The sequence below is a fragment of the Anabaena sp. TISTR 8404 genome (assembly GCF_056847745.1).
This window is the reverse complement of the sequence record NZ_CP180578.1, coordinates 6,020,147-6,077,817: the sequence shown is the minus strand read 5'-3', so window position 1 is coordinate 6,077,817 and position 57,671 is coordinate 6,020,147. Positions and strand designations below refer to the sequence as shown.

At 40.1% G+C, this 57,671-nt stretch carries 44 protein-coding genes, 1 tRNA gene, 1 pseudogene and 1 CRISPR repeat array (1 of these 47 cut by a window edge); of the genes and pseudogenes, 26 read left to right on the top strand and 20 right to left on the bottom strand.

The features are described 5' to 3' along the window. Nucleotides 1-26 precede the first annotated feature (26 nt). From ACMX3D_RS26320 to ACMX3D_RS26295, 6 genes are all read left to right on the top strand, one after another. Nucleotides 27-1,538: an AmpG family muropeptide MFS transporter gene (locus ACMX3D_RS26320; protein ID WP_482748730.1), complete on the top strand. Its 1,512-nt coding sequence runs from the start codon at nucleotides 27-29 to the stop codon at nucleotides 1,536-1,538. Continuing rightward, nucleotides 1,523-1,927, top strand: coding sequence for an ABC transporter permease (locus ACMX3D_RS26315; protein WP_482748729.1), 405 nt, complete (start codon nucleotides 1,523-1,525; stop codon nucleotides 1,925-1,927). Before ACMX3D_RS26320 ends, ACMX3D_RS26315 begins: the two co-directional genes overlap by 16 nt. A 94-nt stretch (nucleotides 1,928-2,021) precedes the next feature. Further along, entirely contained in the window at nucleotides 2,022-2,201 is a 180-nt protein-coding gene (locus tag ACMX3D_RS26310; RefSeq protein WP_482748728.1) for a hypothetical protein, read from the top strand. Between the two features lies 1 nt (nucleotide 2,202). After that, a complete protein-coding gene (locus ACMX3D_RS26305; protein WP_482748727.1) occupies nucleotides 2,203-2,736 on the top strand; it encodes a GNAT family N-acetyltransferase in 534 nt (177 codons plus the stop codon). 86 nt (nucleotides 2,737-2,822) lie between these two features. Beyond that, nucleotides 2,823-3,455, top strand: coding sequence for a type I restriction endonuclease (locus tag ACMX3D_RS26300; RefSeq protein WP_482748726.1), 633 nt, complete (start codon nucleotides 2,823-2,825; stop codon nucleotides 3,453-3,455). Between the two features lie 224 nt (nucleotides 3,456-3,679). After that, on the top strand, nucleotides 3,680-4,438 hold the full coding sequence (locus ACMX3D_RS26295) for a HEAT repeat domain-containing protein (RefSeq protein WP_482748725.1): 759 nt from the start codon (nucleotides 3,680-3,682) through the stop codon (nucleotides 4,436-4,438). Nucleotides 4,439-4,596: 158 nt separating this feature from the next. Here the strand turns inward: ACMX3D_RS26295 and ACMX3D_RS26290 are convergent, their stop codons facing one another. Then, nucleotides 4,597-5,004, bottom strand: a complete 408-nt coding sequence (locus tag ACMX3D_RS26290; protein WP_482748724.1) for a phosphomannose isomerase type II C-terminal cupin domain — start codon at nucleotides 5,002-5,004, stop codon at nucleotides 4,597-4,599. A gap of 550 nt (nucleotides 5,005-5,554) precedes the next feature. Here ACMX3D_RS26290 and ACMX3D_RS26285 point away from each other — a divergent pair. Further along, on the top strand, nucleotides 5,555-8,872 hold the full coding sequence (locus ACMX3D_RS26285) for a PAS domain S-box protein (protein WP_482748723.1): 3,318 nt from the start codon (nucleotides 5,555-5,557) through the stop codon (nucleotides 8,870-8,872). 60 nt (nucleotides 8,873-8,932) lie between these two features. Next, nucleotides 8,933-9,751 carry an HD domain-containing protein gene (locus ACMX3D_RS26280; protein WP_482748722.1) on the top strand — a complete coding sequence of 273 codons (819 nt, stop codon included), beginning with the start codon at nucleotides 8,933-8,935 and terminating at the stop codon, nucleotides 9,749-9,751. Nucleotides 9,752-9,818: 67 nt separating this feature from the next. Here ACMX3D_RS26280 and ACMX3D_RS26275 read toward each other — a convergent pair whose 3' ends face one another. Together ACMX3D_RS26275 and ACMX3D_RS26270 are read right to left on the bottom strand one after the other, a co-directional pair. Then, nucleotides 9,819-10,106 (bottom strand): hypothetical protein, encoded by a 288-nt coding sequence (locus ACMX3D_RS26275; protein ID WP_482748721.1) that lies wholly within the window; start codon nucleotides 10,104-10,106, stop codon nucleotides 9,819-9,821. A 579-nt stretch (nucleotides 10,107-10,685) separates the two neighbouring features. Beyond that, entirely contained in the window at nucleotides 10,686-12,515 is a 1,830-nt protein-coding gene (locus ACMX3D_RS26270) for a tetratricopeptide repeat protein (RefSeq protein ID WP_482748720.1), read from the bottom strand. Between the two features lie 371 nt (nucleotides 12,516-12,886). On the opposite strand from ACMX3D_RS26270, the gene ACMX3D_RS26265 reads away from it, so the two are divergent. Continuing rightward, nucleotides 12,887-13,144 carry a hypothetical protein gene (locus tag ACMX3D_RS26265; protein ID WP_482748719.1) on the top strand — a complete coding sequence of 86 codons (258 nt, stop codon included), beginning with the start codon at nucleotides 12,887-12,889 and terminating at the stop codon, nucleotides 13,142-13,144. Between the two features lie 207 nt (nucleotides 13,145-13,351). On the opposite strand, the gene ACMX3D_RS26260 is transcribed toward ACMX3D_RS26265, so the two are convergent. The 3 genes from ACMX3D_RS26260 to ACMX3D_RS26250 form a co-directional block, all read right to left on the bottom strand. Next, a complete protein-coding gene (locus ACMX3D_RS26260; RefSeq protein WP_482748718.1) occupies nucleotides 13,352-14,065 on the bottom strand; it encodes a rubrerythrin family protein in 714 nt (237 codons plus the stop codon). Nucleotides 14,066-14,274: 209 nt separating this feature from the next. Beyond that, nucleotides 14,275-15,015 (bottom strand): SDR family oxidoreductase, encoded by a 741-nt coding sequence (locus tag ACMX3D_RS26255; protein ID WP_482748717.1) that lies wholly within the window; start codon nucleotides 15,013-15,015, stop codon nucleotides 14,275-14,277. 96 nt (nucleotides 15,016-15,111) lie between these two features. Then, a complete protein-coding gene (locus tag ACMX3D_RS26250) occupies nucleotides 15,112-16,431 on the bottom strand; it encodes an efflux RND transporter periplasmic adaptor subunit (protein WP_482748716.1) in 1,320 nt (439 codons plus the stop codon). Between the two features lie 1,057 nt (nucleotides 16,432-17,488). Here ACMX3D_RS26250 and ACMX3D_RS26245 point away from each other — a divergent pair. After that, entirely contained in the window at nucleotides 17,489-20,206 is a 2,718-nt protein-coding gene (locus ACMX3D_RS26245) for a non-ribosomal peptide synthetase family protein (protein WP_482748715.1), read from the top strand. On the opposite strand, the gene ACMX3D_RS26240 is transcribed toward ACMX3D_RS26245, so the two are convergent. Then, complete coding sequence (locus tag ACMX3D_RS26240; protein ID WP_482748714.1) at nucleotides 20,203-22,020, bottom strand: ABC transporter ATP-binding protein; 1,818 nt, start codon at nucleotides 22,018-22,020, stop codon at nucleotides 20,203-20,205. The two genes, ACMX3D_RS26245 and ACMX3D_RS26240, sit on opposite strands and share 4 nt — an antisense overlap. Nucleotides 22,021-22,705: 685 nt before the next feature. Here ACMX3D_RS26240 and ACMX3D_RS26235 point away from each other — a divergent pair. The 8 genes and pseudogenes from ACMX3D_RS26235 to ACMX3D_RS26200 all read left to right on the top strand — a co-directional run bounded on the left by ACMX3D_RS26235 (nucleotide 22,706) and on the right by ACMX3D_RS26200 (nucleotide 28,669). Then, complete coding sequence (locus ACMX3D_RS26235) at nucleotides 22,706-23,071, top strand: hypothetical protein (RefSeq protein ID WP_482748713.1); 366 nt, start codon at nucleotides 22,706-22,708, stop codon at nucleotides 23,069-23,071. A gap of 286 nt (nucleotides 23,072-23,357) precedes the next feature. Continuing rightward, a complete protein-coding gene (locus tag ACMX3D_RS26230; RefSeq protein ID WP_482748712.1) occupies nucleotides 23,358-24,482 on the top strand; it encodes a TOMM precursor leader peptide-binding protein in 1,125 nt (374 codons plus the stop codon). After that, nucleotides 24,482-25,792 carry a YcaO-like family protein gene (locus tag ACMX3D_RS26225; RefSeq protein WP_482748711.1) on the top strand — a complete coding sequence of 437 codons (1,311 nt, stop codon included), beginning with the start codon at nucleotides 24,482-24,484 and terminating at the stop codon, nucleotides 25,790-25,792. The genes ACMX3D_RS26230 and ACMX3D_RS26225 overlap by 1 nt, the downstream gene beginning before the upstream one ends. Nucleotides 25,793-26,027: 235 nt before the next feature. Continuing rightward, nucleotides 26,028-26,654: a SagB/ThcOx family dehydrogenase gene (locus ACMX3D_RS26220; protein ID WP_482748710.1), complete on the top strand. Its 627-nt coding sequence runs from the start codon at nucleotides 26,028-26,030 to the stop codon at nucleotides 26,652-26,654. Nucleotides 26,655-26,771: 117 nt separating this feature from the next. Beyond that, the gene (locus ACMX3D_RS26215) at nucleotides 26,772-27,071 is read left to right on the top strand and encodes a transposase (RefSeq protein ID WP_482748709.1); all 300 of its coding nucleotides are present in this window, start codon (nucleotides 26,772-26,774) and stop codon (nucleotides 27,069-27,071) included. Between the two features lie 14 nt (nucleotides 27,072-27,085). Beyond that, nucleotides 27,086-27,610: a transposase gene (locus ACMX3D_RS26210; RefSeq protein ID WP_482748708.1), complete on the top strand. Its 525-nt coding sequence runs from the start codon at nucleotides 27,086-27,088 to the stop codon at nucleotides 27,608-27,610. Continuing rightward, nucleotides 27,611-27,703, top strand: a pseudogene (locus tag ACMX3D_RS26205) (Ig-like domain-containing protein); the annotation flags it as partial. A gap of 27 nt (nucleotides 27,704-27,730) precedes the next feature. After that, complete coding sequence (locus ACMX3D_RS26200) at nucleotides 27,731-28,669, top strand: calcium-binding protein (RefSeq protein ID WP_482748707.1); 939 nt, start codon at nucleotides 27,731-27,733, stop codon at nucleotides 28,667-28,669. A gap of 48 nt (nucleotides 28,670-28,717) precedes the next feature. On the opposite strand, the gene ACMX3D_RS26195 is transcribed toward ACMX3D_RS26200, so the two are convergent. Further along, nucleotides 28,718-29,725, bottom strand: a complete 1,008-nt coding sequence (locus ACMX3D_RS26195; protein WP_482748706.1) for a LysR substrate-binding domain-containing protein — start codon at nucleotides 29,723-29,725, stop codon at nucleotides 28,718-28,720. A 334-nt stretch (nucleotides 29,726-30,059) separates the two neighbouring features. Here ACMX3D_RS26195 and ACMX3D_RS26190 point away from each other — a divergent pair, with 334 nt between their 5' ends. After that, nucleotides 30,060-30,617 (top strand): YidH family protein, encoded by a 558-nt coding sequence (locus ACMX3D_RS26190; protein ID WP_482748705.1) that lies wholly within the window; start codon nucleotides 30,060-30,062, stop codon nucleotides 30,615-30,617. Nucleotides 30,618-30,655: 38 nt separating this feature from the next. Here the strand turns inward: ACMX3D_RS26190 and ACMX3D_RS26185 are convergent. The 6 genes from ACMX3D_RS26185 to ACMX3D_RS26160 all read right to left on the bottom strand — a co-directional run bounded on the left by ACMX3D_RS26185 (nucleotide 30,656) and on the right by ACMX3D_RS26160 (nucleotide 41,718). Next, nucleotides 30,656-30,727, bottom strand: a tRNA-Lys gene (locus ACMX3D_RS26185). Between the two features lie 77 nt (nucleotides 30,728-30,804). Then, nucleotides 30,805-33,048 carry a GAF domain-containing protein gene (locus ACMX3D_RS26180; protein WP_482748704.1) on the bottom strand — a complete coding sequence of 748 codons (2,244 nt, stop codon included), beginning with the start codon at nucleotides 33,046-33,048 and terminating at the stop codon, nucleotides 30,805-30,807. A gap of 399 nt (nucleotides 33,049-33,447) precedes the next feature. Further along, nucleotides 33,448-34,017: a hypothetical protein gene (locus ACMX3D_RS26175; RefSeq protein ID WP_482748703.1), complete on the bottom strand. Its 570-nt coding sequence runs from the start codon at nucleotides 34,015-34,017 to the stop codon at nucleotides 33,448-33,450. A 126-nt stretch (nucleotides 34,018-34,143) separates the two neighbouring features. Further along, nucleotides 34,144-35,403: a glycoside hydrolase family 10-like protein gene (locus ACMX3D_RS26170; protein ID WP_482748702.1), complete on the bottom strand. Its 1,260-nt coding sequence runs from the start codon at nucleotides 35,401-35,403 to the stop codon at nucleotides 34,144-34,146. Nucleotides 35,404-35,571: 168 nt separating this feature from the next. Next, nucleotides 35,572-38,738: a CRISPR direct-repeat array (repeat unit 37 nt; unit sequence GTTTCAATCCCTAATAGGGATTAAGTGAAATTTCAAC). A gap of 288 nt (nucleotides 38,739-39,026) precedes the next feature. Then, nucleotides 39,027-40,499, bottom strand: coding sequence for a glycolate oxidase subunit GlcD (gene glcD / locus ACMX3D_RS26165; protein ID WP_482748701.1), 1,473 nt, complete (start codon nucleotides 40,497-40,499; stop codon nucleotides 39,027-39,029). A 154-nt stretch (nucleotides 40,500-40,653) separates the two neighbouring features. Next, complete coding sequence (locus tag ACMX3D_RS26160) at nucleotides 40,654-41,718, bottom strand: potassium channel family protein (RefSeq protein ID WP_482748700.1); 1,065 nt, start codon at nucleotides 41,716-41,718, stop codon at nucleotides 40,654-40,656. A gap of 246 nt (nucleotides 41,719-41,964) precedes the next feature. On the opposite strand from ACMX3D_RS26160, the gene ACMX3D_RS26155 reads away from it, so the two are divergent. Further along, nucleotides 41,965-43,248: an acetylornithine/succinylornithine family transaminase gene (locus ACMX3D_RS26155; protein ID WP_482748699.1), complete on the top strand. Its 1,284-nt coding sequence runs from the start codon at nucleotides 41,965-41,967 to the stop codon at nucleotides 43,246-43,248. 231 nt (nucleotides 43,249-43,479) lie between these two features. Here ACMX3D_RS26155 and ACMX3D_RS26150 read toward each other — a convergent pair whose 3' ends face one another. Further along, nucleotides 43,480-43,776, bottom strand: coding sequence for a DUF3288 family protein (locus tag ACMX3D_RS26150; protein ID WP_190587988.1), 297 nt, complete (start codon nucleotides 43,774-43,776; stop codon nucleotides 43,480-43,482). 230 nt (nucleotides 43,777-44,006) lie between these two features. Between ACMX3D_RS26150 and ACMX3D_RS26145 the strand changes: the two genes are divergently transcribed. Together ACMX3D_RS26145 and ACMX3D_RS26140 are read left to right on the top strand one after the other, a co-directional pair. Further along, nucleotides 44,007-46,448, top strand: coding sequence for an ATP-dependent Clp protease ATP-binding subunit (locus tag ACMX3D_RS26145; RefSeq protein ID WP_482752430.1), 2,442 nt, complete (start codon nucleotides 44,007-44,009; stop codon nucleotides 46,446-46,448). 832 nt (nucleotides 46,449-47,280) lie between these two features. Beyond that, nucleotides 47,281-50,799: a WD40 domain-containing protein gene (locus ACMX3D_RS26140; RefSeq protein WP_482748698.1), complete on the top strand. Its 3,519-nt coding sequence runs from the start codon at nucleotides 47,281-47,283 to the stop codon at nucleotides 50,797-50,799. 282 nt (nucleotides 50,800-51,081) lie between these two features. On the opposite strand, the gene ACMX3D_RS26135 is transcribed toward ACMX3D_RS26140, so the two are convergent. Beyond that, complete coding sequence (locus ACMX3D_RS26135; protein WP_482748697.1) at nucleotides 51,082-51,303, bottom strand: hypothetical protein; 222 nt, start codon at nucleotides 51,301-51,303, stop codon at nucleotides 51,082-51,084. 105 nt (nucleotides 51,304-51,408) lie between these two features. Next, nucleotides 51,409-52,200, bottom strand: a complete 792-nt coding sequence (locus tag ACMX3D_RS26130; RefSeq protein WP_482748696.1) for a hypothetical protein — start codon at nucleotides 52,198-52,200, stop codon at nucleotides 51,409-51,411. A 261-nt stretch (nucleotides 52,201-52,461) separates the two neighbouring features. On the opposite strand from ACMX3D_RS26130, the gene ACMX3D_RS26125 reads away from it, so the two are divergent. Beyond that, nucleotides 52,462-52,647, top strand: coding sequence for a CopG family transcriptional regulator (locus tag ACMX3D_RS26125; protein WP_482748695.1), 186 nt, complete (start codon nucleotides 52,462-52,464; stop codon nucleotides 52,645-52,647). A gap of 97 nt (nucleotides 52,648-52,744) precedes the next feature. Here the strand turns inward: ACMX3D_RS26125 and ACMX3D_RS26120 are convergent, their stop codons facing one another. The 3 genes from ACMX3D_RS26120 to ACMX3D_RS26110 form a co-directional block, all read right to left on the bottom strand. Continuing rightward, the gene (locus ACMX3D_RS26120) at nucleotides 52,745-52,900 is read right to left on the bottom strand and encodes a ribbon-helix-helix domain-containing protein (protein ID WP_482748694.1); all 156 of its coding nucleotides are present in this window, start codon (nucleotides 52,898-52,900) and stop codon (nucleotides 52,745-52,747) included. Between the two features lie 738 nt (nucleotides 52,901-53,638). Continuing rightward, nucleotides 53,639-54,376, bottom strand: a complete 738-nt coding sequence (locus ACMX3D_RS26115) for a 2-phosphosulfolactate phosphatase family protein (RefSeq protein ID WP_482748693.1) — start codon at nucleotides 54,374-54,376, stop codon at nucleotides 53,639-53,641. 139 nt (nucleotides 54,377-54,515) lie between these two features. Beyond that, entirely contained in the window at nucleotides 54,516-55,151 is a 636-nt protein-coding gene (locus ACMX3D_RS26110) for a Uma2 family endonuclease (protein WP_482748692.1), read from the bottom strand. A 199-nt stretch (nucleotides 55,152-55,350) separates the two neighbouring features. Between ACMX3D_RS26110 and ACMX3D_RS26105 the strand changes: the two genes are divergently transcribed. The 3 genes from ACMX3D_RS26105 to ACMX3D_RS26095 form a co-directional block, all read left to right on the top strand. Further along, nucleotides 55,351-55,770 (top strand): BlaI/MecI/CopY family transcriptional regulator, encoded by a 420-nt coding sequence (locus tag ACMX3D_RS26105; RefSeq protein ID WP_482748691.1) that lies wholly within the window; start codon nucleotides 55,351-55,353, stop codon nucleotides 55,768-55,770. Beyond that, a complete protein-coding gene (locus tag ACMX3D_RS26100; protein ID WP_482748690.1) occupies nucleotides 55,770-56,615 on the top strand; it encodes a M56 family metallopeptidase in 846 nt (281 codons plus the stop codon). The genes ACMX3D_RS26105 and ACMX3D_RS26100 overlap by 1 nt, the downstream gene beginning before the upstream one ends. Before the next feature lie 446 nt (nucleotides 56,616-57,061). Further along, nucleotides 57,062-57,671 carry the 5' portion of an XDD3 family exosortase-dependent surface protein gene (locus ACMX3D_RS26095; RefSeq protein WP_482748689.1) on the top strand. 341 nt of this gene lie beyond the right edge of the window, so the window shows 610 of its 951 coding nt (coding positions 1-610); its start codon is at nucleotides 57,062-57,064; its stop codon lies beyond the right edge, outside the window.

Sequence of the window (57,671 nt, the reverse complement as noted above, 5' to 3'; positions counted from 1 at the left end):
TCAGGTGAGTAAGGAATATCGAAACGATGAAAGAAATCCAAGCACTGCGCCAAGCCGTACAAAGTCGAAAAATGGGCGCGTTGTTATTGCTGGGTTTTGCATCAGGATTGCCTTTGTTCTTAACTAGTAGAACATTGCAACTGTGGATGCAAGATGCCAAGGTTGATATCGGCAAAATTACTTTATTTGGTTTGTTGGCTTTGCCTTATTCCCTAAAATTTTTGTGGTCACCATTATTAGATAGGTTTGTACCGCCATTGTTAGGTGCTAGACGGGGTTGGTTAATTCTTACTCAAGTTGGGTTAGCAATTGCGATCGCGACTCTCGCACTACAACAGCCTTCCCAAAGTGACCAAGTATTGCAAATTTTGGCTATTAACTGTTTAATTATCACCTTTTTAAGCGCCACTCAAGACATCGCTGGCGATGCTTACCGTACCGACATTTTAAACCCACTAGAAGCAGAAGCAGGTGCATCTGTTTGGGTACTTGGTTATCGCGTTGCTTTGTTTGTCACTAGTTCCCTAGCCTTGGTATTAGCCGATCGCTTGCCTTGGAATGGTGTTTACTTATTCATGGCAGCTTTAATGGCAGCGAGTATATTTGTAACTTTATCAGCACCTAGAGAACCACAGGTAAGCAACAACCGAGAAACCGCACCTCTGTCTGCGAAAGATGTAATTTTCGTGCTATTTATCACTGCACTGGTAGCGGGATTACTCGGTGGAGTTTTTGTTGGCTTTATTGCTCTGCCTGTGTTTTATTGGCTATTAGCAGGCTTAATTATTGCCTGGATAGTTTCATCCTTATTATTGCCTGATGAATTGCTAGGTGAAGCTCAAGAAAATCAAGCTCCGCAAAACTTACAAGAAGCAATCTTTCTGCCTTTTAAAGAATTCTTCCATCGCTTTGGCTTGGCTCAAGCTGGTGTAATTTTAATTTTTATCATCCTTTATAAACTGGGCGATTCTTTAGTAGGTATCACAGCCAATTTATTTTTGCGAGAAATCGACTTTAGCAAAACTGATATTGGTGCAATTCAAGCCGGGATTGGCTTTCTGGCTACAACTGTTGGTGTATTAGCTGGTGGTGTCATTTTAAGCAAAATTCATATTAATCGCGGTTTGTGGATATTTGGCATCCTGCAATTATTGAGTAACTTGGGTTATTATGCTTTAGCTGTGGCTGGCAAAAATTACTCGCTATTAGTCTTGGCGGTAAATATCGAAAACTTTAGCGCCGGATTAGTAACAGTTGCTACAGTCGCTTTTTTAATGAACCTCTGCAATCACCGTTTTACAACCACTCAATTTGCCTTATTTTCTAGCTTAATGGCCATTAGTAGAGATGTTCTTTCCGCACCAGCAGGAGATTGGGCAAAAGCCACAGGCTGGCCAACATTTTTTTTGTTAACCCTAGTAGCCGCCTTACCAGGATTGTTACTTTTACCTTTTGTTGCTCCCTGGAATCAAAAGCCAGTGGTAATATCTAGACCAGGACTTGAGGAAGAAGATGAGGATGTATGGGAAGCCAAGTAATTGTTGTTATTGGTACATTTATTCTTTTACTTACAGGTTTGTTACTTGGCTATGTCCTGTCACAATTAGTGCTAGGATTTTTGACTTTTAATCTGTTTACTTTTTTTGGCACACTTAGCCTGATTTTAATTTTTGGCACACTCTATTACGTTTTATTTTGGCAGTTGCGTCGGGATCAGTCCCAAGTCGTGCCAGGAAATATGTCCACCACAGAGATTAACGATCGCATCACTGACAATCAACTCAGAAACAAACTGATTGCTAAGTTAGATGGTGATACTGCCACAGCTGAGCGCTTAATTGAACAAGCAAAGCAAAATTATCCAGGTATGCCAGAAAGTTGGTATTGCGAACGAGTTATCGATGATTTGGAACGTGATCGGCGTTAAGGTTAAATATATAGAGGCTAGAGGCTAAGGATTTGTACTTTTTACTCAGCACTCAGTTTCTTTCTTTTGACTTTTAACTTTTGACTTACTGAATATGGCTATATTTCGTCAATACATCGCCCCTTTACTAGTAGTTTTAGTATTCATCGTTGCCTTAGTAGCAGTCAGCGCTCGCATCTTTTTACCTTCCGACATGGCTGCACCCGCACCCATTGAAGAAACTGGGGTGATTTTGCCCACTACTGTTAGTGATTTATTAACCCTCAGCAAATAAAGTGTCTGAGCAACTACTACCAGGGTATTTGATTCGTCGCGGCTCAACATTAGAGCGATCGCTCCTAGTCAAGTTCATGCAAAGAACTTACCAGGAGCGATTTCCACAGCAAGATTTTGCCCACCTCGCACGCACAGTTGAGCAATATTTATCGAAAGATACGCCCTTATGGTGGGTGGATGTTGAAGTAGGGGTGCAGGGGGGTAAGGGTGTAGGGGAAATTAAGGGAGTAAATGATTTAGATTCCTCTTTATCTCCTGTTGCTTGTGTTTGGGTGGGGAATGCGATAGATCAAGTCAGTGGCGATCGCCATGCGCATATTTTTTTGCTTTACGTCATCCCAGAACATCGGCGACGGGGTATTGGTAAAGCTTTGATGCAGTATGTAGAAAACTGGGCAATTGCGAGAGGCGATCGGCAAATCGGCTTACAAGTCTTTGAATCCAACCAACCCGCTTTAAATCTTTACAACCAACTAGGCTATCAAACTCAATCTCTGTGGATGTTGAAAGAACTTTCGCTTAAGAGTCAATAATCAATAGTCAATGGTCATTGGTCAATAGTCATTTGTTTTTCGCTCTACTGTATCAGTAAAATCAGGTTATCTCGTTGGTGATAGGTATGACTAGAAGTATTGCGATCGCAGAAGAATTCGCCACCTTTCGCCAAGTTGAAGAAAAACTAGGGTTGAGTCTGAGCGAAGATAGCGAGTTTTTCACCGAATGGATGGTTGAGTTACCTGCTTTGAGCGAAGCAGAACAGATGCGTTTAGACCAAGTTCGGCGTAATTATCTTTATCAAGTTTCAGATGGCATTCTGCTCGAAGAAACTATCAAAATGGTTGTGCTGTCACCATTACTTAAACTGGCTGGATTTTATCAAGCTCCATATAAATTCAGAGCCGAAGTGCCTGTTGAGATTGCAGTTTTAGGAGATAAAGACGAAATACTGCGTGGGCGCATTGATGCCCTGATTCTGCAAGACAAACTCTGGATAGTGCTGATTGAATCGAAAAAAACGACCTTCGATTTAGAAATTGCCTTACCTCAAACATTGGCATATATGGCAGCACATCCAAATCCCAATCAACCGCTTTATGGCATGATTACAAACGGCAGTAGCTACCTATTTGTCAAAACATTGGGAAAACAGTACGGAATTTCAGATATTTTGGCGACGCGATCGCAGTATCGCAACAATTTGTTTACAGTCTTAAAAATTCTGAAACACTTGGGAAATTTAGTGATTAGTTAAAAGTCAATAGTCATTAGTCCATTGTCAAAAGGCAGAAAGCAGTAGGCTAAAATATCAAATTTCATACTTCACACTTCATACTTCAGACTTTAGACTCCTTATTTCCCAGACAAATCTAATCATGTCGAACATAAAGTGTACAATAATCTAGCAAATACCTATCAGGCGCTAAATTATTGGCACGGGGGGTTATCTTTAAATCCCACTCGGCATCTAAATGAAGTATGTATGACGACGATGACCTAAGCCTACTTGATCCAGAAGTAGAGCTAGAAAGCCCTCTCGATAAAATGGAGCCGCTAACTGCTGAGTCAGAAGTGGTAAAGCCCGATCCAGAAGTGATGTTAGCCCTTTTGGAAAATTCGCAACCGCAGCAGAGAATGCTGGCGGCGCGTGCTTTTTGTGATATTGAAGATGAACGGGCTACTCCTCTACTGATTCGCCTGTTAAAGGATTCCTGCCCTTTAGTACGAGTCAGTGCTGCCTACGGAATCGGGCGCAATCCCAGTAAAGAAGCAGTAGAACCGTTAATTGCCCAACTCAACCAAGATTGGAATGGCTATGTACGCAAAGGCGTAGTTTGGGCATTGGGTAATTGCCGCGATCGCCGTTGTTTAGCACCCCTAGCCGATGCTTTAAGAACAGATATTTCCGCAGTGCGATTGTGGTCGGCTAGTGCTTTAGCACAAATGGCAGATGTAGGTTATGAAGCCATTATTGGTGCAATTCCTGCCTTAATTGAAGCTTTAGTCCAAGACCCAATCGCCGCAGTTCGGAGTAATAGCGCCTGGGCAATTGGTCAGTTATGTAAAGAATTGCCATCGAATATAGTTTATGCCACAGCCATTGATGCCTTAATTCAAGCCTTTGCTGAAGACAAAGATTTAGGAGTGCGCGAAGATGCCAAAGCTGCACTGCTAGGTGTAGGTGACCCCCGTGGCTTACAGCTAATTGAAACCTTGGAACAAGAAGGATGGTTTTAAAAAAGTTAAAAGTCAAAAGTCAAAAGTCAAAAGTTTTTTTATAGCTGTAGTCACATAGGTTAGAATATCGCTGATTACTCAACGCTTTAATACAACTAGGTTTAACCTCAGCACTTTGCTATAACTATTGACAATTGACTCTTGACCATTGACAAACTTCACTTATTTTCGTTTGCTGGCTTAATCAAGTTGAGGTCATAAGGACGTTCGATATCATCCTCACCTAAATACTCTCCGTTTTGAATTTCCAAAATCACTAAGGGAATTAAGCCGGGGTTTTCTACTTTATGTAATGTTGCTGCTGGCACATAAGTAGATTCATTGCGGTTCAGCAACATTTCCGTCTCTCCACAAGTTACCTTAGCAACACCAGAGACTACAACCCAATGTTCATTGCGGTGGTAATGGATTTGTGGTTTAATCCCGTGTCTAGGCTTAATTTCAACGCGGCTAATTCTGTAAGTATCACCTTCTTCAATCACCTCCACATTACCCCAATATCTCGCTCCTGAATGTGAAGACATTTCATGGCTATTGGATTGCTCGTTACTATCATTCTGAGTCATAACCAAACTGCTCAACCAGACGACAATTACTATTGTTTAGTAATTTAACTCACATTAGTTGACAATTTGCCAATCTGATCTGGTTCGGAGAAATTACTTGTGTAGGGAGGGAATAGGGAACAGGGAATAGGGAACAGGGAACAGATAAGAGGAAAGTTAGATGTGTACTGTTTTTTCAAAAATCAAATATGAGTCCTATATAAAAATTAGGTATGCAATGACTTGCAGCTTTGTTCTCTGTTAGTTGCCGTATTTATCTATAAATAGGCTATTTGTGCGACTAATAAAATTATTATGTTTTTATAGTTATAGTGTTTTTCCAAAAAAATCAAGCGGAATTAACATATCAGGCGCAACGCTGATTTACAAGCTCAATACTGTAAATTAAGCGTTGATTAAGTGAAAAATCCTGCTTTTAATAGATGACTAACTAAAATTACCCGTTATTAAATAATAATGGCTGTCAAATTGCTGCCAAAATATTTAACTTGCTGTTTGGCAAGAAGCTAATATCTGTTCAAGAAAGGTTTTTAGGTGATGAGGAGAGGCTTTGACTGAAAAAAACAAATCACGGGAAGGAGAAATCAGTGAAACGACTGCGGCAAAAGTTGGTAAAACAGATTTAAATTTGCCTTCGTTGCAGCAAGAATTTACTGTTACATTCTGTGAGAATCTCCTTGAGAGTATTACCGATGGTTTTTGGTTTTTGGATCGGGAATGGCGTTGCATCTACATTAATAATCGGCAGATAGAGTTATTTGGCATTTATCAAGATGATATTGTAGGTAAAAATTTTTGGGAATTATTGCCGGAGACGGTTGAGAGTATACTCTACACTCAATTAAATCAAGCAGTAACAGAACAAATTCCTGTTAATTTTGAATATTTTTATCCAAAGTCGCAACGATGGTTAGAAAATCGAGCCTATCCATCGCCTCACGGGATTTATGTTTTGACATTTGATATCACGGAAAAGCAAGCTGTAATCCGCGAACAATTACAATGTATTAGCGATCGCCAACGAGAAGAACAGCGTAAAGCTGCACAGTACGCTGTAACTCGCGTCTTAGCTGAGGCGACAACGTTAGTTGATGCTGTACCAGCAATTTTGCAATCTTTATGTGAAAGTCTAGGATGGCAATTAGGGGTGATTTGGCAGGTAGATCCTCACCACAATGTTTTGCGCCATGTTAATAGTTGGCAAGCACCAAGCAGCAATTTGCAAGCATTCATTGCAGAAAATCAGCAAACAACTTTTGCACTTGGGTTTGGGCTTCCCGGCCGGATTTGGTCAAATCATCAACCTGCGTGGATTCGGAAAATTAGTGAAGAAAGTAATTTTACTAGAGCCACAACAGCAATCAACAGTGGACTGAATACAGTTTTCGGATTTCCCATCCTCTTAGGCGATGAGATGTTAGGGGTAATTGAGTGCTTTAGCAGCAGCATTCAAGAACCAGATGAAGATTTGCTGCAAATGATGGCAACAATTGGTAGTCAGATTGGCCAATTTATCGAGCGCAAAGGTACAGAAGCAGCACTGCGAGAAAGCCAAGAATTGTTCCAAAGCTTTATGCAGCATAGTCCAATTACAGGTTTTATTAAGGATGAAACAGGACAATATGTTTATGTGAATGCCAAGGTAGAAAAATTGTTAAACTGCCAGCAAATAGATTTACTAGGCAAAACAGATTTTGATTTGTTTGCATTTGAAACTGCTCAACAGGTTCGTAGCCATGATCTAGAGGTACTGAATCATGGTCAGATGATTCAGTTTCAGGAAACAGTGCAAATAGAGGGGAGGGAATATCATTTTATAACCTTCAAATTTCCCTTCCAGGATGCTAGTGGACGCAAATTAATCGCTGGGATGTCGATTGATATTAGCGAACAGCAAGCTGCACTGCGCGATCGCATCCAAGCAGAAACCGCATTGCGTGAAAGTGAGGAAAACTTGCGCCTAGCATTACAAGCAGCTCACATGGTCGCTTGGACTTGGGATGCTAATACAGGGATAATTCAGCGTTCTGCAAACGCCTGTGATGTTTTGGGATTATTCCCCGAAATGCTGACTGCATCAGGTGAAGATGGTTGGAACTTAGTTCACCCTGATGATTTACCGCAGCACCAAGCCAAAGTGCAAGCAGCGATCGCCACTGGAAGTAATTACATTTCAGAGTTTCGCTTCCTCCGCCCAGACAACGGCGAAATTATTTGGGTAGAAGACCGAGGACAAGTGAATTGCGATCAAACTGGAAAGTTAATTGGTGTGAAAGGTGCATTATTTAATGTGAGCGATCGCAAACAAGTTGAAACTGCACTGCGAGAACGGGAAGAACGCTTCATCACTTTGTTCAACGGCATGGAAGACTGGGTGCTAGTCTATCATTTGACTAGTAATTTCCAACCAGGGCAATTTATTGAAGTCAACGAGCAAGCCTGTAAAAAGCTAGGCTATGACAGAGAAGAACTACTCAAAATGTCGGTCACTAAAATTATCGGGTCATCTTATATTAATCCTCATGCCAATCTCGCCAGGCTAATCACCGAAAAGCATATTGTTGTCGAATCAGTTCACACTACAAAAGATGGGCGACAACTTCCAGTGGAAGTAAGTGCAACGCTGTTTACATTAAATGGTTTGCCAACTGTCCAAGCAATTTGTCGAGATATTACAGAACGCAAGCAAGCAGAAGCAGAACGTGAACAACTATTAAAACAAGAACAGGCCGCACGAGAAGAAGCAGAAGCCGCGAACCGGATTAAAGATGAGTTTCTCGCCGTCTTATCTCATGAATTGCGCACACCCCTGAATCCGATATTGGGGTGGACACAACTGCTGCGTAGCCGGAAGTTAGATGTTAAAGCAACAGAGCGAGCCTTGACAACTATCGAGCGCAATGCCAAACTCCAAACTCAACTAATTGAAGATTTATTAGATATTTCTCGAATTTTGCGCGGCAAGATAGGATTAAATGTAGCAACAGTCAACTTAACTACTACCATCGAAGCTGCCTTAGAAACAGTGCGCTTGGCAGCAGAAGCTAAAAATATTCACATTCAAACTTTATTTAGCCCTGATGTTGGGCAAGTATCAGGCGATGCTGGACGACTGCAACAAGTCGTGTGGAATTTGCTTTCCAATGCCGTTAAATTTACTCCAGATAATGGACAAGTAGAAATTTGTTTAGAGCAAGTTGACAAATACGCACAGATTCAAGTCAAAGATACAGGTAAAGGTATTAATCAGGAGTTTCTACCTTATGTATTTGAATATTTTCGCCAAGAAGATAGTACAACCACACGTAAATTTGGTGGTTTAGGTTTGGGACTGGCGATCGCGCGTCACATCACAGAACTGCATGGTGGTACAGTCAAAGTCGAGAGTCCTGGTGAAAATTTAGGTGCAACATTTACTATCAGATTGCCTTTAATTGCAGATGATTTCGCATCTAGCCAAGAGAGTGAAACATCAGTACAGAACCTCAACCTCAACCAAATCAAGATTTTGGCCATAGATGATGATGCCGATATGCGCGATTTAATAGTTGCTATTCTCAACATATATGGAGCAAAAGTGCAAGTTGCAGCATCAGCCGCCGAGGCATTAATTTTCTTAGAAGAATACCAACCAGATGTACTGATTAGTGATATTGGTATGCCAGATGTTGATGGTTATACTTTGATGCAGCAAATTAAAACTCAATTTCCAGAACAATACAGACAAATTCCGGCTATTGCTTTGACAGCCTATGCTGCTGAGTATGATCAACGCCAAGCACTGGCTGCTGGCTTTAAATTACATCTTGCCAAACCTGTAGTTCCAGAAGAATTAATTAGAGCGATCGCTTCTGTTGTTAATTCATAATTCCAGATTCCCAGAATTCTGTGAGAAGTCGGCGATCTCAGCCTGTTTTATATACTTAAAATGCAAATAAAAGCTGCTTTACCTATCACCCTTTTAGCAGGCAAGAATACTTTGCCAATTATTCAAGTTTATTTTGAATTTAATCATCTCAAACAATTATATCGTCAGGGCTGGTTACAACACGGTATTGAAACCAAGTATTGTGAAAGCGTTGCCGAACACTCTTTTGGTGTTGCCCTACTCGCATTATTGTTAGTAGATATTTATTCACTTGATGTGGATAAAACTAAAGTAATCCAGATGGCTTTAATCCATGATTTGGGAGAACTCTATGCTGGTGACTTCACTCCTAGCGATGGAATTGATAAACAAGAAAAATATCAATTAGAAAGAAAGTCTCTAACTCAAATACTCGATAAACTTCCTAATTGCTCATACTTGATTGATTTGTGGGAAGAATATGAACAAGGTAAATCACTTGAAGCTCAATTTGTCAGGCAAATTGATCAATTAGAAATGGTTTTACAAGCTAGTGTATATGAACATCAAGGATTAGCCAATCTTTCCGAGTTTTTTACATCTACTAATCAAGCATTACAATCTTCAGAAATCAAATCTATATTGCAAGTTTTAGAAGGTTTAAGAAATAATCCAACTACCGTCACACAACAGCCTCAGTTAAATCAAGTTTTATCATCATTGCCACGTCAAACGATATGCAATGAATGTGCTTTTCATGTCAAAGTAGAATCAGGAATAGAGTGCATTCACCCTGATGAATTAGCTGTTAATTGTGATGTTGTCAATTTTTGCAGTTCATTTCAGCCAATGGTAGAAATTGATAGCCCTTGTGTGACCTTCGGACAAGATGACGAATAATAGAAAGGGAGACGCGATCGCATCTCCCTTCTCACAATTAATTACACTACACTAATTATTTTTAGTTTTAATGTTCTGGTTGCTGATTATCTGTTTGTCTATTAGTTTCTAACAGACGGGAAATAAACACATCTGGTTTTCTACTAACAACAGATATAACTTTATCAATAGCAACTACTTCACTGGTTTTCACAACCATTTCCCACAAAGTATCTTCTTCTGTATCTTTATTATGAGTTCTATGTTTAAAACGCAACAAATCATCACAAACATTGATAATTGTTGCGAAATACCACTTATCTCGTATTAATAGCCAAATTTCTTGCTCTAAGTAACTTTGGAGGATTGACTTCACAATGGGTAGATCATAAAAACAATTTTGTAAATACTATTTTGGGAATAGATATTGGTGCAACAGGGAAAATACTTAATTGAGATTAAACATAATACTACAGCGCAATCTGTATGTAGTCGGATCATCTCATAACAAGTTGCAGCCAAAGATATTAACGTAGGGTGGGAGTCGAGAGATTATTTTTGAGTGCAACTCAGTTTTAACCTGACTTTTCACGTTATGTGGAAAAGTGAACTTGGAACCTAACCCCCTAACCCCCTTCCCTACGAGGGAAGGGGGAACATTCAAAGCCTCTCTCCTTTCAGGGGAGAGGTTTGGAGAGGGGTTTTTCAGATCCCGTGAAAAGTCAGAGTGTTAACAATGCTTGTAGCGGAAAAAATAAATGGCGGATGCTTTATGAATATTTGCTCTCCGCCTTTCCCAAAAAAACAACAACACTATAAACTAGTCAATCATGACAGTTTATAAGTGTCTGTAAAATTAGTAATTGCAAAATAAACATAGTTTTTATGCAAAAATTGCAGCAATCTCAGATCAAATCATAGATGAGAAGCCAATGAAGCAGAAAATCTTCTAACTTCAGACTTCTGACTTGATTTGCGCGATCGCAGTGAGCATTTGTTGGTAATACTCGATGTTTCCTTCTTGATAATAGATGTTGGCAGATTGTTGAAAATCAGCGATCGCACCTTGAAAATCTTCTAGTTGGCGGTAGACATCAGCTCGTAACATATAAGCTGAAGCCCAATGAGGTTGACGTTGCAAAGCTTGGTTTAAGTCAGCTAATGCGCCTTGCAAGTCACCTAACAGCAAACGACTACGCCCGCGATGATACCAGTCTTCTGCAAAACTGGGGTCAAGGGCAATGGCTTGGTTGTAATCCGCGATAGCGTTTTGATAATCTTGCAAAGCGTAGTATGCACTGGCGCGATCGCTGCAAAATGCTGCCGAGTTAGGATTTATTTGCAAAGCTGTGGTGTAGTCTGCAATTGCACCGTGATAGTCTTGCAAGGCATAGCGTAACGAACCCCGGTTGTAATAAGCTTCTACTAAACTAGGATTTATTTTGATGGCTTGATTATAATCTGCCAAAGCTCTTTGTTCTGCGTTTAAAAGGCGCAGGGCATTACCGCGGTTACAGTAAGCTGGAGAAAAATCCGGCTCAATTTTGATGGCTTGGCTATATTCTTCTACAGCTGCTAAATAATCTTGCAGAGCTTCACGGGCTAAACCGCGACCATAGTATGCTGTAGCTAAGTTGGGATTAAGTTGTAGTGCGCGATTGTAATCTAAGATTGCGCCTTGATAATCTCCTAAACAACGACGAGCAGTGGCGCGATCGCAGTATCCTTGTGCATATTCAGGATGAATTTGCAAGATGCGGTTGCTATCTGCGATTGTGCCTTGGTAATCACCCAATTGACAACGAGCATGAGCCAGAAAACCATAGACTAAAGCTAAAGTCGGATTTAGCGCTAATGCTTGTTCATAATCTGCGATCGCACCTGGATAATCGCTCAAAGTTACTTTGACTAGTCCTCGTTCGTAGTATGCTTGCACATCTTCAGGATTTAATGTCAGAGCTTGGTTAAAGTCAGCAATCGCCGCCTGATAATCTTTGAGATAGGAACGCACAACTCCGCGATTGTAGTAAGCAGGAGCAAAATTAGGGTTAAGTTGTAATGCGCGATTGTAGTCAGCAATTGCAGCTTGATAGTTTCCTAGGGTATGGCAGGTATTACCCCGGTAATGGTAAGCTTCCACCAGATTAGGATCTAGCTGTAATGCCCGCTCATAATCAGCGATCGCTTGCTCGTATTCTTCTAAAATATGGAAAATATTACCGCGACTGCTATAGACAGCAGCATATTGGGGATACCACTGTAATGCTTGCTGAAAATCTGCTAGTGCTACTTGGTATTCGCCATTCTCGCTGCGTGCTACACCCCGATGATGAAAAGCTCGTGCTATATCAATATCTATATATGAAACTAACTCAGGATTAATTTCGATCGCTTGCTGATAATCTGCGATCGCTCGATCATACTCGCCTAAAGCACAGTAAACATTTCCGCGACCATGATATGATTCTGCTAAGTTGGGATTGATTGCCAATGCCCACTCGTAATCAGCGATCGCCTCTTCGTAATCTGCTAGAGAATAACGAGTGTTACCTCGATTATGATAAGCTTCAGCAAAACTAGGATTAATTTGAATTGCCTTGTCGAAATCGGCAATAGCTCCATAATAATCTCGGAGTGAGCTATACAAAATATTACCGCGATTATAGTAGGCTTCAGCAAAGTCAGGTTTTAGCTGAATCGCCTTCGTATAATCTGCGATCGCTCCTTGACAGTCTCCTTGCAAATTTTTGTTAAAACCTTGGTGAAAAAAGTCGTCAGCATTCATCTACGTTAAATGGGCTGTGAAACTCCCGCCTCATAATTTTAGGATGGGTGCTGTTTTGTATCAATTGACTTCAGCGGATTTTCACAATTGCTCTTGTAAATATAAATTAGCAGCGACTCTGATGCAGCAGAAATACGTACAATATCCTACTACTGAAACCAGCAGTATAGATATTGTAATATTTTTTGTTTTAGATTGTTGTAAGATAACATTCCAATTTGATTGATGAACTCATTAGGAAAGAATCCAAAATGGAACAGTCAATAGATAGATTTATTCTGAATTTATTTATGATTGCTATAGTTACCTAAAAGGTTATTAATAGCAAAACACAGTAAAATTTTATAACAGATAACAGAGGTACTCAACCAATGAATATTTTGATAACTCCTGAAGATGATCAAATACATAAATTTCGGAGTGAATCAGAAAAATATACAAATACCCAAGAAGTGATTTACACAGCTTTAAAACTAATAGAAGAACATTCGCATCGACCCGCAGACATAAATCAAAAAACATCCATAGAAGATGATCATGTTTGTTGCCGCAGATTCTGGGATCGCTCAATGGCTGAAGGATGTAATCATTCCGATGATTACATTGATTCTGAGTTAGTTGAAAAATAATCACATAGCTAGTACAGCTAAAACAGAAACTTACAGTGGCTGAGTATTTTTACTGTAAATTTCTATTAATTAAATTGGGATGATTTGTGCTGATGAAAAAAAGACCAGAGGCTAGGAATCAGGGGCTAGTAATTGTTACTCAGCAAAACAAAATTACTTAAAAATCCCTTTTCCTAGGCTCTTGTCTTTAATCTCTATACTCTATTTTTAAGCAGCAACTTTTTCTTCCAGGGGTTTAAAAGTCTTTTTGGTAGCACCGCAAATTGGACATTGCCAATCATCAGGAATATCTTCAAAAGGTGTACCAGGGGCAATTCCAGAATCAGGATCACCAGCTACAGGATCGTAAATCATGCTGCATTGTCTACAAATCCATTTGCGAGTTTGGGGATCTTCACTAGCGACTCTGGTGACAGCTTGTCCGCCATTTAATACTTCTAATGCTTCAGTGTAGCGATCGGCGTGGTAATTTTCGATAAATTTGAGCAAACCAAAACGGTGTGCAGCTTCCCGAAATGTATTAGCGTGTTCGCCTGATTCTTGTGCTTGCTTAAGAAATTCTGCTGCGGCTGGATTATCGCGATCGCTTTTTGCTGCTTGGGCAAATTCGGGATACATTGTAGTGTATTCGTAAGTCTCACCTTCAATTGCTAAAGATAAGCAACGAGAGACAATTTGCTTTTTTTGTTCATCAGTTAAAGTAGCAGGATCTTTCACTACAAGTTCTGGATGCAACAACTCAAAATGAGCAAAAGCGTGTTCAGTTTCTTGTTCTGCTGTTTCGCGGAAAAGTTTTGCTAAATCTGAAAATCCCAATTTACTAGCAACCTTCGCAAAAAATAAATACTTGCGGTTTGCCATCGATTCACCACCGAATGCTGCTTCTAAGTTATTCAGAGTAGTAATGTTTGATAAATCCATAGTTTTGAGATGCCTGTGAAATAATATTGCCTAGTCAAATAACAGACTTGAAATTAGGTTAATGAGCCAATTTTGTATAACAGAAAACGTTTTATACAAATTTTTATTCGCCCATCTTTCTTTACCTGTTTTGCCTGCTATTCCAGGAAAATTATAAAGCTAAAGAGCAATTTAACCGGATTGCTCATGAATAGCAGTGATGACTTTCTTCACACAACCCCACCGTTAACGCGAATGTTTTGCCCAGTAATCCAACGTGCTTCCTCACTGGCTAAAAAGGCCACCACGTCGGCAATTTCTTGGGCATCACCCAGTTTATTAAAAGCTGACATTTGGGTTAAACGATTGATTTGTTCTGCGCTTTTGCCTTCACGGAACAGTTCTGTATCTGTCGGGCCTGGAGAAACAACATTCACAGTAATTTCCTTAGCACCTAACTCCTTAGCCAACACCCGCGTAAGCTGTTCGACTGCGCCTTTAGTTGCTACATAAGCACTGTAGGTTGGCAACATCATTCCTGTAGCGGATGAAGAAAAGTTAATAATTCTTCCTTTTACTGCCATATGTTGTGCAGCTAGTTGACAGGCAAAAAAAGTGCCTTTGACATTGATGGCAAAAATTTTGTCAAAATCTGCTTCAGTAATTTCAGTAATGGGTTTGTAGATAATTGTGCCAGCATTGTTGACTAAGATATCCACTTTGCCAAAATGGGCAATTGTTTTTTCAAAAAGGCTTTCAATATCAGCCACACTACCTACATCAGCTTGAAGAGAAATTGCTTGCACTCCCAGCTTTTCGATTTCTGCAACAACTTCCTGGGCTTTGCCTGCATTCCCCACATAATTAACTACGACAGATGCACCCTTTTGAGCTAAAGTTAAAGCGATCGCTCTGCCAATTCCCCGCGATGCACCAGTCACAATTGCAACTTTCCCTGTTAAAGCTGCCATATATTAATCCTGCTTTACTAGCGATGATTTGCTCTTAACCTACAACACTAAGGTTAAATTTACGGAATAACTTAATTCAAAACTCAGCACTCACTACTAAGATTCAGGAACGATAGGCACACCATCTCTAATATTCAGCAGTCCTGAGATAATAATTTGATCTTCTGGCTGTAATCCTGCCAAAACTTGGTAATAGTTTTGTTTGATATTACCTAACTTCACTTGCCTTTGTTGCGCTACTAATTGCGAAACTCCTTGGGGGGTGGTTTGTTGTTTTGCCACATAGACAAAAGTGTCACCCGCCACCCTAGTTACTGCGGTAGTAGGAATTAAAACTCCTGAACGCTGACTCCATATTACTCTTGTCCGCACTAATTGACCTGCCCTGAGTTGCCCTTGGGTGTTATTAAACAGTGCTTTAATTAAGATTGATTGCGGCTGAGTGTTCACATTAGGAGCAATTAAAAATACTCGACTTGTACCCAAAACTTGCCCTTGGGTATTGATAATCTCCACAGGCATTCCTTTGCGTAGTTGCGGCCCGCGCTCTAGTGGTAGAGTTAATGCGACTTCTAAAGGTCGATTTTCGGCAAAATTAACTAGTCGTGCAGAAGTAGTTACAAAGTCACCAACTTTTACAGAGATATCACCCACCGTGCCATTGAAGGGAGCAGTAATTTTGTCATCTGGAAGCTGGCCTTGTGGTTGTCTAGAGTTAGCATCAGCTTGCCGGATAGCATTTTCAGCTTGCAAGATACTAGCTTTTTGGGTTTGAATTCGAGAATTTACAGCATCAAGATTAGCTTTCGATGTAGCCAGCCTGTTGGCGGACAAATCCTTAGTTTGTCGTGATAATGCGCCTTGGTCTGCTAAACTAGCAGATTTTTCGTAATCTAGTTGATTTGCCTGCACCTCAGCAACTTTCGATAATCTTTCTACTTCCAAGGCGCGGAGTGTGGCGCGGGCATTTTCTAGTAGTGCTGCGGCTGCTTGGGTTGCACCGTTATTAGCTGTGGCTGTTGGTGGTGGGGCTTTATAGTCTATTTGGATAATCGGTGTACCTGTGGTGACAGTATCTCCCGGTTTGACAAATATCTGGGTAACTTGGCCGGAAATTCTCGACTGGAGGTTGACAGAACGCCGAGACTCCAGACTGGCGATGTATTCTGCACTTTCTTCGATTGTGCCTAATTGCACAGGTGCAATTTTGGCTCTTACTCCTGGTGTATGAATATTAGTTGACGGTGTTGGATGATGTACAGGAGTTAGTAAACGCCAAGCGATCGCACCTCCACCCCCTAGTATTAGTATTAAAGCTAACCATAATCGCCACTTTCGCCAGTTTTTTTGAGGTGGTTGATATGATGTTTCCGCAACTTCTTTTTCAAAATCAATTTGAGGCTCAGGGGATGTCATGACTTATCAGATTACCTAAAAATAAAGTTAATAATTTTTGGTCTGTTGAGATGCAATTTACTGATATAGCATGAAGAGCAATAACAAGTTCTATGTTAGCTCGTCCCAATATACTGCTTTTAGAGATGAGGTCTAATCTATCAAAAGGTCAATGATAAAAATTCAGCATATGATAAGTTTATTAACTGTCTTGTCAGTTATGGTAGAAAATCTTAAAATCTTGCTAAAATTGGTTATTTAAAAATACTTTTACGAAAATCGAATCTCTATTTCACCGATTTCAAAGTTGCATTAATCACTAATGTCACCGAAGAATTTAGGTAGTCTTGTATCATTTTGTCTGAAATATATAGCAAGCAATCCGATTTAATATAAGAGGCTGTTTGAAAAGTATTATTGTTAACATCAAAATCTTAAAAACCTAACCCCCTTAGCCCCCCCTTCCCTACAAGGGAATGGGGGTTGCAAAGCTTCTCTCCTCGTAGGGGAGAGGTTTGGAGAGGGGTTTTTAGCATCTTTCCCGTCATTTCTACATCTAAAGAGTATTTTGTTACTGTTTTTCTCCAAATAGTTTAATCAGAATTTATAACTAGAGAATTTGGTTAACTTTACACACTCAAAGTTTACTTTTGATAGATAGATGCATTGATAATAATCAAGTTGTTCATAAAGTATAAATAAAGATTTGATAAACCATGATATGTATAACTTGGCAATTTTAATGAAATAGTTATAGTATCTAGACTTGTCCAGGACATAAGTAATATCGCTGGAAGAAAAGCAAGATAGTTTGAGTGAGCATATCTTGTTAAGTTAAACTCTACCTGAGTTATTATATGCCTCAAACCTTTGGATATTGTGTTTGAGACCAGGGTAAAAAATCTAAATTTGAACTTCCAGTACTTTTCCAGTGTATCTCCACATCATTGTTAATTAGAAAAACCTAGGATAAGCAAGAAAGAAATTAAACTTTGAAAATTTAAAAGGCAATATATTTTAAATTTTTTAAAGTTTTAACTTTCTTAGGTTTATCAAAATTTAGTTATTTTCATTACCTATGAGTAATATTTCAAGAAGCTTGCCAGAAATACATTTAACACAAACATTTGTTTGTCACCATTGGCTGAATACACCCAAAGGATTTATTAGATTTAAAAAAACAGATATAAATCAGTCAATTGGCAGCCGATTGGAAACAATAGTCCAAAAATATCCACAAGCGATCGCAGTTAAAAATAAGACGGAATTACTAACTTACGCAGAATTAAATAACAGAGCCAACCGTTTAGCTAATACTATTCTCTCTCAACGTGGAGAAGAACAAGAAACGATAGCATTGTTATTAGAAAAAGGTACAACTTTTTTTGTCAGTATTTTTGGTGTATTAAAAACAGGTAAAATTTTCGTTCCCTTGGATACAGGCTTCCCTCAAGAAAGACTAGCATATATTTTAGAGGATGCGCAAGTTAATTTAATTGTTACTAATAATTTGAATTTAAGCTTAGCAAATCAGTTAGCTGTTAATGATTGCCAAGTATTAAATATTGATGATATATCTCCTGAAGTTTCTCATGAAAATCCAGATATTAAAATCTTTCCTGATGCACCAGCATATTTAATTTACACGAGTGGTTCAACTGGAAAACCCAAAGGAGTTATTCATAACCATCGTTATAGCTTGCATTACTGCATGAATGATACTAATACTTTACTTATCAGTCCAGAAGACCGTGTAGTTTTTCTTTATTCTTGTGGTGCATTAGGTGGCTTATTATGTATTTTCTATACTTTGCTCAACGGAGCATCACTATATTCATTTAATGTCAAAGAAGAAGGATTTACTAATTTAGCTAATTGGTTAATTACCGAAAAAATTACGATTTATCATTCCTTTGCCACGTTATTTCGGCACTTTATCGATACCTTCACAGGCAAAGAACAATTTCCTCATATTCGCTTATTGAAATTAGGAGGTGAAGCCACATTACAAAGAGACGTAGAAGCATATAAAAAATATTTTTCTCCAACTTGTATTTTATATGCCAGCTTAGGAGCTACAGAAACAGGAACATTTTGTAATTTTATAGTTGATCAAAATAGCGAAATTACTACTAGCACCGTACCTATTGGTTACCCAGTCTCAGATATGGAAATTGTGCTTTTGAACGAAGCTGGGGAAGAAGTTAGCTATGGTGAAATTGGCGAAATTGCGGTTAAAAGTAAATATTTAGCCCTTGGCTATTGGCAAAAACCAGAAAAAACAAAAGCAGCATTTTTATCAATCTCTGAAGATGGAGAAGAAAGGATTTATCGTACTGGAGATTTAGGACGCATTGAGTCTGATGGCTGCCTAATACACATGGGCAGAAAAGATTTTCAGGTGAAAATTAGAGGTTTCCGCATCGAAGTTGCAGAAATCGAAATGGCACTTTTCAAAACGGGTAAGCTTAAAGAAGTTGTTGTGATAGCCCGTGAAGATATTTCCAATGATAAAAAGTTAGTAGCTTATATTGTTGCTCAACAAACAAAACCTACTAATAAAGAACTACGGGATTATTTGCGGGATAAATTGCCTGACTACATGATTCCTAGTGCATTTGTGTTTTTGGATAAATTACCATTAACACCTAATGGTAAAGTAGACCGTCTTGCTTTACCAGCACCCAGTTTTACACTCGAAAATTGTGTGTCTGCGCGTGATGATTTAGAACGGCAATTAATCCAGATTTGGGAAAATATATTAGGTATTCATCCTATTGGCGTGCAAGACAACTTCTTTGATTTGGGAGGAAATTCTCTCTTAGCTGTGCGGATATTTGCAGAAATAGAGCAAAAATTGGGTCTTCAACTGCCTTTAGCTGTACTATTTTCATCTGGTACAGTAGAAGCGATCGCCCAAATTATCCGTGACAAACAAAATAAATCAACATCTTGCTGGTCATCTCTCGTAAAAATTCAACCTCAAGGTTCTAAGCCACCTTTATTTTTGATTCACTCTTTGGGCGGAGAAATTCTTTGCTACCGTAATTTAGTAACTTATCTAGGAGTAGAACAGCCTGTTTATGGGCTGCAACCGCAAGGAATGGACGGAACACAACCGCCATTTGCTCGTATGGAAGATATAGCTGCACATTACATCCGAGAAATTCAGGCTGTTCAACCACAAGGCCCTTATTTTCTAGCAGGATATTCTTTTGGTGGTGTAGCGGCTTTTGAGATGGCGCAACAACTCCACAAACAAGGGCAGAAAGTAGCACTTCTGGCGATGTTTGATACTTGTCGTCCTGGTTATAACCAAAGATTACCATTTTGGCAGCGCGTTCCTATACATTGGGAAAATTTCATCCAGCAGGGGCCGCAATACATTTGGCGCAAAGTTGTAGGAGTGAGTCAGGTGTTTAAGTACCATTTACAGCAAAGATACAAACATTCCTTAGAGCTTGCACCTCAACTATTAAATGCTGCTGTCAATTCCCCACAACCTGAAAAGTACTTGGATATTATTGGTGCTAACGCCCAAGCCCTAAGTAACTATACCTTTAAGCAGTATCCAGGTAATGTTACTTTGTTGCGGACTGAGGATAAAAACCGTAGCGATGCTGTGGGAATGCAATACGATCCTCAATTTGGCTGGGGTGATGTAGTGATGGGCAATTTAGAAATCGATTATATTCATGGTTCTCATCTTTCTCTACTTGATGAACCCAGTGTGCAAATGCTGGCTGAGAAATTTCAAGTTTGCTTAAAGAAAGCTCAAATGCGGATTGATTGTTAATTAGAAATACCATAATGTTGTGCCTGCATATTCCACAGCATGGTGTATTCGCCTCCACGCTGTAAAAGTTCCTGGTGAGTACCATCCTCAATTAAATGACCAGCTTTGAGGACTAAAATGCGGTCAGCCATTCGCACGGAAGCCAGCCGATGGGTAATTAAAATTGTAGTTTTGCCCTCAGCTAACTCAATAAATCGCTGGTAGAGTTCATATTCACTGCGGGGGTCGAGTGCAGCAGTCGGCTCATCCAAAAGTAGTAGTTGGGCTTCTTGCCGGACAAAAGCACGAGCTAAAGCTAACTTTTGCCACTGACCGCCAGAAAGTTCTGTACCACCAAACTGCTTACCTAGGGGTGTATCTTCTCTTGTGGGAAAATCATCAACTAGTTTGGCAATATCGGCTTTTTCAACTGCATATCTGAGAATATCTGGATGTTCCAAAGCAGTTAGGTTTCCCAAAGCGATATTTTCTCCTAGAGTCAGCGCATAATGACCAAAGTCTTGGAATACTCCTGCAATTTGTTGTCGCCACTGCTCTAAATTTAAATTTCTTAGATCTATACCATCAACTAAAATACATCCTTGTGTTGGATCGTATAGTCTGGTCAACAGCTTGACTAAAGTGGTTTTACCTGCACCATTTTCTCCGACTATGGCAACAGTTTGTCCAGGGTAAATTGTAAAAGAAATATTCTGAAGAGCTAAGCGATTATCTGGGTAGTGAAAGTCCACATTCTCAAAAGTAATATCTGAACGAATTGGAGTTGGGACTTTTTCTCCAGGAATGCTCAGTTGCATCGGAAGGGGACTATCAAGAAAGTTGAAAAACTGCTGCATATAAAGAATATTTTCAAAAAGCTGCAACCAATTAGCAACCAATCTTTCAAGACTATTCTGGAAGTAAGTCAATGACTGTACAAATAAAAGTACACTACCAGGGCTGAACTCGCCGCGAAAAGCTTTTTGTACCACCCAGTAAAATGAAAAACCATTTCCTAAAGTACTGAGAATAGCTAAACTAGACGACCAAAATGCTTGCTTACCCCGCAGATGGCGCATCGTTTGATGTAAAGACTGAAATGCTTGTAGGTAACGCTCGATAAAAAATGAACCTAGCTGAAATAACCTGACTTCTTTCGCATAAGTGTCAGTCAACATTAACGAAGTGAAATACTCCATTCTCCGCGCTTGGGGACTGTTCTCAAATAAAGTTAGCCAAATAGCCTTGCCATACTGAGAAGAAACTACGATTTGCGGTATAGTTGCGATCGCAATTACTAATGGAATCCAAACTGCTAGGGGAATTAATAGCCCAACTATCACTATCAAAGTCACAAACGAGCGACCTAATTCAACCAAATTCTCCAGTAAACTCAACGGTTTATAGCCTGCTTGTTGTTGCAGAAGTTGTAGCTCATCATAAAACAGAGAATCTTCAAAACGGCTCAAATCCGCAAAACTATCAGCTTTATGCATTAATAATAAGCTAATGTGAGCCGTTAACTTGTCATTGAGATTGCCTTGAAGTGCAAATATCCAAGGATACAGCAGTGTTTCTAGTAGTAAAGCTCCAACCCATCCTGCTACCAAAGGCGCAAGAATTGCATATCCTAATTCTCTACCAGATGTTAACGCTGTTGCTACAGTATCTACCACTAGCTTGGTAATCCAAACACTTATAGCAGGAAGAAACCCTTGCAATAAAGTGACAGCAATCAAAAATACCATTTCTCTTGGTGCTGCTGTCCATAGCAAAGGTAGAGAACGAAATAAAGTTTTCGTGTAGTCTGTAAACCAAACTCTTAAATCGCTCATTAATTAAACCTGATTATTTATTTAGTATTGAATTAAATAGGTTTTTTCTTTGGTTTTGAAACTTATGTTGTATAGTTTATCAACTTTAAACTTGCTAAAAGCACTATAAAAAAATTGGTCTTGACTGTCAGGGTGCTTTTGATTTTAAAGTCTCTCCAGTTTTACTGCATCAGTATCTCAATGCAGGAAGATATATTAGAGGTTACTTAAATTAAAAATAATCCTACTTAAGTAAGAACAATATCACTATCAAGAGTAAAAACTATACTACTTCAGAAAGAATAAAAAACTCTGGAAAAAGATAATGTTAGAGAAGTTAGATGATCAAAACAAGACAATGTATCACTAATAGTAACAAAAGTTTTCTCAAAGACAAGGTTTGAGGGAAGCTAAATCCTATGATGGAAGTTCCCGCCACTGATCAAAAAGTGATTTTAACCTTTTGTGGATTAGTGAAATTCTGAATAAAAGGCTGAGTGTTTTTGTTTAACTATACCTGTATAAGGATATATAGTTAGACATTAACTATTGTCTGATTTTATGGTCATCTTTCACATTCACTTGTTCCCATCTCTATTCTTTCATGAAAGCTAGTTGATGCACAAAAATGAGCATAGCTTTTCATGAACTTGAATGCAGATTTGCAAACAGGCTAATGAATTGAAGTTAAAAGGAGTAACTGACCATGCTTGCAGAAAAAACACTGACCCAACAAACAATCGATATGCGTTTAGAAGATAAAGCTGACAAATTAGAACAACTACTGTTGTCTGATGAGGAAATAGCAGCTTTAGAAAAATTAGCAATGCCAGGAATGTTTGAATCTGAGACTAGCCAAAGATGGTTTGCTAATTGCGGCGGATGTGGTGGATGTGGAGGCTGCGTTGGATGTCGCGGATGCGGATGTCGTGGATGCGGATGTCGCGGATGCGGATGTCGTGGATGCGGATGTCGTGGATGCGGATGTCGTGGATGCGGATGTCGAGTTACTGAAGCCGGAGCAATGTCAAATGAACTAGATGACGCAGAAGAGTTCGGATTTGGATACTAAATTTTCTGGAGAAAACTAATTCTAAAAACCAATTTTTTTGAGTTTAGAGCCACAAAATATCGCTCTAATAGTTAACCAAACCCTGTTTTTACTTCTTGATTGAACAAACCCTGAAGGCAGGGTAATTCTTACCATAAAAATAGGATATTAGACTTTTGTCTGTTGTCTATTCCTATTTTATTTTATTTGCAAAAACAGGGTTTTCCTTCTTCCAAATCTTGCTAGATAAAATTGATTTTTCATACTTTTCTACTTTTTTTAGAGCTTGGGACAGTCAAAAAAGGCTATGAAATTAAATGATAATCAGCGCCTGCGTTTATTAAAACATGTTGTTGTTCATATTATGCCGCCAGATTGTCATGGTGAAGAAACGATGATTTTCAATACAACGCGGCGAACACTGACAGTTAAGGGACAAGCACTACATGATATAGAAAGCATAGTATTACCTTTACTAGATGGCTCGCGAACAATAGGAGAAATTCGGGAGGAAATTGACGAAAAGTTGACAAATTCTTCACTAAATCAATGTTTAGAATTTTTGATGGAAAATCGCTTAGTTGAAGAGTATTTGGAAGATAGTATCGATTTAGATAGTCGTGCGTATTTCCTGCCTCAAATCAGTCTTTATCATGAATTAGGCTTTCAGCAAAAGAATGCCCAGAAACTCTTAGCCAACGCCAGAATTGCTGTGTTCGGACTTGGAGGTTCAGGCCTGGTAGCTGCTATTAACTTGGCTAGTGCTGGTATCGGTTTTCTGCGGCTGTGTGATGATATATGCACACTTCCCTCCGATTCGATGATGATGTCAGGCTCAGTGTTGAATCAAATTGGTGCTTTTCGAGGTGTAGAAGCGGCTCGTCACATTGAGGCGATCGCAGAAGTAACCCAAACTGAAGTTGTGACTGATCCTTTGACGGACGATGCAACAATCAATGCTTTGCTTGAGAATGTTGACCTGGTGATTGTTGCCACCGATGCTGTATCAGTCAATCTTGCCTATCGCCTGAACAGACTATGCCTGAAAATGCAGCGCCCATTACTACCGGGTGGAGCGGCTGGTGTGGAAGGAACTTTTGGGCCACTGGTCTTTGCTCAGGATGGCCCTTGTTATCTCTGCTATCGGATGCGGTCTATAGCTTGTGCTAAGCTCCCAGAAGCAGAATTGGCTATTGAGCGGTTTCTTGACCGAGAACGCCGTTCTCAACCACGATTGCAAGAAAATTTGCCCATAGCTCAGATGTTGGTGGGAAGTTACTTAGCTCTTGATGCAATCAAAATGTTTCTCGGTTTACCCATCGCTACTGACGGGAAATTAATCCATCTAGACTTGCTTGGTACAAAGCTGACTCACAACGTTGTGCTGAAGAAACCAGGTTGCCCGCATTGTTCACGACAGGAGAAAATATAGTGAATGCCGCGATCGCTAGTCCTCGTTGGCGCGATTTAGTCAGCCCCCATACAGGAATCATCCGAGCCGTAGAAAGGTTTACCAAGCCTTATACAGAGTTTGAATTGCCAGTTTTGTGGCAAGCCGAATTAGCAAATTTTCAGCTGCGCAAACAGTCGGATGATTTACGCTATGGCGTAGGTAGAGGCATGACTGATGAACAAGCAATTTTAGGTGCAGTTGGCGAAGCCGTAGAGCGCTACTCTGGCAGCATTGTTGATTATCAGCGACTAATTGTTAGTAGTCACGCAGATTTAGACCAACCTGCCATCCCTCCCCCAGCTTTTTTCTCATTTTCTGATAAACAATACTCCGACCCAAATTTTCCGTTTCCCGCTTTCGATCCAACAACGCAGACTTCATGGATAACTGCCCTAGATTTGGCAAGTAATCAACAGGTGTTAGTACCAGCATTCATGGCTTATTTCGACTGGGATAGCAATCAACCAGGAGATTATTTTTTACCTGTCACGTCAAATGGCATGGCTAGTGGCCCAACTCTGGAGTTTGCTGCTTACAGTGGCTTGTGTGAGTTGATTGAGCGTGACGCTTTTATCATTACATGGTTAAACCGCCTACCTGCCCCACGCATTTATTTTGCTCACCGTTCAGGAATTGAGACGGAAATTGCACGCCATTACGCCCGATTTGGCATTGAACTAGTTGCTTTTTATTTGCCCACTGATATTAATATCCCGGTTGTGATGGCCTGGTTAATTGACCGTTCAGGCAAAACTCCGGCTTTGGCAACAGGTTTAGGTTGCCATCTCGATGGGCCAACGGCGCTGCGTAAGGCAATTTTTGAAGTTTGCCAAGCCCGCTTTGGAGACATAGAACGCCAGGCTAGTGGTGCTGGCGCTCATCTCAATAGATATGAAGATGTTCAACATTTAGATGATCACAACGCTTTTTTCTACAACCCGGCTCGGCTAAGTGAGTTGGAATTCTTATTTGAGCATGACAATTACCTAACAGTTGAAGATTTATCAACTTACACATCTTCAGCAGAGAGAGAAAAATTACGAACTGTAATTGCCAGATTGCATTCAGTGGGTGTTGAACCGTATTTAGTGGAGATTACAAGCCCTGATATTGCATCGCTCGGTTTTCGAGTCGTGCGAACTTTGGCCAGTGAATTAGTCCCGATATATTTTGGTCATGGGCTAGAGCCATTGGGAAGTCGGCGTTTATTCGAGGTGCCACAAAGGTTAGGTTTTGGTGGCCGACGTACCAAAGATGACTTAAATCCATGTCCACATCCTATGGCTTAAGACAATTTTAGATTTTGGATTTTGGATTGGGAATTATGGCGTTGCATATTTGCGGAATGATTTGGCAAATATGTAATTGCAATTTCTTACCCCTATTCCCTACTCCCCATTTTTTGAGGAAATCAGCGCAATGTATACAGCCAACGAACCACTGGAGTTAGCACTTCTTTATCATTTGAATTCTCCTGTACCTAAAAGTTATATCAAACGTGTTCCGGCTACTGAAATGCGGTATATGCCGGAGGCTCCTTTTCTAGAACTGCCAAAAGCATCACACGATAACCCACTGAGTCAGCTTTTAGAGAGACGGTCTTCTGTGCGATCGTTTGAAAAGACAGTTATGCCGCTGCTGACATTGGCTCAGCTGCTGGATGCAGGATGCGGCCTTAATGGGTTGCGTCAAACTGAAGGTTACGCCTATGAGGCGCGAAACTCACCGTCTGCGGGAGGGCTTTATCCCATCGAAGTTTTTGTATCAACACAAACGGTGGAAGGTTTAGCCGATGGACTCTATCACTACGAACCACGCGGTCACGGCTTACATCAGGTGAATAATGCAGTACCGACAGACTTTGTAGAACCTTTATTGCACCAGGATTATATTTTGAATGCAAATGCTTTGTTTGTGTTCACAGCTGTTTTTATGCGATCGATGTGCAAATATGGAGTGCGTGGCTACCGTTTTGCGCTGTTAGAAGCTGGGCATCAAGCAGAAAATATCTGCCTTATGGCTGTGCAATTGGGGCTGGACAGTCTTTGCGTAGGTGGATTCTATGACGTGAGTTTGAATACGATGTTAGGTATTGACGGGAAACGTCATGCAGCGCTTTATTGTGTTGCTGTTGGTACTGAGAAGAAGTAGATAATTCAGGGTTTGAAGCTTGTCTAGTTCTTAAAAATGTTTGACTTCTGTTAAAATTTGCGTATAGTCTATAGAACCCATTTGGGATCTTGAGACAGAGGGTAAGATAAGAAATAAATGCCGTACTCCAGCAGCTTAACGGACAAAGAGTGGGAAATAATTGAACCACTGTTGCCTCAGAAGAAGCAAACCAGACCACCGAAGTGGACAAAGCGACAAATCTTAGATGGCATATTTTATCAACTCAAGAATGGGTGTAACTGGTTTGATTTACCTAAAGACTTGCCTCCCTACTCAACAGTATTCTGGCATTACAAGCAGTGGCGAGCTGAGGGAGTTATCGAACAGATAATGACAACTTTACATTCCGAGGTACGTCAACAAGTTAAAAAAAACCAAAGTGGACGCGGTTGCTGATCATTGATTCACAAGTGGTAAAAAATACGTGCAATGCCAGCGTCGAGTCCAAAGGATTTTGTCATTACAAATGTACTAACGGCATCAAACGTCATCTCGCTGTCGATACTCTGGGGTTGCCGTTTTTTACTCATTGCACCAAAGCCAATTTGTCCGACGACCAAGGCTTAATTGAATTGTTGAGCAACCACCTGGATTACTTTCGAGCCAAGCCTGTCAATATCCCCAAAATCACCATTCTGCTTGATCATGGTTATCACCCTGATCGCATCACCATTGCCTTGCAAAATCTCTATCCTCAGATTATGACGAAGATTCGGTTTGAACTAGCACCACTACCAACCAAAGCTGAAAAGACCGCACTTGGTAAAACTGGATTTGTCCCAGTCGCCGCTCGTTGGGTAATTGAACGCTCTAATGCTTGGATGGAACGATGTAAGAGTTTGGTCAAAAACTTTGAGCGAACACTAGCTCATGCAACTTCCAAGCTCAATTTATGTTTTATCCGACTCATGCTCAAGCGTTTAGCTCAGGCATAGATCTCAAATGGGTTCTATACACCCAATGCCAACTACAACGGCACTGACGGCTTCACCTTCATTGTCAGCGATCGCAATGGCGGTAGTACTACGGGTAATTTTAACTTAAATGTACGGGCAGTGAATGATGCACCGATCGCCATCAACGATAATCTCACTACTGCCTTTAATACTGCTGTCACTATCCCAGTCAGTACGCTGCTGGCAAATGATTCTGACATCGATAGCACTATTATCAGTATTACCGATGTGAGTGGTGCAACCAACGTTACTGTGGTGTTGAATGATAACGGCACTCAGGACAACTCAGCAGATGATTTCATTGTATTTACCCCAACTACCAATTTTAGCGGTAATGTTAACTTCAACTACACCATCACTGATGGTAGCCTGACTAGTACTGCTACTGTGGCGATCGCAGTTAGTCCTAATACTGTCGGTTCTATTATTGTTAGCACTAATCAAAACGATACCTTAACTGGCTCCGCAGGGAATGACACGATCACCGGTGGTAACGGTGATGATACTATCTCCGGTAATGAAGGTAGCGATACTATCTCTGGTAGCAATGGCAACGATATCATCTCTGGTGATGAAGGTAACGATACGCTTTCAGGCGGTGCAGGTCAAGATACTCTGACTGGTGGTAATGGCAATGATAGAATCTCTGGCGGTGCAGGGAACGACACTATTTTTGGTAATGAAAGCGACGACACGCTTTCTGGTGACGCTGGTAACGATACTATCTTTGGCAATGAAGGAAACGATATACTTTCTGGCGGTGCTGGCAATGACCTGTTATTTGGTGGTCTTGGCAATGATATGCTCTCTGGTGGTAGTGGGCAAGATACATTTGTCTTGGCTTCCGAACAAGGTAGTGATATTATTAACGATTTCCGCAAAGGTATTGACTTAATTGGTCTGTCTGATGGTTTGAGCTTCGGTCAACTAACTTTTTCTGGAGAAAATATTCTGCTCATTTCCACTAGTGAAGTTTTAGCCACGCTGACAGGAATCAACACCACAACTTTGACTATTTCTGATTTCACTATTATCTAAATTCAAGTTAATTCGAGCGATTAAAAAAACCTCTCTCCTGAATAATATTTAAGCTCTTCTGCGACTTGGAGAGAGGTTGGGGAGAGATTCATCGAATTCACGCTTTTCGGTAAAATTGAGGGTAGTGTATGATGCAACCAACATTTGTTCAAAGACTTTAGTCAGAGCCGTTTGAAACCGTTGGCGATGCTTGAGTTTAAAAAATGGTCGGACTATTTCTAAATCTTTGCTGCAATTCTCTTGTTGAGTGCAAACTCGAATTGCTCGCAAAGTTCCTAACTGAATTTCTTTTTTTACCATTAATTCAGAAATTCCTGTTGCACCTACACCACTTTCAACAGCAGCTTTGGCCATTTCGCCACTGTTGAAAACTAAAATTACCTTGAGTTCACTAAGATTAATACCCCAATTTTGTAGAGCTTCTTCAAATCTTTGTTGGGTTCCAGAACCAGGTTCTCGCATGACCCAAGGAGTTTGAGTCAGTTCTGTAACAGTAATTTCTCCACGTTCAAACCAAGGGTGAGTTTTACCGACAACTATTTGTAAGCGATCGCTCCCGACTATTTCTAGTTCTAAAGTATTCTGTAAGGCTGGCTTAACATCGCCTTCTACTAATCCTAAATCAAACTGCCCCATTGCTGTTCCTTCACAAATTGTTTCGGCATTTGCCAAACTACAGTCAACGGAAATCTGCGGATATTTACTTTTAAATTCACTAATTTTACTTGGTAGCCAATAGTTACCAATTGTTAAACTTGAGCCTAATTTTAATTCTCCGCGTTGCAGATTGTTCAATTCTCGCAATCCTCGTTCTGTTAATGTCACTTGGTCGAGAATTTTTTGTGCTTCTACTTTTAATAACTTACCAGCTTCAGCAATCTCAATATGACGACCAATGCGATGAAACAGTTTTACTCCGTATTCTTGCTCTAAGTTGTGGATTGCTGCACTAACTGCTGGCTGAGTAATATACAGTTCTTCTGCTGCACGTGTAAAGTGTAGATGCTCTGCTACAGCGATAAATATTCTTAGCTGCTCCAGGGTCATCCCTGCCATACTAAACTATCCTTAAAAACCTGATATCAAAATTTAATCACTTATATTTATAATTTTGACAAATAAAAACATTTGATTCTATTAATTAAATTGTCTACAGTAAGAAATAAGCATAATAAATACACCCATAATTAATGTGTCTACTCAAATATGAAAAAATTCTGTTTGATGATGACTATTCGATAGATGGAATTGCAAGTAAATAGATAAACAACCAAAGTTATAACAATGCTTACTCCTAAAAAATCTATTATTTTGGCTGGTTTTTATAAACAATAGTGTTATTCATACTTGTGTTATCAACATATCTGCATTAAAATAAATTTTGGCAAAAATGTACCAGCAACTTAAATATATTTTGCAAGTGCGATCGCTGCACAAGTTGCGAATTATCTGGAAAGAAATTTGCTACTACTTTGGTATTTTTTGGAGGGGAGCCTCTTGGGGTTTAAGGGTGTTATTGATGCAATTAGAGTCTAAGCCACCAGAAGAGAATCAAGAAAAAAAGAAGCTAGGAAGGCTAAATCCCTCACGGATCAGGGATCATTTAGCAAATGAACGTACTTACCTGGCTTGGATGCGAACTGCGATCGCGCTTTTAGGTTTTGGTGTTGTTATCGTCCGTTTACGTGTTTTTCAAGTCCCTCTGTCCCCGACTCCTGGTAATGGTTGGAAGTTGGGTTTAGTCTTTTCCCTAGTTGGTTTAATTACGGTATGGCTGTCAACAGCACACTATTTTGCAGTGCGTCGTGATATTGAGGATGATAATTATGAACCTACAGACCGCTGGGTAATTCTATTCAGTCTGGCAATTATGATTCTTGGAGCTGGAGTAATTTATTATGTGTTCACTACTCCCCTAAATCCTTTAAGTCCAGTAATTCCAGATTAATTTCTGAAGATGAGAGAAAATGAAGAGATTGAAAGCAGTGGGTGACGAGGGATTTGAACCCGCAACCAATAGATTAAGAGTCTACTGCTCTACCGTTGAGCTAGTCACCCCCACTGCTAAGGATTATAGCAGATTTTTCATGGTAGTGCCAACGTAAAGTTAATCAGGAAGCGGGTTACAGTGTAATTTATCTGGGAAATTTGATTATGAAGGTAGTTTGACCATCTCCACTCTCGACATTGATTGAGCCACCTAAGTGTCTGACCATTTTCTGAACTAAAGCCATTTCCAATCCTGTACCACTATATGTCCAGGGATCATTTTTCATCAGGCGATAGAATGGCTCAAAAATTCGTGGTATTTCACTGGCGGAAATTTCTAAGCCGGAATTGCTAACCTTCAGTTGCACTGCATCTGCTGTGATATCAGCAGACACAGTAATTACTTCGCCCGGCGGGGTGTATTTGCAAGCATAGCTTAAAAGTTCGGTAACGATCCGCTCTAAATCGGTAATGTCTGTTTCTAGAGGCGGGAGTTGACGATCAATATGAAGGTGTAATTTTTGTTTTTGGCAATAGGAAACGTCCCGAAAAGATTCAACTATCGGAGGTAGCCATGTTTGTAAATCAATGGCTATCAATGTAGGTGCATCAGGTTCGGCTTCGAGATATGTGAGTGTCATCAAATCGTTGATTAACTTGCTTTCTCGCCCACACTCGTTATGCAAAATCTGCAATAATTGGGGAACAATTTCGATATTTAAGATGCCTTCGGGGGTAAGTATACTTTCGAGGGTTTGGGCGGCGAGGCTAATGCTAGTTATGGGTGTGCGTAGTTCGTGGGAGAGGGTTCTTAAGAATTCGTTTTTCAGGCGTTCTTGCTGTGCTAATGCTTGCATTTGTGCTTGAGTTGAAGAGTCAATTTTTGCTTGCCGCAGTGCGATCGCACATTCATTGGCTACTTGTTGCACTAAACTAATTTCATGTTCATCAAACATTTCTTGTGTTGGTCTATTTAGCCACAAGTTCCCTAAAATGCCTTGGTCGTCAAAGATTGGACAAGCTAACTGGGTGAGAACGAGTAGTTTAGGGTGCCATCCCGGAACGATTTCTAAAGATTGCCAATGCTGTTTTGCTAACAGTGGTTGATAAACTTCCGGCAAGTCTGCAACATTTTTCGTTAATCCTTGGTATTGCGGCGAGGTAGTTGTGTATTCGTAAGTAACGGTTGTCTCACTACCACAAGCACTATAAATCTCAACGTAACAAGACTCTAGTTGTAGTAACTGAGTCAGTTCTTGAGTGGCTGTCTGCACTACCTGGGTTGCGGGTTGATGATCGCGGATTTGTTCGGTAAGGCGGCGCACTAGTATTTGAAAGTTCTGGGCTTGTTGGAGTTGGGCTTGGTGCTGTTGTTGCGATTCTAGCTGGGATTTGAGATGCTGTACTTGCTTTTGCAGTTCGGCTTGATGAACTGCTATGCCAATTTGGGTTGCTAGTTGTTTGAGTAAGTCAATTTCTATTTCTTGCCATTGATGAGGTTGATGGCAATGCTGGGCAGTTATCAACCCCCAAAGCTGCTGCTGTGACCAAATTGGCACAACTAAATTGGCTCTCACTGCTAAGGATTCCAGTAAATTTACTTGGTGAGGATGTAACCCGGCTGTATAGATATCTTCAATAATTTGAATACAACCACGTCCACTGCGTTCTTGATATTTGCTAATTAAGCTAGGATCAGGGAATTTCTGCCCTAAACATGAATTGGCTGTGACTGTTGATTCGGCAATGACTACGCCAGTCTCATCTGGTTGAATATGGTAAACCAAGATGCGATCGCAACACAAACAATGCCGCAGTTCTTTGACAAGTTGATGCAGCAGTGTATCTAAGTCTAAAGATTCTCGAATCCATTGGGCGATCGCTTCTAACAGTTGTTCTTGTGCAGTTTGGATTTCTTTGGCTTGGGCTACCTGCTTTACAGGAGTAATATTACTACTTGTACCAATCAGGCGATAAATTCTAGAGTTCGCATCTCGCAATGGTGTTAGTGTGGTACTCCACCAAGTCGCCACTCCCTGAAATTGCAAGCATTGTTCGTAGGAAATGGTTTTGCCAAAACGCACACAGTCAGCATAATGCTGCCGCACTTTTACCGCATCAACAGGGGAGAGAATATCTTCTGGCTTTTTTCCTTTCAGATTCTCAGAACTAATTCCAATCCATCGTTCATGGGTGGGATTTAGGGCTACGTAGCGAAAATCTCCATCTTCTAGAACATCGACTATAAATATAGATGTCTGCACAGAATTATAGATGCTCAGTAGAAACTGTTCACTACTACTGTGTTTGTCTAATTCTGGGTCAAATGGAACTTGAGAATGCAATTGTTGTTTCAACTCAACGGTTGATTCACCCGGATTTATATTCATGGGAGAGTCCCTATCTGCTATTAATGACTCCTCTAAGCGCTGCCCCTGATGATGATAAGTCGTGAAAAATACTTTTTAGCGCCTACAGCAAAGCATTTTCGGTCTTTGCTCGTGTGATATTTGTATCTTCTTTTATTTCTTATCAGAAATATCGGAAACTTAATAGCAGTGAACTCAACAAATATAGCTCCTTAAAGGTATGAGTACATTTGCAATGGGATGCAAACTTATTGAACATTTTTTATTAAGAATGATTTAAGATTGTTGCATATACCTAAGTATACTCAAAAGCAATATTTTTCAAAAGTTATATTTCTTAATCTTTATTTAATCTAGCAAGCAACTAACATAATACTAAATCATTTGATTGATGATTGTCACAGACTCAATCATCAGTAATTAGCGTAAAAGCCGGAAAGCGTTGATCCCGGTTAAGATTGCTACCACAATCCAAGTAATTGCTAATCCAGCAACTTCACCTAAAAATAACCGTGTTAAACGCAGTAAAACTATTCCTATAGTTGAACCAATGGGTACTGCGATCGCCCAACTAATCGCACTGATAAATATCCATTGCCAAGATAAAGCTACAGACTTGCGGATTGCTGTCCATTGTGCCAATCCAATCACAAAACCGCCCACTGTACCTATAGTTATACTCCAAAGCAGTCTCAGGGCAAAAATTTGCGTACTGGGGACAATCCAACCAACAGCACCCACACCAATGGTAGTGATCGTAGCCCATGCCAAAAAGGTAGACAAAAGCCAACGTTCAAACAAAATATGATGACGAATAATTAAGCTTTGCCCAAACGCGATCGCCAACCCACCCAAAGAAGCTTGCGCCACTCCTACATCTGGCTTTTCCCCAACTTCAATCCAGCACAAACTCAGCAAAAAACCGCCAACAGTAGCGATCGCCCACTGTAATGTAAAACTAAATTGAGTTTTAGTAGATGTGAAGAACATGAAATTCTCGCCAGTACAGCACGGTAGAGATTACTATACAGTGCGAGACAAATAAAAAAAGTTCAAACTAGGTTGTCATTTCTCCAAATCTACTCCCCACTCCCTATTCCCTACTCCCAACATCTATTACAGCCTGAGTCTGCTACCTGCTTCATCAATGGGTAATGGCCTGATAGCTTTGGTGTTAAACAATTCCTGGAAAGCCTTACGCCGTTTTTGGGGTGTTTCTGGTGCGATGTAACCCCACAAACTTTCCCAATAAAAAAACGAAATACCAGAAAAAGAGCGATCGCGTACCATGTCAATTTGTGCTTTGATTTGAGAAATTCTCACCGGATTTCGTAAAGTCCCCGTAGAGATACCAATAACTACCGGAATTTTTGTTTGGGCTAATTTCACTGCTGATTGTTCCAGTTCAGCCCTAAAACTATTGTTGTTATGGCGGTATACTTGCAAAATCAACTCATCTACCCAGCCATTTTTTATCCAAGTTTCCCAATCTTGCAGGTAGTATTTATATGCGAAAGCTTGTGCATTTGGAGACAAAGATAATTTAGCATTAGGTTCAATTTCTTTGATGCTGCGATAGATTCTGCCCATAAAAGCAGTAATTTTATCAGCACGCCAACGCATCCATTCCGAGTTAAACGGGTCACTAGGCGGACTTTTACCTTGATGTTCTTGTTTGTAGAGTTCAACAGTGAAGCGATCGTAACCAAATTGTACTGGCATTCCAAAATGGTCATCCAGTTGAATGCCATCTACATTGTAATTACTAATAACTTCCAAAATTAGCCCTAGAATAAACTCTTGAACTTCTGGATGTAGAGGATTTAACCAAGCCTGCTTAGTTACTGCCCCATTGTTAACCTCTTCTGGCAAAACTTCTTTCACAGAATTTACACCTTTTTGTCCAACAGTCAACCAATCAGGATAAAGCTTGGCTAACTGAGAATTTGGTGGTGTCATAAAACCATATTCAAACCAAGGAATCACAGTTAGACCTTTTGGTTTAGCAAGTTTAATAATCTTTGCTAAAACATCTTGTCCACCGTGCATAAAATTGAGTATTGGTTCAGCTTCTTCACCAATAATATTTTTGGCAACATTACTTTTGTAAAAAGTACTGCCCCGATTCCACACTACAGGATAAATCGTATTAAAGTGCAGTGCAGATAATTGATTGATAGCGCGGTCAATTCCCCAAGGAACAAATAAAACACCACTAGCAACATTAGTTAACCAAACACCACGAATTTCTGTGATAATTTGTTGGCTATTTGGTTGAGCATAAAATGAAAAAGAAGGTAGAGAAAATACTGTTAAACAAAGTATAAATTCTAAAGCTATTAAGTAAATAATCCAATGTTTAGCCAACCGATTCATCAGTGGGTTTGACTGCGTTTGAAAAGAACACTTATAAATACAAATTAAATTAGCTTTATCCGGATTATAACAATCTTATTTGATTTGAGAAAAATCTCAGTATATTGAGTATACTTTCAGTGAAATTTCAACGAGATAGCAGCCTGCAAGCACTGAGCAAATACCAAAGTTTCAATCCCTAATAGGGATTAAGTGAAATTTCAACGAAGTGGTTTTCTCGGTTTGTTTTAGCTCATAAGGGTTTCAATCCCTAATAGGGATTAAGTGAAATTTCAACTTGACGATGACGACTCAGACGACGATATTCCAGTGATTGTTTCAATCCCTAATAGGGATTAAGTGAAATTTCAACGCCAATGTAGAGGTATCTAAGCCTACTGTGAACTGTTTCAATCCCTAATAGGGATTAAGTGAAATTTCAACCTTAGATTCTAGTAGCTGCTTAGGATTTACTGTGTGTTTCAATCCCTAATAGGGATTAAGTGAAATTTCAACCTGACAAGTTCAAATTACAAGTTGATCAAGAGAAGTTTCAATCCCTAATAGGGATTAAGTGAAATTTCAACCCTTGCCCTCTATAATCTTCCCTTACTTCTAGAGCGTTTCAATCCCTAATAGGGATTAAGTGAAATTTCAACCAGTTTAGTCCAGCATTAGGAGGTATAAAGACTAGTTTCAATCCCTAATAGGGATTAAGTGAAATTTCAACACAACCAATAAAAGGCTTTATACGGATAAAAATTTGTTTCAATCCCTAATAGGGATTAAGTGAAATTTCAACCTTATTAACAGTTCTACGTGTTCTTCAACTTCACCGTTTCAATCCCTAATAGGGATTAAGTGAAATTTCAACATCGGTTGTCCAGTGTGAATAAAAAATAAAAAGTTGTTTCAATCCCTAATAGGGATTAAGTGAAATTTCAACTTCGATGGCACTTTTTAAACGTCCATTCAAGCCAACCAAGTTGTTTCAATCCCTAATAGGGATTAAGTGAAATTTCAACCATTATCGATGCTCATCCAAAACCAGGATACCGAGTTTCAATCCCTAATAGGGATTAAGTGAAATTTCAACTTGTGCTGAGATATCTTCGTAATCATTTAGGATAGTTTCAATCCCTAATAGGGATTAAGTGAAATTTCAACTGAGGGTCATGGCGTTGAGATGATCGCAAAAACTCGTTTCAATCCCTAATAGGGATTAAGTGAAATTTCAACCGATCGCGGCAATTATCTGCCAGTCTCTAGTACAAAAGGTTTCAATCCCTAATAGGGATTAAGTGAAATTTCAACCACACCGGAAAATTTAGAAGCCAACGCAGAGCGTTTCAATCCCTAATAGGGATTAAGTGAAATTTCAACTTTTCGGATGACTTGTATATTCTCAACTGAATTGGTTTCAATCCCTAATAGGGATTAAGTGAAATTTCAACTGGATAAAATGTCTTGGTCTATCAGCCAGTTTGTGTTTCAATCCCTAATAGGGATTAAGTGAAATTTCAACGATGGGGGCTTCGCCGCACTATCGCGCTATCTACAACCATAAGTTTCAATCCCTAATAGGGATTAAGTGAAATTTCAACCGATGCCATACAAAAGTGGTGGCGTAGGAGATTTTGTTTCAATCCCTAATAGGGATTAAGTGAAATTTCAACGGGGCTTGACAACGATAAATATCCCTACAACAGGCGGTTTCAATCCCTAATAGGGATTAAGTGAAATTTCAACCATATTTAATTTAATGTTTGCACCTTTGCCCTCTGTTTCAATCCCTAATAGGGATTAAGTGAAATTTCAACCTTATCTGCTACCCCTGGTAGTGCAGGCTTATTCGTGTTTCAATCCCTAATAGGGATTAAGTGAAATTTCAACGTACCCTTCAAATCCGAAAAGTTAATTGTTAACGTTTCAATCCCTAATAGGGATTAAGTGAAATTTCAACAATACAAAGCTTGGTTAGCAATGAGTCCAGACCAAAGTTTCAATCCCTAATAGGGATTAAGTGAAATTTCAACTATTCCTTAGCGGTCAAGTGTTCATATACGGTAAAAACGTTTCAATCCCTAATAGGGATTAAGTGAAATTTCAACGATAGCGAAGTCGTCGCCTGCATCAGTCGTATAGTTTCAATCCCTAATAGGGATTAAGTGAAATTTCAACCTCCCTAAGCTCTTCTTCATTGTGCCATATTTATCTGTTTCAATCCCTAATAGGGATTAAGTGAAATTTCAACTGTAGTTGCGAATAAGCTGTTGTTCCGGGTCAAGTTGTTTCAATCCCTAATAGGGATTAAGTGAAATTTCAACCTTATGGTGTTCACTAACGCCAAAGTAATAATCTGTTTCAATCCCTAATAGGGATTAAGTGAAATTTCAACCAGGGTCTTTGGCCGGATTAGCCATGTTTCCCAGGTTAGGTTGTTTCAATCCCTAATAGGGATTAAGTGAAATTTCAACCTGTACATATGAGTTATATTGACCTAAGTAGCTTGTTTCAATCCCTAATAGGGATTAAGTGAAATTTCAACAAAACCTCGTATATTCCACTTGGGCAATACTCTGAGTTTCAATCCCTAATAGGGATTAAGTGAAATTTCAACTCTTAATCCTTATAGCAATACCAATGTAACTGGTAATATAGGGTTTCAATCCCTAATAGGGATTAAGTGAAATTTCAACCCCTAAAATCATATTGATTTTATCTTCAACTTGTGGTTTCAATCCCTAATAGGGATTAAGTGAAATTTCAACAGTTTGGTTTCACGGTGAAGAACAGCAAGTCATACCGTTTCAATCCCTAATAGGGATTAAGTGAAATTTCAACTTAAATGTCAACGTACAAACCATTTCCAACTGGGAGTTTCAATCCCTAATAGGGATTAAGTGAAATTTCAACTACTACCTGAGCCTGAGCCAGCGGTTGAGGAGATATGTTTCAATCCCTAATAGGGATTAAGTGAAATTTCAACCAGATAAATCTAAGGCTCCTAAGAAATCCAAAGGGTTTCAATCCCTAATAGGGATTAAGTGAAATTTCAACGACCAAGGCATCCTTAGTGGCTTTGGGCTAAAAGATGTTTCAATCCCTAATAGGGATTAAGTGAAATTTCAACTACCGCGATCGCGCCTATAGATTACAGAATGTTAAGTTTCAATCCCTAATAGGGATTAAGTGAAATTTCAACGTTGTCTGTTGATTGTGTCTGCAAAGTATTGTTCTTGTTTCAATCCCTAATAGGGATTAAGTGAAATTTCAACTTGTGGGCGAAACCGCGATCGCTGAAGCTGGCGCGGCAATCGTTTCAATCCCTAATAGGGATTAAGTGAAATTTCAACTGCGGGAGCCGGAAAAGTAATCTGTATTTGGTTTTCGAGGTTCAGTTTCGCGGATGGTTATGATTATAACACTTGAAAATGTCAGTTGATTTACGACTAATAGCTGAGACATAGACTGAGTAAAGTGCGCGGATGATTTTAATTTAATTTTTCTGTAAAAGCTTGTAATCAAAAGAATCCAGCGATTTTTCTTCAACCTTGCTTTTCTACACCTACCCATCCGCGCATTTTCAGGGATTTTATAGCAGTCCTAAATAGATCTACTCCCTACTCTCCACTTTTTACAAATCAATATCTTTCCACACCTTCAAACTGTTTGTGATTCATAGCATTGGCGGCTTCACCACAAGTTCGGGGTGTGGGGAAGATTTTCTCTGGGTTGGCTAAACCTTGGGGATTAAATACTTGTCGTACCCATTGCATTGTTTCTAAATCAACGCTATTGAACATTTCTGGCATATAACACTTTTTATCTGAACCAATGCCATGTTCGCCAGAAAGGCTACCACCAACTTTTACACAAAGCTTGAGAATTTCTCCGCCTAACTCTTCAACTTTTTCTAATGCACCAGGCACAGAATTATCATAAAGAACTAATGGGTGAAGGTTGCCGTCACCAGCATGAAAGACATTAGCAATTTTATAGCCAAATTTTTGACTTAGGGTTTCAATTTCTTGCAGAACATAAGGCAATTGAGTGCGCGGAATTACACCATCTTGCACATAATAATCCGGGCTTAAATGTCCAGCCGCAGCAAAAGCAGCTTTGCGTCCTTTCCACAATTTTAAGCGGGTTTCTGGGTCAGTAGCCGCAGTTACATTCCGCGCTCCATTATGTTGACAAATTTCGGTAATTCTTTGTTTTAAAACTGCAACTTCTACTTCTAACCCATCAATTTCAACTAGCAGAATGGCAGTAGCATCTCGCGGATAACAATTAGTTGCCACAACATCTTCTACAGCATTGATGCTGAGGTTATCCATCATTTCCATCCCACCGGGAATTATGCCTGCGCTGATAATATCAGAAACACTAGCCCCGGCAGCTTCTACACTAGTAAAGTCTGCTAACAATACACAAATAGATTCAGCACTTTTGAGAATTCTAAGAGTGATTTCTGTAGCGATTCCTAAAGTACCTTCAGAGCCTACAAATATACCAGTTAAATCATAACCAGGTGTTTCTGGTATTTGTCCACCTAAATCGACGATTTCTCCTGCTGGCGTGACAATTTTTAAGCCTAAAACGTGATTGGTGGTGACACCATATTTTAAACAATGTACGCCACCAGAGTTCTCGGCAACATTACCCCCAATTGAGCAAATAATTTGGCTAGAAGGATCTGGTGCATAATAAAATCCTGCGCCGCTAACAGTTTGCGTTACCCAACTATTAATTACTCCAGGCTGTACAACTATGCGCTGGTTTTCTAAATCAACGCTGAGGATTTGTCGCATTAAGGAGGTGACGATTAGCACAGAGTCTTCTAATGGTAAAGCACCACCAGATAATCCTGTACCGGAACCCCGTGCAATAAATGGCACAGAATACTGGTTACATATTTTTACCACCGCAGCAACTTGTTCTGTTGTTCTTGGTAATACAGCCACAGCCGGACGTTGACGATAGCTAGTCAAACCGTCGCATTCATAGGTAATCAATTCTTCACGGCGTTGAACTACACCATTTTTACCAAGGACAGCCTCAAATGCTTTGATAATAGGTTGCCAATTACGTTGTTGTTTATCTTGGGTAAGCATAAGGTTTCAGGTAGATGACTCGGCTGGATGAAATGACTGTAATTACCATTGTTGCAAGAATAGCAGTTTAGGAGAAAATAGCGATCGCGCTTTCCAACAAGAAGTATTCATCCGCGTCCATCTGCGGTTAATTTTTCCTGTCCCCTATTCCCTATTACTGACTTTTCGGCTTGCGTAATTTTTGCGAACCAATTGGGACAAGAACTTGATTAAGACTACGTAACTGTTCCGCTGTCCCCATACAAATCAGCGTGTCTCCTGGCAATAATACAGTGTCGCCAGTGGGGCCACCGATGAGATTACCATCAACACGGCGAATTGCCAGTACTAATGCACCAGTTTGCGATCGCAGTTTGGCTTTTTGTAAGGTTTGTCCAACCAAGGGAGATATACTGGGATCAAGTAAAAATTCTTCCATATACAATTGACGATCTGCGCCAGAAAGAATTCCGTCCACAAAATCCAATACTTGCGGTCTCAAGGCTGCTGCGGCCATCCGCTTACCACCTGTAATGTACGGTGAAATTACGGCATCAGCGCCACCACGCTGTAACTTTTGTAACGCTTCTTCTGTACCGGCACGAGCGATCGCCCGAATGCCGGGATTGAGTGTTTTTGCTGATAATACTGTATATAAATTTTCGGCATCAGAAGGTAGTGCTGCAACTATACAAATCGCTCTTTCAATACCAACATGCAGCAGGGTATCATCTAGTGTCGCATCACCCTGATATACTACATAACCTTCTATCTGCGCCCTTTGGACAGATTCAAGATCTGAATCTATGACAACAAAAGGTACACCCTCGGCGCGAAATTCCTTGGCAATTTGCCGACCTGTGCGACTAAATCCACAAATAATGTAATGTCCTGACAAGGATTCCATTAAGCGCCTCTGTTGCCGTAGCCGAATTCCTTCTTGAAAGTAGCCTTCAATGATTGCTTCTGTAAATCTATTGACAATGTAACCAATATTAATTACGCCCAATAAAATCAGGGCAATAGTAAACAAGCGTCCTCGGCTACCAAGTGGGTGTGTTTCGCCGTATCCCACAGTAGCCAGGGTAATTACTGTCATGTAAGCGGCATCTTCCCATGACCATCCCTCAACAAATCTATACCATAAAGTACCAATTAGGAGAACACCGCAAAGAGCGATCGCTCCTGCCATTAACTCTTTTTGGATACGTTGGTATTTTCTCTCAAGTGTGGAATACAAGGTTGTTTTTCACCAGTGTTCTTCGTTGAAGGATATTTAAGCGTTAGCCTAAAAAAAATTTATTAAGATTGGGTGTAAGGCTATAAGGGTTTTACTTACTTACACCCCATACCCTTATACCCCTTGATTTTTTGTATCACTGCCTAAATCCTAGTGATCATCTGCGATAAATCCCAAGAAATTTTTAACAATTTCGAGGAAACTAGTAAGTGAATGTATGATGAAAAATTTTCAGGAGGAGCGGTAGTGAGCTTACAAACTCTAGTTGAAGAAGCCAGCATCCCCCCAGCATCAGGTTCAGTGTCATCTATTCCTTTTGATACGGATAGTTTTAACGAAGCCGTGATGTCAACTTATGGTCGGTTTCCCTTAGCCTTGGAAAAAGGTTCAGGATGCCGAGTTTGGGATACACAGGGGCGGGAATATCTAGACTTTGTGGCTGGGATTGCCACTTGTACATTAGGACACGCCCACCCAGCGATGATTGAAGCTGTGACTCGTCAAATTCAGAAGTTGCATCATGTTTCTAATTTGTACTACATTCCCGAACAAGGGGAATTAGCCAAATGGATTATCCAACATTCTTGTGCTGATCGCGTATTTTTCTGTAACTCTGGAGCCGAGGCTAATGAAGCGGCGATTAAATTAGCACGTAAATATGCCCATACAGTCCTAGATATAGAAAAGCCCATTATTTTAACGGCTAATGCCAGCTTCCACGGACGGACTTTGGCAACGATTACCGCTACCGGACAACCTAAGTATCAAAAATACTTTGATCCCTTGGTTCCTGGTTTCCATTACGTACCTTACAACGATATTACTGCTGTTGAAACAGCCATTAGTGAGTTAGATGAAGGTGATTATCGCGTTGCAGCGATTTTATTAGAACCGTTGCAAGGCGAAGGTGGCGTGCGTCCCGGTGATGTAGCTTACTTCCAAAAACTGCGGCAGATTTGTGATGAAACTGGCATTTTATTAATTTTTGATGAAGTGCAAGTTGGGATGGGGCGCAGTGGTAATTTATGGGGTTATGAACATCTCGGTGTCGAACCGGATATCTTCACCAGCGCCAAAGGTTTAGGCGGTGGTATCCCTATTGGCGCAATGATGAGTAAAAAATTCTGTGATGTTTTTCAACCAGGAGAACACGCCAGTACTTTTGGTGGGAATCCTTTTGTTTGTGGTGTGGCGCTGAGCGTTTGCCAAACTCTAGAAAGAGAAAACATTTTGCAGAATGTCCAAGAGAGGGGTGAACAATTACGCTCAGGATTAAAAGCGATCGCGGCAAAATATCCTGATAAGATTTCTGATGTGCGTGGTTGGGGCTTAATCAACGGGATGGAGTTAGCAGCAGACATTGCGCTAACTGCTGCTGATGTAGTCAACGCCGCAATGGCAGAAGGTTTATTACTTGTCCCCGCCGGGCCAAAAGTTGTCCGATTTGTTCCACCACTAATTGTGTCTAAGGGTGAAGTTGATCAAGCTTTACAAGCTGTGGATACAGCTTTAGCCAAAATCACAGTTTAAGGCAACAGGAAGATGACTTACGCACACTTATTTATCTTTTGAGGCAAAGTGTCAGGGGAACCAGAACTGTGGGTGGGTTTCCCCTACACCCCAATGTCATAAACCGTGAATTTTTAATTTCACTACGTCAGTCTTACAATCAACAGTTAAACAATTTTGGATTTTTTCTGCACACTAGGGCAGAGCATGAACCAAAAAATCTCAAATCGGCACAGTTAACAGTCAACAAATCTAATTCCAATCTTGTTCTTCTTTTTTGCCGCGACTTTTGTAAATTCCCCCTACATCGTGAATTTGCCGGGTTTTGGCAAAAAGTTCAGCTTCGGTTAACCCCCACTGTTGCAAAACTTTATCTAGGTCTTTTTGAATGTCGCGTGCGCCGGGAAAGCCTTGATAACGGATGCGTAGCCGAGCCAATTCTGCCAAATTATAGTCTGTTGCTTCTTGAGCGAGTAGAATATCAATAAAGGGGCGATCGCGGTTGTAAAGTGGGTGTTGTTGGTCTTTACTTCCGTGCTGTTCTGCCATAGTTTATACCTTTAGTCTGATTCTTAATTCATTCTGAGTCTAGAGTTGAAATTCCTTCCATCGCAAGATAATTAAAGATGAGGGCAAACACACCTTAACTCTTACGGCTCTCACCACTGCCAGTCAATATTAAATAAAGATACATTGTCTTTAAGAAAATACAAAAAGTTTTAATGAGGGTGAACCTCAAATCACCCCAAGTCCAAGCAGCAAGGGAGCAAGAACCCGCTATGTTTGAACACTTCACTTCCGAAGCAATTAAAGTAATCATGTTAGCTCAGGAGGAAGCACGTCGCCTGGGACACAACTTCGTAGGAACGGAACAAATTCTCCTGGGTTTAATCGGAGAAGGAACGGGAGTTGCTGCCAAAGTGCTGAGCGAGTTGGGCGTTACCCTCAAAGAAGCACGACGCGAAGTTGAAAAAATTATTGGTAGAGGTTCTGGGTTTGTACCACCAGAAATTCCTTTTACTCCCAAGGTGAAAAGCCTCTTCGAGCAATCGTTTAAAGAAGCTCATAGTCTAGGACATAACTACATCAACACTGAACACCTACTTTTAGGTTTAACTGAGGCGGGTGAAGGTGTTGCAGCCAAAGTTCTGCAAAATCTGGGGGTAGACCTGAGATTAGTTCGGACTGCTGTGCTGCGTCGTATAGGTGAAGATGCCAATGTCGCTGTGGGTGGTAGTATTCCACGGCGGAACCAACAAGCACTCACCCTAGAAGAGTTTGGCAGAAATTTGACTAAACTCGCACAAGAAGGCAAGCTAGACCCTGTAGTTGGTCGGGAAAAAGAAATTGAGCGTGCCATTCAAATTCTCGGTCGCCGCACGAAAAATAATCCTGTGTTGATTGGCGAACCAGGAGTTGGTAAAACTGCGATCGCAGAAGGTTTAGCACAACGTATTGCTAACCAAGATGTTCCTGAACTCTTGTTAAATAAACAAGTCATTAGCCTGGATATGGGCTTGTTAGTAGCAGGAACTCGCTTCCGTGGCGATTTTGAAGAACGCCTGAAAAAAATCATGGACGAAATCCGCTCAGTTGGTAACATCGTCCTGGTAATTGATGAAATTCATACCCTTGTGGGTGCTGGTGGTACAGAAGGCGGCTTAGATGCAGCCAATATCCTCAAACCAGCTTTAGCACGAGGTGAACTCCAATGTATCGGCGCTACAACTCTCGATGAATACCGCAAGCACATCGAACGTGATGCCGCTTTAGAACGGCGTTTCCAACCAATTTTGGTCGGTGAACCTTCAGTTGAAGAAACCATCCAAATACTGTATGGCTTGCGTGGTGCTTACGAACAACATCATAAAGTAGAAATTTCTGACGCGGCTATTTTAGCAGCAGCGCAGTTGTCAGATCGTTATATTAGCGATCGCTTTTTGCCAGATAAAGCCATAGACTTAATTGACGAAGCTGGTTCCCGCGTCCGCTTGCGGAACTCGCAAATTTCTGCCAACAAGGAACTCAAGCGTCAACTAACAAGTGTCACCAAAGCTAAACAAGAAGCCGTCAGAATCCAAGATTTTGACAAAGCAGGTGAACTCCGCGACCATGAATTAGAACTAGAAGCTCAGTTACACGCAGAGCAAAGTGTTTCTCAGCCCATTGTTGACGAAGAAGACATTGCTCAAATCGTTGCTTCTTGGACTGGTGTCCCAGTCAACAAACTCACAGAATCTGAATCAGAGTTGCTGTTACACCTAGAAGATACTCTGCATCAACGCTTAATCGGTCAAGAACAAGCAGTTACTTCTGTATCTCGTGCCATCCGCCGTGCCAGAGTAGGTTTAAAGAATCCCAACCGTCCCATTGCCAGCTTTATCTTCTCCGGCCCCACAGGAGTTGGTAAAACAGAATTAGCCAAAGCTTTAGCATCCTACTTCTTCGGTGCAGAAGAAGCGATGATTCGCTTGGATATGTCTGAATTCATGGAAAGCCATACCGTATCTAAGCTGATTGGTTCACCTCCAGGTTATGTCGGCTACGATGAAGGCGGTCAACTCACGGAAGCAGTGCGACGCAAACCATACACAGTGCTGCTGTTCGACGAAATCGAAAAAGCGCATCCTGATGTCTTCAATATGCTGCTGCAAATCTTGGATGACGGTCAACTGACTGATGCTAAAGGTAGACGCGTTGACTTCAAGAATACTTTGATTATCTTGACTTCTAATATCGGTTCTAAGGTAATTGAAAAAGGTGGCGGTGGTTTAGGTTTTGAATTTGATAATCAAGCCGAAGCTAGTTATCACCGCATCCGCAACTTAGTCAACGAAGAACTCAAAATTTACTTCCGTCCGGAATTCCTCAACCGTGTTGACGAGATTATTGTCTTCACTCAATTGAGTAAAGATGAAGTCAAGCAAATTGCTGATATTATGCTCCGTGATGTTGCTAACCGCTTAATGGAAAAAGGCATCACCCTGGAAGTGACAGAAGCATTTAAAGATTTGGTAGTCAATGAAGGTTACAACCCCAGCTATGGTGCAAGACCTTTACGTAGGGCAATTATGCGTCTGCTGGAAGATTCTTTAGCTGAAGCACTACTATCAGGCGAAATCAGCAATGGCGATACAGCGATTGTAGATGTAGATGATGACGGTCAAGTTAAAATTCGCAAGTCAGATACGCGTGAGTTACTCTTGGCAAATGCTCACTAAGCTTGACAATCTAACAGTTTGAAAATCAAAAATCCCTTGGTACATCAACCAAGGGATTTTTAGCAATTTATAATCTATGAATCATAACAATAGGATTCTTAGATTATTAAAAAAATTCTGGATCATTACCCGATATTTTTTCCTGTTACCTGTTCCCCATTCTTCATTCCCTATTCCCTGCCCTAAGCAGTAATTTCTCCGAATCAAATCGGATTGCTATATATGATTTACGTAGTGCTACTATTTATAGCAGTTGCTGGATAGATTAGGATAAATACTCATCATCACAATATGAATGCTGATACTTTTTCCACTCGGTTCCCTACGATAACTTGAATAACAATACAAATAATGTGGTAGAAGCACACAGTTTTAAGCCCTTACGAGAAATATATTTTTATCAAATTTTTAAAGCTATGCTACAAGACAAAAAATACCAGATTTTAGCAGGGTTTAACGATGTAGCATGAGGTAGACAACAGGCAGTAAACACAGTCGCCTTAGACCAGATGCACCGCCTAGTTATTGATAAATATTCTCATAGTGATCATTGTTGTGGTATATGCTAAGATACAGCCCAAATTCCGTTTAATGTACTTAGTTTTGTGTATAAAATAATTCTGCATAAACTTTAACTATTGAATTAAAGTTTGATAAATTCAGAATAATTTTGCATTACTCCTCTCTAAGAAAATTTTATTCAAAACATCAGACTTGCTTGAGGTAAGGATGCTGAATTATAAATTTTTAGCAATAAATTAAAATTACAACATTGTTCTTTGAGAGGGCCAAGAGTATTAGAGCTTAGTGATAGTTAATACATTTTCAATACATGGTATTACAAAATTGGAGACGTAAGCGTGGCGTTGCACTTACTAGTAGGGGTTTACAAAAACTTCAGGAGGCAAAGCGGAAGTCAGAAGCAAAAGAAAATTTTGGCAATAGCTACACACTTGAAGATATAAGTTCACTTTCGGGGTTACATCCAAGTACAATCTCAAAAGTACTAAATCGGGAAGGAGGAGTTGATAAAAAAACTCTGGAAAAACTATTTCTAGTGTTTAACTTAAAAATAGATGAAAGTGACTATTTAAGCTCAAATACTCGCCTAGATTGGGGAGATGCGAGTTTTTTACAGATTTTTTATGGACGTAAAGAAGAGCTTAGCACATTAGAGCAATGGATTCTGGATGAGCGTTGCCAATTGGTGGCATTGTTAGGAATGGGTGGCATTGGTAAAACTGCTCTGTCTGTAAAGCTGGCTCAAAATATTCAAGAAGACTTTGAATACGTTATTTGGCGATCGCTAAGGGAAGCTCCACCTGTGAAAGCGATCATCACTCAGTTGCTGCAATTTTTATCTGATGAGCAAGAAACAGAAGCCAACTTACCAGAAAGTTCAAGCGATCGCGTATCACGATTAATTGACTATTTGCGCAACCATCGCTGTCTATTGATCCTGGATAATGCCGAGTCAATTCTCCGTTATGGTAGTCGAGCTGGCAAATATCGAGAAGGATATGAAGGGTATGGTGAACTGTTCAGGCGTTTAGGAGAAGCTTCTCACCAAAGTTGCCTATTACTAACTAGTCGAGAAAAACCTCAAGAAATAGCATTATTAGAAGGAGAGGCGCTACCTGTTCGCTCTTTACAATTAAACGGTTTAAAAGTTGTAGAAGGGCAGGAAATTCTCAAAGTTAAAGGATTATCAGCCGCAGAAGATGAATGGAAAGCCATGATTGAATCTTATGGCGGTAATCCATTGGCTTTAAAAATAGTTGCGACAACCATTGAAGATGTGTTTGGCGGGAATGTATCTGAGTTTTTACAACACAATACAGTTGTTTTTGGCGATATTCGTGATATTTTAGACCAGCAGTTTGAGCGCTTGTCAGATTTAGAAAAAGAAATAATGTACTGGTTAGCAATTAATCGTGAGTCAGTAGCGCTATCAGACTTGCGAGATGATATTTTATCGCCAGTAGCACCACAAAAATCTCTAGAAGCTATAGAATCTTTAGTCAGGCGATCGCTAGTAGAAAAAAGCGCCATAAATTTTACCTTACAACCTGTAGTCATGGAATATGTGACTCAGGTATTAATCGAGCGAGTTTGTGAAGAGATTGTAACTGAGCATATTCAGCTTTTTCGCTGCCATGCTCTCATTAAGGCAAACGCAAAAGACTATATCCGAGAAACTCAGATTGCTCTAATTCTCAAGCCAGTTATTGATGGGTTACTCACTGTATTAAGAAGCAAAAAAGCTATTGAAAACAAATTAACTAAAATTTTAGTCAAACTCAGGAACGAATCACTGCAAGAACCAGGATACACAGCTGGAAATATTCTCAATTTGCTGTGTCAACTACAGACCGATTTAACAGGCTATGATTTCTCTCACCTGACAGTTTGGCAAGCAGACTTGCGGAATATAAAACTGCACAATGTCAATTTTCAAAACGCTGATTTAGCTAAATCTGTTTTTACTGAAACATTTGGTGGAATCGCTTCAGTAGCCTTTAGTGCAGATGGCAAACTTTTAGCTACCGGAGATACCAATGGAGAGATTCGCTTGTACCAAGTTTCAGATTGGAGACAACTGTTAATTTGTCAGGGACATACTAACTGGGTTCCATCACTGGTTTTTAGTCCTGATGGTCGTATCCTGGCCAGCAGTAGTAGCGACCACACTGTGAAGTTGTGGGATACCAACACAGGTCAATGTCTTCAAACTGTACAAGGACATGAACACGAAGTGTGGACAGTAGCCTTTAGTCCAGATGGTAATATGCTAACAAGTGGTAGTAATGACCACATGATAAAGCTATGGAGTGTTAGCACAGGTGAATGTCTCAGGACTTTCCCAGGACATACAAGTTGGATAGTCTGTACAGTTTTCACTTCGGATGGTCAGACGCTAGTAAGTGGTAGTGATGACGACACAATTAGATTTTGGGATGTCAGCACTGGTAAATGCCTCAAAATCTTGCGAGGGCATCTTGATGGTATACGATCAATCAGTATCAGTCCTGACGGTCAGATCCTAGTAAGTGGTAGTGATGACCAGACACTGAAGTTGTGGCATTTTAGCACTGGTAAATGTATTAAAACTCTACAGGGACATAATGCTGCGGTCTGGTCAGTTGCTATTAGTCCTCAAGGTAATCTTATCGCTAGTGGCAGTCTTGATCAGACGGTAAGATTATGGGATTTTAATACGGGTCAATGCCTGAAAACCCTTCAGGGACACTCCGGTTGGGTACTTTCTGTTGCCTTTAATTTGCAAAAGAATCTTCTCGCCACTAGTAGTGATGACCAGACGGTGAAACTATGGGACGTTAATACTGGTCAATGTCTTAAGACTTTTAGTGGATATACCAGCCAATCTTGGTCAGTTGCTTACAGTCCAGATGGTCAAATGTTGGCAAGTGGCGGTCATGATCAAATGGTGAGGTTATGGGATGTCAATACAGGAAAAGCTTTACAAAGTTTCCTGGGACATGGTGCTGTAGTTCGTTCAGTTGCCTTCAGCCCAAATGGGCAAAAACTGGCAAGTGGCAGTGATGATCGCATAGTGAAGTTGTGGGATGTGAATACTGGTCAACCCTTGCAAATTTTTCCAGGACATAGTGCAGCAATTCAGTCAGTTACCTTCAGTCCAGATGGACAAAAACTGGCAAGTGGCAGTGAAGATCAAACAGTGAGGTTGTGGGATGTGAATACTGGTCAATCCTTGCAATCTTTTCCAGGACATCGCGCTGCGGTTCAGTCAGTTGCCTTCAGCCCTCAAGGGAGGACACTAGCAAGTGGTGCTTGGGATCAAACAGTCAAGTTGTGGGATATAAACACTGGTGAGTGTCAAAGAACATTAGAGGGACACACAAATTGGGTTTGGTCAATCGCTTTTAGCCCAAATGGAGAATTACTTGCAAGTGCCAGTTATGACGGAACAATTCGGCTGTGGAGTGTTAGCACTGGTGTCTGTCTTCAAACTTTAGAGGTTTGTGCAAATAGTATTGTTAAATCAGTAGTTTTTAGTCGAGATGGTCAGATTTTAGCTACTAGTAGCCCCGATTACACAGTTAAGTTATGGGATGTCAAGACAGGTCAATGCAAAAGTACTTTACATGGGCATTCAGCTTGGATTTGGTCAATTGCTTTTAGTCCAGATAATCAAACTCTAGCTAGTAGTAGTGCTGATGAGACGATTCGGCTTTGGGATGTCAGTACGTCCGAGTGTTTAAAAACTTTAAAAGCTAAAAAATTTTATGAGGGAATGAATATTAGAGGCGTGACAAGCTTAACTGCTGCAACTATTACTACTCTGAAGGGATTGGGGGCTATGACTTAACGTGAGTTCGGTATAAGCTGAAACCATGATTCTATCGTTGTCTGAAACTCCTATCCCTTCGTAAAACTAGCAGCAAAATCATCTTAATCCAAACTCAGGTTAGATAGGAATTTCCTTTACTGAAACAAGTGTCAATCCCTGATTATCTAACTTTTAGGATATTTGGTCTAAAGAGCTTGTGAGTTGATTTAGAGCTTTTTCTACCACAAGTTAGACAATCGAGGGATATTCACTATTAACCTAATAACCTAAGTTCTATCCATTTAGACACAGAGACAGAAACTAAAGATCAGCCATAGGTATGTCACTTGGTAATCCGTGGGCAAATTCCTCGAACATGATTCTTTCTAACTCAAACTCTGTCTCATCCAAAACCTCAAAGCTACTTTCGTTGAGGTTACTAGCAGAATCATGACGATTCAAAGATTGTTGTTGAATAACAGAATTATGAGAATTCCAAGATTGTTGTTCGATAGTTATGGTTGTCGATGTTGCTGTTTTCATGGTTTTTCTCTGAATAATCACACTGAGTTGAGATGTTATGAAACCTTTTTCGCAAAATTCTAGCTTGGTTCTTGGGTAAATATTTTAGTAGCTAATAACCAAGCCTTAATCATAGTTATTGGTTAGTTTTAGTGGTTTTAAGACATTTTGAATCTCCTCATCTGATATATAAGCTTCTTTCGGTGGGCTAAAACGCAACAATGCTGCTTTATAGCAGGCTTTCGCCACGCGATCGCGTTCTTGGGGTGTCAGCCCTGCAATTATCGCCACCGTTTCCTTTACGTGCTGTACTTCAGTTGTGCTAATAGCACTGTGTACACGTAGGCAACGAGTGGCATTGATACCTGGTGGTAGCAATGCTTCAACTTTTTGGATATAACCTTCTCCTATACACGTCCCTAAACGTTCCGCTGTATAGGAATAGCCAACGCAATCAATAGGATCTGAATCCTGTGCGCTTTGGGCAAAGTAATCCATTAAAGCCTTTGCCGCAGGAGGATAAAATGCTTCTACAACAGCTTCGGCTTGATACCCCATTGAGCGGATATCCCGTAGAGCAAGTAAGTCGTGACCTGCTTCTTCTGTTGCTTTCTGTGCAGCCCACTGTGCCAAACTCTGACGATTTGCTGAAGCGAAACGTGATCGTGCTTCTTCCATCAATCGCGGAGTCGAATGGCACAAATGATAAAAACCTGTAAGCCTCCATACCCAACGTGTAGGGGTTAATGCTGGTGGCCGACGATCTGTTTTTACTGCGTGCCAAGCAGATACTATTGCATAGTCTAAAAGCTTTCGGGTTTTAGCTAAGGTATCTACATCAATCATATTTTGAGTCAAGGAATCACTACTACTCACTGGCTGCGGTTGATGTACCCAAGTACTATTGGTTGTCTCCATCACTACCTTGTCCTACTCAATAAATGTCGATTCAGTAATACTTAATAAAGTAAATGACTACGTGACTTTAATTTTGAACATATTGTTCTAACTTACTGATAAGAGTGGCTTATTAAAGGTTGATTTTCGCGTTTCACAAGTAAATTTTTTAACAAAAAGATAAGTAAAAAGCTTAACTTTAAGCTCAAAATCTTGATTTTCACTGGTCAAGATGTTTCAGAATTGGCAATATTTAGAAAATTCCACATAAGTTAAAAAATTATGGATAAAACAGCTGCGCTTGGATCTTCTGGTTTGACAAGCCCCAGTAAAAAATCGATAGTCAAACAAATTACCTTAGACCTGACTCCAGATGAAGCTCAAAATCTTGAAAAGTATTGCAAGCAAACAGGTCAAGCTGTTACGAATGTGATTGAAGAACTCATTCGGGGTTTATCTGTGAGCTAATTTTTTCCAGGCAACTCTGGAAAGTTAAGGTTGATAAAATTCTTGACTCAATAGAATAAGAAATCAACTATTGGCTTCCAACGCATACTGAGCTTGATTACTGCTCAGACCGTGTAGTAGCCAATCCTCGAATCAGTTCCCTGATTACATCTGTTGCAGGTCTTCCTGTTTGGTCACAATACTTTTCTAGGTTTTTGGCTTCGTTTAGTGCCAGGTTGATGGTTATTCGTTTGACCGCCCATTTTTTATTCATGCTATGAATCTAGTTGTATTGAATAAAACTACAGAAATTTTTATTGATTCAGACCGCTTTATTGCTTTTATCTGTGCGCTGCTGCGCGATCAAAAACAGAGAGGTTGATTTACCATACTCTTAGAAACCGTAAAGAAGTTTGTTATTTTGCTATGAGTTGAATCATAACTTTTTAAACATTCTCTATAATTTCTGAGTTTTCTGTTTTCCCTGGGATTATGTGAGATTCTGAATTTCTCATTGAGAATATTACCACTCAAGTCAACTATCAGCCAAATATGAGGTCAACACTAGGTAAGGTTAAAATTAGCACAATAATGTAACTAAATTATTGTGGCGATTTTGCTTTAATTTAAAAAATATCGATAAATAGAGGTATAAGCGTAAAATTTTAATTTTAAATGCCGAAATCTGCTGCCTAATGAATTTTTAGTGGCTCATACAAGCTGTAGCGCCTGTTGACGCTTCCAAGCAACGACAAATATGCTAAATTTAAGTTAATTTATTTTTATAATTTAAAAAAAATACATTAAACATTTTGATAAAATATCCCTGGTATTTATACCAGGGATATTTTTAATCATGAATTCAAACAGAACAAGCGGCGCGTACAGATTAACCTTCTAGATATGCAAGCAAAGTTAAAATTGATACATTGAAACCTAAAAAAATCCAGACAGATGCCAAAATCACAAAAAGAAAAAACTTGAGCATATTTGATTATGGGTAATTAACTTGTTAATTTTTGCTTTTTAAAACTCCTATTTCTCGTTGTATTGGCAAAACATCTAGAATATCAGTTTGAGAACAATATTTCAGGTCTTCATGGCATTCAAGGCGTAACAATCGTTTGCCGTGACTAGCATGATGTAATAATCCCAATAGGTTATCTTGCCACTGCGAGTAAAGGGCGATCGCACTAATTAATTCATCGTTACCAGCTAATTCATCTGGTGACACCTGCAATTTTTCGACAAGACTATGAGCGATCGCACCAGCACAAACTGTATCCTCTAAAGAAAAACTACCTTCCCAACCAGAACCAACAATCCAAACTGTCTCTGGTTGCTTTTCTAAAAGATACTGGACTATAGCCGCACGGTTGATTAAAGCTGCTGCTAGTACAGCAGGAGAGTTTTGTATCCGTTGTAAAGCACGAGTACCATTTGTAGTACTAATAAACAGGCGACGACCTTGTACTAAATCTGGTGTATAGTCTAGGGGAGAGTTACCGAGTTCAAAGCCAGCGACTTTGGCCCCGCCACGTTCTCCGGCTCTTAAACGTTTTTCTGCTGGCCATTGTTCGCTAACCTCCATGAGTTTGTCTAAATTGCTGAAGACTTGCACTGCTTCGCCTCCAGCTGCTAAAACTGTGGCAATTGTACTAGTGGCTCGCAAGACATCGACTGCGATCGCGCAGTCTGGAATTTCTTTTGTAGGAGTTAATTCCGGAGTGTGGTATACGAATAACTTCACGCGCTGGATACACCTGCTCTAAATATTATTATCGAGATACATTCTAATTTGTGTTAATAACCATAATGACAATTTAAGCAATAGGATTTTCTAGAGGGTATGGCAAGATATAGGCCAATGAGGACAAACAGCATTGAGTTTAGCTGTCAGTTAACAGTTGTTTAAGATAGCGAATCGCGGCTCTGGTGTTGCGTTGATAGGCAACTTGGACACACTGTGTAATCGTACTTTGCAAATCAAACTCTGGAAAATAGCGACTTTGAGTTTGTAGTTGGTAATCGGCTCCTTGCAATTGATAAATTAACAACTGCTGTTTTTTGAATAACCAGATTTCAGGAACTCGATAGGGAAAATAATCTTGGACATCAGAATAACTAGTTACGTCAATTTCAATAACAAGATCTGGTGGGGGATCTTGTCGCCAGTCAATCCGCTTTTTACCCGAAACAGCTTGCCAATTGTCAATGTAAAAACAGTAGTCAGGCTCGATCCCGCTTTCTTCAGGTAAGCTCATAGTCATGGGAGTAAACGCATCATATTCCTGTCCATCGTGATCTAAAAGAGTCTTGACAATATCTGCAAGCAAATTGGCATCTCGACCATGTACCGTCAAAGGTGACATTAATAATACTTCTTTATCACGATATTTGATGCGGGGAATTGAACCATCTCCTCGTTGTTCACAGAGGCGTTGGTATTCTTCCCAACTAGCAGGTAACCGCACTACAGCACCAGGGGGTAACTGAATTTTTTCCGAAGAGATCAAGGCAAACATGACTTAAGTTCCTTTGGGTGGCGGCTGATGGTAATAATTATGAAGACTTGAGATTGTATTTGGGGAAGTGCGATCGCTTTTTGATTTAATTTAATCAGATGTCACCAAAACGAGGGACTATAATAACTCTACCTTGGTGAATCAAGAGGGGAATTTTGCATCAAATCCGCTAATCTAACCTCTAGAATCTAAAATCAACATGGCTCCTTTACCCGAATACCGCCCCAAACAACTGTCTGTAGGCCCTTTAGAAGCAGAAATTTTAAATATTATCTGGGAACTGGGTTCAGCAACAGTCAAAGATGTACACGATCGCATTTTGGCTGATCCCAACCGCGAATTAGCTTATACTTCTGTGACCACAGTTTTGCGTCGGCTAACGGAAAAAGGTTGGCTGGCTTGCGATAAACAAGGGAGAGCTTTTTATTGGCGACCATTGCTCAGTCAGCAACAAGCTCAAGTAATTAAAGCTCATGATCAATTACAACGGTTTTTAGCCGTAGGAAATCCCGATGTCATCGCCGCTTTTGCGGATAGTCTTGATGAAACTGCACAAGAGCAAATTGAAGCGATCGCCAAGCGCATTCAAGCTGCACGCCAAGCCAGGGAGGGAAAATAATGCATCTAATTATGATTTTGGCTGCTGTGACAGTCTCTTGGATATTGAGATGCTCTTGGAATAATCCCCAAGGTAATTGGAACCTGCGGTGGCGGCGATCGCTATTTTTATTTCTGTTTCCACCTTTATTAATATTCATGACTGCGATCGCACTGCTGTGTATGGGGCCACAAGGCAAAATGGGTGGAGCCTACACAGGCTGGTTGAGCTATGACTTAGCGTTTATTGCTCTAGGCTATTTTGCTTTTTTGTGCATTAAACTAACTTTGCAAGGTTGGCAATCTGTTGAATCTGCCCGTAATTCTCCGTTAATCAACCTTGATGGTAGATCAGTTAGACTACTCAACACACCAGCATTATTTGCAGGTCAAATTGGTTTTTGGCAACCAGAATTAGTAGTCAGCCAAGGACTACTAGAAACTCTTTCACCTGCTCATGTAGAAAGTGTTTTAGCACACGAGCAAGGACATCATTATTACCGCGATACATTTTGGTTTTTCTGGCTGGGTTGGATACGTTATTGCACTGCTTGGCTACCGAATACAGATGCACTGTGGCAAGAATTACAAGTGTTGCGAGAACTCCGTGCAGACAGTTACGCTGCATCTCAGGTAGACCCCTTGCTATTAGCAGAATCATTAGTATTGGTGGTGAGTCAAACTTCTGTATTTCCAGAATCTGAGATTTGCTGTGCTGCTTTGGGTAGTAGTGTAGGCGATCGCCTTGAACAAAGAATAGATGCTTTACTAGCACCACCAGAACCCTCAACTGAGCTAAACTGGCAATCCTGGAATGTCTTTATTTGGGCTTTTCTACCAATATTAACAGTCATATTTCACAATTAATCAGTGCAAATCAGCAGAGAAACTATTTTGGCATCCTGAATGTTTCCGTACTGAACCGAAGATATGCCTCTAATTTGTCTTCTGATTAAGATGAATAACCATTATTTTCTTCATATATAGTTATAGCCAGCAAGTATTCCTTGCTGGTTTTTTATGTATAGCTGTTCTTGATGAATTCAAAATCTGTTAAGAACACGGCTATGCAGTATCCCTAAAACTATATTTATTTCAAGTAATTGAAAAAATTCCTAACTTTTTAAGTAAAATTACTGCCTTATTTTAGATACAAATCTTTTCAATTTAAACTCACATTTTATATTTCGATTTCATGAAATCACAGGCAAATTACCTAAATTATAACTTCAGAAAAATTACGCTGTTAGATTTTTTGCAAGGAGAGTAAAAACATATTATTCGAGACATTTCAATCTAGCTAATTATCATTTATGAAAACTAAGAAATTATTCAATTGCCTCAAAGTTGCTGTTACCACTGTTGGCATCCTTTCTTTAGCTCAAGGAGCTTACGCATCCGATTTAAAGGGAACAGTGTTTAGCATCTCTTTGGAATGTTTGAACGACACTACAGGTCTCATCTCCGGGAAAAATTTCACCGATGCTAATGGTTGGCAGTATGCCTTTGATTCTAGCCAAGATGGGATGAATGGGAACTACTGGGTAGGTGCAGCGCCAGGACAAGTAAACCCCTATGATATTCGAGGAATGGCTGTCAAAGAAACCGCTGACAGTGTGATTATCGCCATCAATGGCAATATGAAGCTAACTGGAGAAAGCGAATCCGGTGCTGCTGGCGGCCAGATTGGCTTTGGTGACTTGTTCTTCAATATGTCAGGTAAGACTTTTACTGATGCCATGAACAGTGGTGATTTGTTCGGTATCCGCTTTGCTGAAGCGAATGCTTCCGGTGTACAACAGCTTGGTGTTTATAGTGGAGTTCAAGCAAAAACCGTCACTGACATTAAAGAAGGCTATACCGTTGCTACCTATGGAGGCTTAACAGGTGGTAATAATTCTTATGAAGGTCAAGTTAAATATG

Excerpts from the sequence above, each read along its gene's own strand:
- ACMX3D_RS26320 (WP_482748730.1), top strand. The coding sequence starts at position 27 with ATGAAAGAAATCCAAGCACTGCGCCAAGCCGTACAAAGTCGAAAAATG.
- ACMX3D_RS26315 (WP_482748729.1), top strand. The coding sequence starts at position 1,523 with ATGGGAAGCCAAGTAATTGTTGTTATTGGTACATTTATTCTTTTACTT.
- ACMX3D_RS26310 (WP_482748728.1), top strand. The coding sequence starts at position 2,022 with ATGGCTATATTTCGTCAATACATCGCCCCTTTACTAGTAGTTTTAGTA.
- ACMX3D_RS26300 (WP_482748726.1), top strand. The coding sequence starts at position 2,823 with ATGACTAGAAGTATTGCGATCGCAGAAGAATTCGCCACCTTTCGCCAA.
- ACMX3D_RS26295 (WP_482748725.1), top strand. The coding sequence starts at position 3,680 with ATGTATGACGACGATGACCTAAGCCTACTTGATCCAGAAGTAGAGCTA.
- ACMX3D_RS26290 (WP_482748724.1), bottom strand. The coding sequence starts at position 5,004 with ATGACTCAGAATGATAGTAACGAGCAATCCAATAGCCATGAAATGTCT.
- ACMX3D_RS26280 (WP_482748722.1), top strand. The coding sequence starts at position 8,933 with ATGCAAATAAAAGCTGCTTTACCTATCACCCTTTTAGCAGGCAAGAAT.
- ACMX3D_RS26270 (WP_482748720.1), bottom strand. The coding sequence starts at position 12,515 with ATGAATGCTGACGACTTTTTTCACCAAGGTTTTAACAAAAATTTGCAA.
- ACMX3D_RS26265 (WP_482748719.1), top strand. The coding sequence starts at position 12,887 with ATGAATATTTTGATAACTCCTGAAGATGATCAAATACATAAATTTCGG.
- ACMX3D_RS26260 (WP_482748718.1), bottom strand. The coding sequence starts at position 14,065 with ATGGATTTATCAAACATTACTACTCTGAATAACTTAGAAGCAGCATTC.
- ACMX3D_RS26255 (WP_482748717.1), bottom strand. The coding sequence starts at position 15,015 with ATGGCAGCTTTAACAGGGAAAGTTGCAATTGTGACTGGTGCATCGCGG.
- ACMX3D_RS26250 (WP_482748716.1), bottom strand. The coding sequence starts at position 16,431 with ATGACATCCCCTGAGCCTCAAATTGATTTTGAAAAAGAAGTTGCGGAA.
- ACMX3D_RS26245 (WP_482748715.1), top strand. The coding sequence starts at position 17,489 with ATGAGTAATATTTCAAGAAGCTTGCCAGAAATACATTTAACACAAACA.
- ACMX3D_RS26240 (WP_482748714.1), bottom strand. The coding sequence starts at position 22,020 with ATGAGCGATTTAAGAGTTTGGTTTACAGACTACACGAAAACTTTATTT.
- ACMX3D_RS26235 (WP_482748713.1), top strand. The coding sequence starts at position 22,706 with ATGCTTGCAGAAAAAACACTGACCCAACAAACAATCGATATGCGTTTA.
- ACMX3D_RS26230 (WP_482748712.1), top strand. The coding sequence starts at position 23,358 with ATGAAATTAAATGATAATCAGCGCCTGCGTTTATTAAAACATGTTGTT.
- ACMX3D_RS26220 (WP_482748710.1), top strand. The coding sequence starts at position 26,028 with ATGCCGGAGGCTCCTTTTCTAGAACTGCCAAAAGCATCACACGATAAC.
- ACMX3D_RS26215 (WP_482748709.1), top strand. The coding sequence starts at position 26,772 with ATGCCGTACTCCAGCAGCTTAACGGACAAAGAGTGGGAAATAATTGAA.
- ACMX3D_RS26195 (WP_482748706.1), bottom strand. The coding sequence starts at position 29,725 with ATGGCAGGGATGACCCTGGAGCAGCTAAGAATATTTATCGCTGTAGCA.
- ACMX3D_RS26190 (WP_482748705.1), top strand. The coding sequence starts at position 30,060 with ATGTACCAGCAACTTAAATATATTTTGCAAGTGCGATCGCTGCACAAG.
- ACMX3D_RS26180 (WP_482748704.1), bottom strand. The coding sequence starts at position 33,048 with ATGAATATAAATCCGGGTGAATCAACCGTTGAGTTGAAACAACAATTG.
- ACMX3D_RS26175 (WP_482748703.1), bottom strand. The coding sequence starts at position 34,017 with ATGTTCTTCACATCTACTAAAACTCAATTTAGTTTTACATTACAGTGG.
- ACMX3D_RS26170 (WP_482748702.1), bottom strand. The coding sequence starts at position 35,403 with ATGAATCGGTTGGCTAAACATTGGATTATTTACTTAATAGCTTTAGAA.
- glcD (WP_482748701.1), bottom strand. The coding sequence starts at position 40,499 with ATGCTTACCCAAGATAAACAACAACGTAATTGGCAACCTATTATCAAA.
- ACMX3D_RS26150 (WP_190587988.1), bottom strand. The coding sequence starts at position 43,776 with ATGGCAGAACAGCACGGAAGTAAAGACCAACAACACCCACTTTACAAC.
- ACMX3D_RS26145 (WP_482752430.1), top strand. The coding sequence starts at position 44,007 with ATGTTTGAACACTTCACTTCCGAAGCAATTAAAGTAATCATGTTAGCT.
- ACMX3D_RS26140 (WP_482748698.1), top strand. The coding sequence starts at position 47,281 with ATGGTATTACAAAATTGGAGACGTAAGCGTGGCGTTGCACTTACTAGT.
- ACMX3D_RS26135 (WP_482748697.1), bottom strand. The coding sequence starts at position 51,303 with ATGAAAACAGCAACATCGACAACCATAACTATCGAACAACAATCTTGG.
- ACMX3D_RS26130 (WP_482748696.1), bottom strand. The coding sequence starts at position 52,200 with ATGGAGACAACCAATAGTACTTGGGTACATCAACCGCAGCCAGTGAGT.
- ACMX3D_RS26125 (WP_482748695.1), top strand. The coding sequence starts at position 52,462 with ATGGATAAAACAGCTGCGCTTGGATCTTCTGGTTTGACAAGCCCCAGT.
- ACMX3D_RS26120 (WP_482748694.1), bottom strand. The coding sequence starts at position 52,900 with ATGAATAAAAAATGGGCGGTCAAACGAATAACCATCAACCTGGCACTA.
- ACMX3D_RS26110 (WP_482748692.1), bottom strand. The coding sequence starts at position 55,151 with ATGTTTGCCTTGATCTCTTCGGAAAAAATTCAGTTACCCCCTGGTGCT.
- ACMX3D_RS26105 (WP_482748691.1), top strand. The coding sequence starts at position 55,351 with ATGGCTCCTTTACCCGAATACCGCCCCAAACAACTGTCTGTAGGCCCT.
- ACMX3D_RS26100 (WP_482748690.1), top strand. The coding sequence starts at position 55,770 with ATGCATCTAATTATGATTTTGGCTGCTGTGACAGTCTCTTGGATATTG.